Source organism: Micromonospora antibiotica, from assembly GCF_017599305.1.
GTDB classification, from domain to species: Bacteria; Actinomycetota; Actinomycetes; order Mycobacteriales; family Micromonosporaceae; genus Micromonospora; species Micromonospora antibiotica.
Genome location: NZ_JAGFWR010000015.1, coordinates 57,672 through 115,342 on the forward strand (window position 1 = coordinate 57,672; position 57,671 = coordinate 115,342).

The window sequence follows — 57,671 nt, forward strand, 5'->3', positions numbered from 1 at the left end:
CCATCTGCCGCGTCCCGGGTCAGTGCCGTCCGGCGTGCCTGACGAATGACTTCCAGTGCTGCGGGTCGAAGGTCAGGACCGGCCCCGACAGGTCCTTGCTGTCGCGGACGGCAACCAGACCGGGCATGACGGCCACCTCGACGCAGTCGGTGTTTCCGCTGCGGCTTGCCTTGCGCCACTGGGCGTTGCTCAGGTCCATGACGTCACTGCCTCCTTCAGGAGTTCCATCGACTGGCGGCGGGGCAGGGCATCGTTGCGGACCGACTCCCACCTCGCCAAGAGGCTAGCCAGGTCACCCTCGCTGTCGATCGTCGTGCCGGCGAGTTGGCTCTCCAGGGTGCCGACCCAGCCACCGTCCAGGCCCCTGGCCAGTGCAAACGGCCCGGACATGCCCACATGGACGCCGATCAGGCGCGGAATGACGTGCACACTGATCTGGGGGCGTTCCGTCATGGCCACCAAGTGGTCGATCTGACGGCTCATCAGGCCCCGGTAGCCCTCGTCGGTGCGGTGCAGTATGGCCTCGTCGATGACAGCGATGAGCTGGGGTGGGTCCGGCTGGTCGAGAACTGCCTGGCGGTCCATCCGGGCTGCCACCTTCCTCTCGACCTCGTCGTCGCTGAGCAGGTCATCACAGCGGATCACCGCGCGGGCGTAGTTCTCCGTCTGGAGCAGCGCGGGAACGAGACCAGGATGGAAACACCGAAGCTGCCGGGCGGCGCGTTCGGCTTCGAGCCACGGTCGAAACCAGCTGGGCTGGCCTTCCTTCTCCATGATCCGAAGCAGGGAGACCAGGAGGCCGCCGGAGTTGAGCACCTCGTCGGCCCGGGAGAGGAACTGCCGGTCGAATGGGCGAGTGCCCGTTTCCACGCTGGACACCATCGACGCCGAATAGTGCACCTGCCTGCCGAAGTCCTCCTGGTTGAGTCCGGCGGCGAGACGCATCCGGCGCAGTTGGGCCCGAATCAGACCGGCGGTCGGTTCCTCCACAGTCCCTCCACAATTCTCACGCGAGATCCACTCGGAATCGCCGCACGGGCGGACGGCTGCGAAGCTGCGGCACGACCGGTCGTTTTGCCTTCCGACAGTAGCGGTCTGCTCAACAAACTGTCATTCATGGCGGGCTCGCTGGTGGCCGGAAGGCGGTAGCGAGTCCTGCCCGGGGCCGCTCCTCTTCCTGAGTGGAGCGGCCCTCTCCAGTCGTGAAGGAGGTCGACGTCGTGGTGGTCCGGCCACCTGTTCCGCACGTTGCCATGCGCCCGGTGTGGCGGTGCCGCAGTTGCGGCAGTGCTTGGCCCTGCCAGCCGGCCAAGCTCTCCCTGCTGCTGGAGTACCGGGACAACCGCACCGGCCTGCTCGTGTACCTCGGTGCCCTGATGATCGAGGCAACGAACCAGCTCACTCAACTCCATCCGGATCATCCGCCGACCCGGATGACCGAGCGCTTCCTGTCCTGGGCGAGAGCCCGAGGTTGAGCCCCTCCACCCGTACCCGGCGCGCCGGCGGGCCGCCGGAGCGGTTCCGGGTCACCCCAGTCGCCGCCGGGGTGACCCGGAGAGTGGCTGCCCACGGTCGAGGTCGGAGCGTCGCGGGCTAGGGGGCGCTCTGGGGGCGGTAGGGGGTTAGTGGTGCGCCGGGCCGCCGTAGGGTCATCGCGAACAACCAACAATCCCCGAAGAAGCTCTCTGTTTCGACAATTGCCGCCGCGCTGACCCGTGAGTCGATATTGACCCGGGTCTGCCCGGCTGGGGCTAGTGGCGGGAGACGTAGATGGAGAACGAGGAGAAGCTTCTCGGGTACCTGAAGCGGGCCACCACGGATCTGCGTGAGGCCCGTCGGCAGTTGCGTCAGGCCGAGCGCCGGGAGTACGACCCGATCGCGATCGTCGGCATGAGCTGCCGCTTCCCGGGTGGCGTGGATGGCCCGGCCGCGTTGTGGCGGCTCCTGGCCGACGGGACCGACGCGGTCTCCGACTTTCCCGACGACCGGGGCTGGAACGTCGAGGACATCTACGATCCCGACGATTCCAAGGCCGGTAAGACGTACGCGAAGACCGGCGGTTTCCTTTCCGACGCCGCCCTTTTCGATCCGGAGTTCTTCGGCATTTCCCCGCGTGAGGCGATCGCCATGGACCCGCAGCAGCGGCTGCTGCTGGAGGCGTCCTGGGAGGCGTTCGAATCGGCCGGTATCGCCCCCGCCTCGGTGCGCGGCAGCCGTACCGGAGTGTTCGCCGGGCTGATGTACCACGACTATTCCAGCCGGCTGCCGGTGGTGCCCGCCGAGCTGGAGGGTTTCATCGGTAACGGCAACACCGGCAGCATCTTCTCCGGCCGGGTCGCCTACGTGCTGGGCCTCGAAGGCCCGGCGATCACCGTCGACACCGCCTGCTCCTCGTCACTGGTCGCGCTGCACCTGGCGATCCAGTCGCTGCGCCGCGAGGAGTGCACGCTGGCGTTGGCCGGCGGCGTGACGGTGATGGCCACGCCTGAGACGTTCGTCGACTTCAGCCGCCAGCGGGGCCTGGCCGCCGACGGCCGGTGCAAGCCGTTCGCCGCCGCCGCCGACGGCACCGGCTGGGCCGAGGGCGTCGGGGTGCTGCTGGTCGAGCGGCTCAGCGACGCCCAACGCCACGGGCACCGGGTGCTGGCCGTGGTCCGCGGCACCGCGGTCAACCAGGACGGTGCCAGCAGCGGCCTCACCGCCCCCAACGGTCCGTCGCAGCGCCGGGTCATCGCCGACGCGCTGGCCAACGCCCGGCTCACCGCCGACCAGGTGGACGCCGTCGAGGCGCACGGCACCGGCACCCGGCTCGGTGACCCGATCGAGGCGCAGGCGATCCTCGCCACCTACGGCCAGGACCGGGAGCAGCCGCTCTGGCTGGGCTCGGTGAAGTCGAACCTGGGCCACACCCAGGCCGCCGCCGGGGTCGCCGGGGTGATCAAGATGGTGTTGGCGATGCGGTACGGCGTACTGCCCCGCACCCTGCACGTCGACCGGCCCACCCCGCACGTCGACTGGACGGCCGGCGACGTACGGCTGCTCACCGACGCCGTCGAGTGGCCGGACACCGGGCGACCCCGACGGGCGGCCGTGTCGTCGTTCGGCCTCAGTGGCACCAACGCCCACGTGGTGCTGGAACAGGCACCCCCGGTCGAGCCCACCGACCCGGCCGAACCCCCCGCCCCGCCCGCGGCCACCGGCTCGGCCGTGCCCGTCGCCACCGAGCCGCCGGTGCTGCTCTGGCCACTGTCCGGGCGGTCGACGGACGCACTGGCCGCGCAGGCCCACCGGTTGCGCGGCTTCCTCACCGACGAACGCCCGGTGGACGTCGGGTTCACCCTCGGTGCCGGCCGGTCCGCGCTGGAGTGCCGTGGCGTGGCCATCGGCGCGGACATGGCCGAACTGGTGTCGGGTCTCGACGCCCTCGCCGCCGGCACCGGCCTGACCGGTCGGGCCGATCACGGCCGCACCGCCGTCCTGTTCACCGGTCAGGGTGCGCAGCGGGTGGGGATGGGTCGCGAGTTGGCGGACGCCTTCCCGGTGTTCGCGGCTGCGTTGGACGAGGTGTGTGCGGCGTTCGGGCCGTTGCTGGGTGGTGATCTGCGGGAGGTGATGTTCACCGATCCGGGTGGTGTGTTGGATCAGACGGGGTGGACGCAGCCGGCGTTGTTCGCGGTTGAGGTGGCGTTGTTCCGTTTGGCGGAGTCGTGGGGGTTGAAGCCGGACTTCGTGGCGGGTCACTCGATCGGTGAACTTGCCGCCGCGCATGTCGCGGGGGTGTGGTCGCTGGCGGACGCGTGTCGGGTGGTGGCCGCGCGTGGTGGTCTGATGCAGGCTCTGCCGTCGGGCGGGGCGATGTTGGCGATCGCCGCGCCGTTGGCGGAGTTGGATCTCGGTGACATCGACGTCGCGGCGGTGAACGGTCCTCGTGCGGTGGTCGTGTCCGGCACGGAGGAGCAGGTCGCGGCGTTGGAGGCGTCGCTTGAGGTGAAGACGCGTCGGCTGCGGGTGTCGCATGCGTTCCACTCGCACCTGATGGACCCGATGCTGGCCGACTACGGGCAGGTCCTCCGCGGAGTGACCGCCAATCCGGCGGCGATCCCGCTGGTGTCGACCGCGACCGGCGACCTCGCCACCGACGACGAACTCGGCTCGGTCGGGTACTGGCAGGGTCAGGTGCGGGGGACCGTCCGGTTCGCCGACGCAGTCACCGCGCTCGCCGCCCGGGGTGTCACTCGGTTCGTGGAGATCGGGCCGGACAGTGTGCTCACCGCGATGGTCGCCGACTGCGTCGAAGACGCCACCGCCATCGCGCTCCAGCGCCGTCGACGCACTCAGGCCGGTCCGGCACAGCAGCCCGACGACAGCGCGCAACGGCACGACGACGGCCAGGTGCCGGCGTACGCGGCCGGAATGGCGCAGGCATGGGCCAGTGGGATCGAGCTGGACTGGTCGGCCGTCGACCCGGGTGGCCGACAGATCGACCTGCCCACCTACGCGTTCCGACACCAGCGCTACTGGCTCGACGCGCCACCCGGGGCCGGCGACACCACCGGCCTCGGCCAGTTCCCCGCCGACCACCCGATGCTCGGTGCCGTCGTCGACCTGCCCGACACCGGTGGCGTGGTGCTCACCGGCCGGCTCGCCCGCACCGCCCAGCCGTGGCTCGCCGACCACGCGGTCTTCGACACCGTCCTCGTCCCCGGCACCGGGCTGGTCGAACTCGCCCTGCGCGCCGGTGACCAGGTCGGCTGCCCGGTCCTCGACGAGTTGACCATCAACGCCCCGCTGGTGCTGCCCACCGACGGCGGCCTGGCCCTGCGGGTCACCGTCGACGCCGCCGACGACAGCGGCACTCGTACCCTCGGCATCTGGAGCCGGCCCGACGACGCGACCGACTGGACCCGGCACGCCGAAGGGGTCCTGGTCCGGCAGGCCGGGGCCGACCCGGCCGCCGCCGACCTCACCGAATGGCCGCCCGCCGGTGCCGAACCCGTCGACCTCGACGGCCTCTACGACCGGCTGCGTGACCACGGCTACGGCTACGGGCCGGTGTTCCAGGGGCTGCGCGCGGTGTGGCGGCGCGGCGACGGCGACGCCGCCGAGGTGTGGGCCGAGGCGGCGCTGCCCGAGGTGGCCGCCGCCGACGCGCCCCGGTTCCTGCTGCACCCGGCGCTGCTCGACGCGGCCCTGCACGCCAACCTGGTCGACGAGGGCGCGGGCGACACCCCACTGCCGTTCTCCTGGCGCGGCGTCACCCTGCACGCCGCGCACGCCGCCGCCCTGCGCATCCGTATCTCCCCGGCCACCGGCGACAAACTGGCCGTCACCGTCGCCGACGGGCACGGCAACCCGGTCGCCACCATCGACCAGGTGGTGGCCCGGCCGGTCGCCGCCGACGCGCTCGGCGCCGCCGCCCGCAGCCGGCACCGCCACCTCTACGAGGTGACCTGGCAGCCCGTCCCCACCCCGGCCGCCGCCACCGACGACTGGACCGCCCTCGACATCGACGCGGAACTGCCCGAACCCGCGCCCCACACCGTCGTGGTCACCCTGGACCCGCCCGGCACCCCGCCGGCCGCCGTGCACGAGGCCACCGAACGCCTGCTGGGGCTGCTGCACCGCTGGCTCACCCACCCGGGGTACGCGCACAGCACGCTGGCCCTGCTCACCCGGGACGCGGTCGGGGCCGGTGACACCCCGGTCGACCCCGCCGCAGCGGCCCTGTGGGGGCTGGTCCGGGCCGCCGAAGCCGAACACCCCGGCCGGTTCGTGCTGGTCGACACCGACGCACCCGGCACCACCCACCTCGCGGCGGCCCTGGCCACCGGTGAACCCGAGGTGGCCGTCCGGGACGGGCAACTGCTGGTGCCCCGGCTGGCCCGGCTGCCCGTCGACACCACCGCCGACAGCCCGTGGCCCGTCGACGGCACCGTCCTGATCACCGGTGGCCTCGGCGGGTTGGGCAGCCTCGTCGCCCGGCACCTGGTCACCCGGCACGGCGTACGCCGGCTGCTGCTGACCGGGCGCAGCGGCGCGGCCACGCCCGGCGCGGCGGAACTGGTCGCGGACCTCACCGCCGCCGGTGCCGACGTGACGGTCGCCGCCTGCGACGTCGCCGACCGGGACGCGGTCGCCGCCCTGCTCGCCGGGCATCCGCTCGGCGCGGTCGTGCACGCCGCCGGCACCGCCGAGAACGCCCTGGTCGACGCGCTCACCCCCGCACAACTGCACCGGGTGCTGCGGCCCAAGGTGGACGCCGCCTGGCACCTGCACGACCTCACCCGCGACCACGACCTGACCGCCTTCGTGCTGTTCTCCTCGTCGGCCGGCTGGGTGGCCGGGGCCGGGCAGGGCAACTACGCCGCCGCGAACCTCTTCCTCGACGCGCTCGCCCAACGCCGCCGCGCCGACGGACTGCCCGCGACCTCGCTGGCCTTCGGCCTGTGGGCCACCGGCACCGGGATGGGCGGTCACCTCGACGACGCCGACCTGCACCGGATGCGCCGGCTCGGGATGCCCGCGATGACCACCGACGAGGGACTGGAGCTGTTCGACGCGGCCGTCGCCGCCGGCCGGGCCACCGCCGTACCGGTGCGGGTCGACCTGGACGCGCTGCGGCGGCGCACCGACGCGCTGCCGGCCGTGCTGCGCGGCCTGGTCCGCACCCCGGCCCGGCCCACCGCCGGTGCCGCGCCGGCCGGCGGCCCCCCGCTGGCGCAGCGGCTCGCCGGACTCTCCGACACCGACCGGGAGACCCTGCTGCTCGACCTGGTCCGCACGCACGCCGCCGCCGTGCTGGGTTTCCCCGGCCCGGCGTCGGTGGAACCCGGGCGGGCGTTCAAGGACCTCGGTTTCGACTCCCTCGCCGCCGTCGAGTTCCGCAACGTGCTCAGCACCGTCACCGGGCTGCGGCTGCCCGCCACCCTCGTCTTCGACCACCCCGAGCCCACCGCCCTGGCCCGCGCGCTCAAGGCCGAACTGGTGGTGCCCGACGCCGACCCGGCCGGTGCGGTCCTCGCCGACCTCGACCGGCTGGAGAAGGCCCTGGCCGAGGTGCCCGGCGACGAGCACGCCCGGCTGACCGCCCGGCTGGAGGCGGTGCTGCGCGGCTGGCAGGACCGGGCCGGCCGCCCCGACGACGACACCCCGCACGACTACGAGTCCGCCACCGACGAGGAACTGTTCGACGTGCTGGAGAACGAGCTCGGCATCTCCTGACGGCAGTCTCGACGAACCTCCGGCGCGGGAAAGATTGGTGTGAACGATGGCGAACGACGACAAGCTCCGGACCTTCCTCAAGCGCGCCACCGCCGAACTGCAACAGGCCAACCGGCGGCTGCGTGAGGTGGAGAGCCGGGACCAGGAGCCGATCGCGATCGTCGGCATGGGCTGCCGCTACCCCGGTGGGGTCCGGTCGCCGGAGGACCTGTGGCGGCTCGTCGCCGACGGCACCGACGCCATCTCCGGCTTCCCCACCGACCGGGGCTGGGACGTCGACGGCGTCTACGACCCGGAGCCCGGCAAACCCGGCAGGAGCTACACCCGGCACGGCGGTTTCCTCTACGACGCCGCCGACTTCGACCCGGGCTTCTTCGGGATGAGCCCGCGGGAGGCGGTGGAGACGGACCCGCAGCAGCGGTTGCTGCTGGAGGCGGCCTGGGAGGCGTTCGAGTACGGCGGGATCGACCCGACCGCCATGAAGGGCAGCGCCACCGGCGTCTTCGTCGGCGTAATGCACCACGACTACGTCGACAGCACCACCTCCGGCAGCCTCGTCTCCGGTCGGGTCGCCTACAACCTGGGCCTGGAGGGGCCGGCGATCACCGTCGACACCGCCTGCTCGTCGTCGTCGGTGGCCGTACACCTGGCCTGCCAGTCGCTGCGCAAGGAGGAATGCGGGCTGGCCCTGGCCGGTGGGGTCGCGGTGATGGCCACCCCACAGCTGTTCGTCGAGTTCAGCAGGCAACGCGCACTGTCCCCGGACGGCCGCTGCCGCTCCTTCGGCGACGGTGCGGACGGCGCGGCCTGGGCCGAGGGCGTCGGGGTGCTGGTGCTGGAGCGGTTGTCCGACGCGCAGCGCAACGGGCACCGCGTCTACGGGTTGATCCGGGGTTCGGCGGTGAACCAGGATGGTGCGTCGAACGGGTTGACCGCGCCGAACGGGCCGGCCCAGCAGCGGGTGATCCGGGCGGCGCTGGCCAACGCCCGGCTCTCCGTCGCCGACGTGGACGTGGTCGAGGCGCACGGCACCGGTACCACCCTCGGTGACCCGATCGAGGCGCAGGCGGTACTGGCCACCTACGGCCGGGACCGGGAGCGGTCGCTCTACCTCGGCTCGATCAAGTCGAACATCGGGCACGCCCAGGCCGCCGCCGGGGTCGCCGGGGTGATCAAGATGGTGATGGCGATGCGGCACGGCACCCTGCCGCGCACCCTGCACGCCGAGACGCCGTCCCGGCAGGTCGACTGGGACGCCGGTGACGTGCGGCTGCTCACCGAACAGGTCGACTGGCCGGCGGTGGACCGGCCCCGCCGCGCCGGGGTGTCGTCGTTCGGGATCAGCGGTACCAACGTGCACCTCATCGTCGAGCAGGCACCCCCCGTGGAGGCCGTCGCGGCGGGACCGACGCCACCGGTCACCCTCTGGCCGGTGTCGGGACGCTCCCCCGAGGGGCTGACCCGCCAGGCCGCCCGGATCGCGGAGTTCGCCGCCGGCACCGATGCGCGTCCGGTGGACGTCGGGTTCTCGCTCGGCGCGGGCCGGGCCGGGTTGGAGTTCCGGGGGGTGGCGGTCGGCCGGGAGGGGGCCGAGCTGTCCGCCGGCCTCGACGCCCTGGTCGCCGGCACCGGCCTGTCGGGTCGGGTGACCGGCGGTCGTACGGCGGTGTTGTTCACCGGTCAGGGCGCGCAGCGGGTGGGGATGGGTCGCGAGCTGGCGGCGGCGTTCCCGGTGTTCGCTGCTGCCCTGGATGAGGTGTGTGCGGCGTTCGGGCCGTTGCTGGGTGGTGATCTGCGGGAGGTGATGTTCACCGATCCGGATGGTGTGTTGGATCAGACGGGGTGGACGCAGCCGGCGTTGTTTGCGGTTGAGGTGGCGTTGTTCCGTCTGGCGGAGTCGTGGGGGTTGAAGCCTGATTTTGTGGCGGGTCACTCGATCGGTGAGTTGGCCGCCGCGCATGTCGCGGGGGTGTGGTCGCTGGAGGATGCCTGCCGTGTCGTCGCGGCCCGTGGTGGTCTGATGCAGGCCCTTCCGGCCGGTGGGGCGATGTTGGCGATCGCTGCGCCGTTGGCGGAGTTGGATCTCGGTGACATCGACGTGGCGGCGGTGAACGGCCCCCGTGCGGTGGTTGTCTCCGGCACGGAGGAGCAGGTCGCGGCGTTGGAGGCGTCGCTTGGGGTGAAGACGCGTCGGTTGCGGGTGTCGCATGCGTTCCATTCGCATCTGATGGACCCGATGCTGGCCGACTACGGGCAGGTCCTCCGTGGAGTGACCGCCAATCCGGCGGCGATCCCGTTGGTATCGACCGCGACCGGTGACCTCGCCACCGACGACGAACTCGGCTCGGTCGGGTACTGGCAGGGTCAGGTGCGGGGCACGGTCCGGTTCGCGGACGCGGTGGCCGCGCTGGCCGCCCGTGGGGTGACCCGGTTCGTGGAGATCGGGCCGGACAGTGTGCTCACCGCGATGGTCGCCGACTGCGTCGACGACGCGGTCACCATCGCGCTCCAGCGCCGGGACCGGGACCAGGTCACCGGTTACGCCACCGGGATGGCGCAGGCGTGGACCACCGGCGTCGACCTCGACTGGGCGGCCGTCAACCCGGGCGGTCGGCAGGTCGACCTGCCCAGCTACGCCTTCGCCCGGCAGCGGTACTGGCTGGCCGCCCCCACCGCCGCCCCGGCCACCGTCACCGACGACTGGCGGTACCGGGTCGTCTGGCGGGGCACCGACCTGCCCGCCGGGCCGGAACTCACCGGCGACTGGTGGCTCGTCACCCCGGACCCGCTCACCGACGACCCCCGGGTCACCGCCATCGCCGACGCGCTCGCCACCCGGGGCGCCACCGTCACCAAGCTCACCGGCACCGACCTGCTTACCGGCACCGACGCGCTCGCCGGCCGGGGCACCCCGAGCGGGATCGTCTCGCTGCTCGGCCTCGACGACACCCCGGACCCGTACGACGCCGGGCTGTCCGCCGGGGTCACCGGCACCGTACGCCTGGTGCAGGCCCTCGCCGCCGCCGACATCACCGGTCGGCTGTGGTGCCTGACCACCGGCGGGGTCGCCGTCGACCGGTACGAGGACCTGCCGCACGCCGCACAGGCCGGCCTCTGGGGTCTCGGCACGGTGCTCTCCCTCGACTACCCCGGCTGGTGGGGTGGCCTGGTCGACCTGCCCGCCGACTGGACGCCCGACACCCTCACCCGGCTCGTCGACGTGCTCGCCGACGGCAGCGAGGACCAGGTCGCCCTGCGTACCGCCGGGGTGCTGGCCCGGCGGATGGTGCGCTGGCCCGTCGCCGGCAGCCCCGACCGGCGCTACACGCCCACCGGCACCGTGCTCGTCACCGGCGGCACCGGCGGCATCGGCGCGCACCTCACCGAATGGCTCCTCGACCAGGGCGCCGAGCGGGTGGTGCTGGCCAGCCGGCGGGGCCCCGCCGCCCCCGGCGCCGCCGACCTGGCCGCCCGCCTGCCCGGCGTCCAGGTCGTCGCCTGCGACGTGGCCGACCGGGACGCGGTCGCCACGCTGCTCGACGGGATCGGCGACGACCTGACCGCCGTCTTCCACGCCGCCGGGGTGCTCTACGACCCGGCACCCCTCGGCGAGACCGACCTCGACGACTTCGCCGCCGTGTGCCGGGCCAAGGTCCTCGGCGCGACCCACCTCGACGCCCTGCTCGGCGACCGGCCGCTCGACGCGTTCGTGCTGTTCGCCTCCGGCGCGGCCGTCTGGGGCAGCGCCGGGCAGGCCGCCTACGGCACCGGCAACGCCTGGCTCGACGCGTTGGCCCACCAGCGCCGCCGCCGGGGCCTGACCGCCACCTCGGTGGCCTGGGGCACCTGGGGTGGCGGCGGGATGGTCGACGACGAGGCCACCGGGCAACTCCTGCGGCAGGGCACCCCGCCGATGGAGCCGCGCCTCGCCCTCGGGGCGTTGCGGCAGGTCCTCGACCACGACGAGAGCCACCTCGTGGTCACCGACATCGACTGGGCCCGGTTCACCCCGATCTACACCCTGGCCCGGCCCCGGCCGCTGCTCGCCGCGCTCCCCGAGGCCCAGCAGACCCCGGCCGCCGCCGCCCCGACCGCGCCCACCGACACCTCCGTGCTGGCCGGGCTGCCCGACGCCGAGCGGCTGCCGTACCTGCTGGACACCGTCCGCGCCCAGGTCGCCACCGTCCTCGGGTACGACGCGGCGACCACCGTGGACGTCCAGCGGCCGTTCCGGGAACTCGGGTTCGACTCGCTGACCGCGGTGGAGCTGCGCAACGCCCTCGGCGCGGCCGTCGGGCTGCGCCTGCCGGCCACCATGGTCTACGACCACCCGACCCCCGCCGTGCTGGCCCGCCACCTGTACGACGAACTCGTCGGCACCGCCGCCCCGACCCCCGTCGCGTCCGGCGTCGGCGGGTCCGACCCCGACGAGCCGATCGCCATCATCGGGATGAGCTGCCGCTACCCCGGCGGCGTCCGGTCCCCGGAGGACCTGTGGCGGCTCGTCGACAGCGGCACCGACGCGATCAGCGCGTTCCCCGTCGACCGGGGCTGGGACTCCGACGCCCTCTTCGACGCCGACCCGGACCAGCCGGGCACCAGCTACGTCCGCTCCGGCGGTTTCGTCTACGAGGCGGGCGCGTTCGACGCCGAGTTCTTCGGCATCTCGCCCCGCGAGGCGATCGCCATGGACCCGCAGCAGCGGCTGATGCTGGAGGTCACCTGGGAGGCGGTCGAGCGGGCCGGGCTGGACCCGGAGGCGTTGCGTGGCAGCCCCGTCGGGGTGTTCGTCGGCTCCGGCGCCCAGGACTACGGTGACCTGCTCGGTCTCGCCCCCGCCGAGTCGGAGGCGTACCTGAGCACCGGCAGTTCCGCGTCGGTGATCTCCGGCCGGGTGTCGTACGCGTTCGGGTTCGAAGGGCCGTCGATGACCATCGACACGGCGTGTTCCTCGTCGCTCGTCGCACTGCACCTCGCCAGCCAGGCGCTGCGGGCCGGGGAGTGCGCGACCGCCGTCGCCGGTGGGGTGCTGGTGATGTCGAACCCCACCCCGTTCGTGGCGTTCAGCCGGCAACGGGGGCTCGCCCCGGACGGCCGGTGCAAGTCGTTCTCCGACGACGCCGACGGCACCGGCTGGGCCGAGGGCGTCGGGGTGCTGATGCTGGAGCGGCTCTCCGACGCGCAGCGCAACGGGCACCGCGTCTACGGGTTGATCCGGGGTTCGGCGGTGAACCAGGACGGTGCGTCGAACGGGTTGACCGCGCCGAACGGGCCGGCCCAGCAGCGGGTGATCCGGGCGGCGCTGGCCAACGCCCGGATCACCCCCGACGCGGTCGACGCGGTCGAGGCGCACGGCACCGGCACCACCCTCGGTGACCCGATCGAGGCGCAGGCGCTGCTCGCCACCTACGGTCGGGACCGGGACCGCCCCCTGTGGCTCGGCTCGATCAAGTCCAACATGGGTCACGCCCAGGCCGCCGCCGGCATGGCCGGTGTGATCAAGATGGTGATGGCGATGCGGCACGGCACCCTGCCGCGCACCCTGCACGCCGAGACGCCGTCCCGGCAGGTCGACTGGGCGGCCGGTGACGTACGGCTGCTCACCGAACCGGTCGACTGGCCGGCCGGGGACCGCCCCCGCCGGGCGGGGGTGTCGTCGTTCGGGATCAGCGGCACCAACGCCCACGTGATCGTGGAGGAGGCCCCGCCGGCCGAGCCCACCGCACCGGCCGCGACCCCCGAGCCGCCGGTGGCGCTCTGGCCGCTGTCCGCCCGGTCCGCCGGTGCGCTGGCCGAGCAGGCCGCCCGCCTGCGGGACTTCCGCACCGAGGAACGGCCGGTCGACGTGGGGCACTCGTTGTCCGCCGGTCGGGCGGCCCTGGATCACCGGGCCGTCGCCGTCGGCGGTACGGCCGCCGAGCTGGCCGCCTCCCTGGAGGCCCTGACCTCAGGCAGCGGCCTGTCGGGTCGGGTGACCGGCGGTCGTACGGCGGTCCTCTTCACCGGTCAGGGTGCGCAGCGGGTGGGGATGGGTCGTGAGCTGGCGGCAGCTTTCCCGGTGTTCGCTGCTGCGTTGGATGAGGTGTGTGCCGCCTTCGGGCCGTTGCTCGACGGTGATCTGCGGGAGGTGATGTTCACCGACCCGGATGGTGTGTTGGATCAGACGGGGTGGACGCAGCCGGCGTTGTTCGCGGTTGAGGTGGCGTTGTTCCGTCTGGCGGAGTCGTGGGGTCTCAAGCCGGATTTCGTGGCCGGGCATTCGATCGGTGAGTTGGCTGCCGCGCATGTCGCGGGGGTGTGGTCGCTGGCGGATGCGTGTCGGGTGGTGGCGGCTCGGGGTGGTCTGATGCAGGCCCTTCCGGCGGGTGGGGCGATGCTGGCGATCGCCGCGCCGCTGGCGGAGTTGGATCTCGGTGACATCGACGTCGCGGCGGTGAACGGACCTCGTGCGGTGGTCGTGTCGGGGACCGAGGAGCAGATTGCGGCGTTGGAGGCGTCGCTTGAGGTGAAGACGCGTCGGTTGCGGGTGTCGCATGCGTTCCATTCGCATCTGATGGACCCGATGCTCGCGGAGTACGGGCAGGTCGTCGACGGGGTCACCGCCAGTCCGGCAAACGTTCCGCTGGTGTCTACTGCGACCGGTGACCTGGCTACCGACGACGACCTGGGTTCGGCGGCCTACTGGCAGGGTCAGGTGCGGGGGACCGTGCGGTTCGCTGACGCGGTGGCCGCGCTGGCGGCCCGTGGGGTGACCCGGTTCGTGGAGATCGGGCCGGACAGTGTGCTCACCGCGATGGTGGCCGACAGCGTCGACGACGCGGTGACCATCGCGTTGCAGCGCCGGGACCGGGACCAGGTGACCGGGTACGCGGCCGGGATGGCGCAGGCGTGGACCACCGGCGTCGACCTCGACTGGGCGGCCGTCAACCCGGGTGGTCGGCAGGTGGAACTGCCCACCTACGCCTTCCAGCACCAGCGGTACTGGATCGAGCCCGACACCACCGCCGGCACCGGCACCGACGAGGCCGACGGCGGGTTCTGGGACGCCGTCGACCGGGGCGACACCGATCTGCTCGCCGACGGTCTCGGCGTCACCCCCGGTGTCGTCACCGAGGTGCTCCCCGGCCTCGCCGCCTGGCGCGACCGGCAACGGGACGCGGCCACCGTGGACGACTGGCGCTACCGGGTGGTGTGGCGCTCCACCGAGCTTCCCGACGGCGGCGAACTCACCGGCACCTGGTGGCTCGTCGTACCGGCCGCGTCGACCGGTGACGGGAGGGTGACCGCCCTCGCCGCCGGACTGGCCGACCGGGGCGCCGACGTCGTCACCGTCACCGGCACCGAGCTGCCCGCCGGGGACACCCCCGCCGGGGTGCTGTCCCTGCTCGCCCTCGACGACACCCCCGACCCCACCGACGCCGGGCTCTCCGTCGGCGTCACCGACACCGTCGCGCTGATCCAGGCCCTCACCGCCACCGACTTCGCCGGCCGGATCTGGTGCCTCACCGCAGGCGGCATCGCCGTCGACCGGTTCGAGGACCTGCCGCACCCCGCGCAGGGCGCGCTCTGGGGCCTCGGCACCGTACTGTCCCTGGAGTACCCGCACTCCTGGGGTGGCCTGGTCGATTTGCCCACCGACTGGACCGACGAGCACGTCGCGCGGCTCGCCGACGTCCTCGCCGCCGGTGCGGAGGACCAGGTGGCCGTCCGTACCGCCGGGGTGCTGGCCCGACGGCTGGTCCGCTGGCCTGCCGCCGGCAACGCCGAACGCCGCTACACGCCCACCGGCACCGTGCTGGTCACCGGCGGCACCGGTGGCATCGGCGCGCACCTCACCGGATGGCTGCTCGACCAGGGTGCCGACCGGGTGGTGCTGGCCAGCCGGCGCGGCCCGGACGCCCCCGGCGCGGCCGAGCTGATGGCCCGGCATCCGGGTGTCGAGGTCGTCGCCCTCGACGTGGCGGACCGGGACGCGGTCGCCGCGCTCCTGGCCGACCTCGGTGACGGGCTGACCGCCGTGTTCCACGCCGCCGGGGTGCTGCACCAGGAGAGGTCGCTGCCGGAGACCAGCGTGGCGGAGTTCGCCGACGTGTGCCGGGCGAAGGTGCTCGGCGCGGTGCACCTCGACGAGCTGCTGGCCGACCGGCCGTTGGACGCGTTCGTGCTGTTCTCCTCGGGTGCGGCGGTGTGGGGCAGCGCCGGGCAGGCCGGGTACGCGACGGCCAACGCGTACCTCGATGCGCTGGCGCACCGGCGGCGGACCCGGGGTGCGGTCGCCACCTCGGTCGCCTGGGGCAGCTGGGCCGGCGGCGGGATGGCCGACGGGGAGGCCACCGCGCACCTGCGCCGGCAGGGCACCCCGCCGATGGAACCCCGGCTCGCCGTCCGGGCGCTGCGGGAGGCCCTCGACCACGACGAGAACCACCTCGTCGTCGCCAACATCGACTGGACCCGGTTCACCCCGGTCTACACCCTGGCCCGGCCCCGGCCGCTGCTGGCCGCGCTGCCCGACGCCCAACCCGAGGCCGAACCGGCCGCCCCGGTCGCCGCGACCGCCGACCTCGCCGGCCGGCTCGCCGCGATGCCGTCACCGGACCGCCTGGACACCGTCCTGGCGCTGGTCCGCGACCAGGTCGCCGCCGTCCTCGGGTACGCCTCCGGCGCGGACGTCGACCCGGAGCGGGCGTTCAAGGAGGCCGGGTTCGACTCGCTGACCGCCGTGGAGCTGCGCAACCGCCTCACCACCGAGACGGCGCTGCGGCTGCCCGCCACGCTGGTCTTCGACTACCCGACCCCGACCGAGCTGGCCCAGCAACTGCTCACCGAGCTGGTGCCCGCCGACGCCGGGGGCGTCACCCTGCTCGACGACCTCGACCGGCTCCAGGCGGCGCTGTCCACCCTGGACGCCGACGCGGTCGCCGCGCTCGACGAGAGCACCCGGGCCGGGGTGGGGGAGCGGCTGCGCACCATGCTCGCCGCGTGGACCGCCGGTCAACGCCCGGCCGAGGTCGCCAGCGTCACCGAGGATCTCGACACCGCCTCCGACGACGACCTCTTCGACTTCATCGACAGCAAGTTCGGCACCTCATGATCCGTCCGCTCCGTCGGCGCCGTCCGGGAATGGGTTCCTGATGTCCAACGAACAGAAGCTTCGTGACTACCTGCGGCGGGTCACGGCCGACCTGCACGAGACCAGCGAGCGGCTCCGCGACATCGAGGAGCGCGCCGCCGAACCGATCGCCATCGTCGGCATGGGCTGCCGCTACCCCGGTGGCGTCGACTCGCCCGAGGCCCTGTGGGACCTCGTCGCGGCCGGCACCGACGCGATCTCCGGCATGCCCACCGACCGGGGCTGGGACCTCGACCGGCTCTACGACCCTGACCCGGACCACCCCGGCACCAGCTACACCCGCGACGGCGGATTCCTCTATGGGGCCGCCGACTTCGACCCGACCTTCTTCGGCATCTCGCCCCGCGAGGCCGCCGAGATGGACCCGCAGCAGCGGCTGTTCCTGGAGACGTCCTGGGAGGCGTTGGAACGGGCCGGCATCGACCCGCTGTCGCTCAAGGGCAGCCCCACCGCCGTGTTCACCGGCGTCGTCTACCACGACTACCCGAACAGTTGGGGCGCCGGCAGCATCGTGTCCGGCCGGCTGTCGTACACCCTCGGGCTGGAGGGGCCGGCGGTCACCGTCGACACCGGCTGCTCGTCGTCGCTGGTCGCCCTGCACTGGGCCTGCCAGTCGCTGCGCTCCGGGGAGTCGTCGCTCGCCGTCGCCGGTGGGGTCACCGTGATCGGCACCCCCGACGCGTTCGTCGAGTTCTCCCGGCAGCGGGCGCTGTCCTTCGACGGCCGGTGCAAGTCGTTCGCCGCCGCCGCCGACGGCACCGGCTGGGCCGAGGGCGCCGGGTCGCTGGTGCTGGAACGGCTCTCCGACGCCCGCCGCAACGGGCACCCGGTGCTCGCCGTCATCCGGGGCTCCGCGATCAACCAGGACGGTGCGTCCAACGGCCTCACCGCCCCCAACGGTCCCTCCCAGCGTCGGGTCATCCGGGCCGCGCTGGCCAACGCCCGGCTCGCCGGTCAGGAGATCGACGCGGTCGAGGCGCATGGCACCGGCACCCGGCTCGGCGACCCGATCGAGGCACAGGCGCTGTTCGCCACGTACGGCCGGGACCGGCCCGCCGACCGGCCACTGTGGCTCGGCTCGCTGAAGTCCAACATCGGCCACTCGCAGGCCGCCGCCGGTGTCGGCGGGGTGATCAAAATGGTGCAGGCGATGCGGCACGGGGTGCTGCCCCGCACCCTGCACGTCGATGAGCCCAGCGGTGAGATCGACTGGTCGTCCGGGACCGTCAAGCTGCTCACCGAGCCGGTGGAGTGGCCGCAGACCGGCCACGCCCGCCGCTGCGCGGTCTCCTCGTTCGGCATCAGCGGCACCAACGCCCACGTCGTGCTCGAAGAGGTGGCCCCGGCCGAGGAGGACGAGCAGCCCACCACCCCGGCGGTGCTGCCGTGGGTGCTGTCCGGGCATACCGACCGGGCGCTGCGGGCCCAGGCGCGGCGGCTGCTGTCGCACCTGGACGCCGTACCGGCCGACCCGGCTGCCGTGGGGCGGACGCTGGCCGGTCGGGCCCGGCTCGACCACCGGGCCGTGGTGCTCGGCGGTGACCTGCCGCAGCTGCGGACCGCGCTCGGCGCGGTCGTCGACGGGTTGCCCGCCGCGACCGCGGTCACCGGCACCGCCGACGCCGCCGGTCGGGTCGTGTTCGTCTTCCCCGGCCAGGGCGCCCAGTGGGTCGGCATGGCCGCCGCGCTGCTGGACTCCTCGCCGGTCTTCGCCGAACAGATGGGCCGCTGCGCCGCCGAGCTGCGCGCGTACGTCGACTGGGACCTGCTGGACGTGGTCCGGGGGGTGCCCGGCGCACCTTCCCTGGAGTGGGTGGACGTGGTCCAGCCCGCCCTGTGGGCGATGATGGTCTCCCTCGCCGCCACCTGGCGCAGCTACGGCGTCGAACCCGACGCGGTGGTCGGCCACTCGCAGGGTGAGATCGCCGCCGCCTGCGTGGCCGGCGGACTCTCCCTGGCCGACGGGGCGCGGGTGGTGGCCCTGCGCAGCCGGGCCATCGGCGAGAAGCTGGCCGGCCGGGGCGGCATGGTCTCGGTCGGGCTGCCCGCCGACCGGGCGCAGGAGCGGATCGCCCGGTGGGCGGGCGACATCTCCCTCGCCGTGGTCAACGGCGCGGGTTCGGTGGTGGTCTCCGGCACCCCGGAGGCGCTGCGGGAACTCATCGCCGAGCTCACCGGGGAGGGGATCCGGGCCAAGCAGGTCGCCGTCGACTACGCCTCGCACTCCGCGCAGGTGGAGCTGCTGGAACACCGGCTGCTGGAGGACCTGGCCCCGATCAACCCGAAGACCGGGACGATCCGGATGCTCTCCACCGTCACCGGCGACTGGGTGGACACCGCCACCCTCGACGCCCGCTACTGGTATGACAACCTCCGCAACACGGTTCGGTTCGACCCGGCGATCCGCTCTCTCGCCGGGCAGGGCTGGACCGGGTTCGTGGAGGTCAGCCCGCACCCGGTGCTCGGCATGGGGATGCAGGAGACGCTGGAGTCGGCGGACCGCCCGACGGTGGTCACCGGCACCCTGCGTCGCGACGACGGCGGCCTGGACCGGCTGCTCACCTCCCTGGCCGAGCTGCACGTGCGTGGCGTCGACGTGGACTGGGCCGTCGCCCTGCCCGGCACCCGCCGGGTGGACCTGCCCACCTACGCCTTCCAGCACGAGCGTTACTGGATCGCGCCGACCGTCACCGCCCCGACCGGCGGCGGCACCGACGCCGGGTTCTGGGACGCGGTGGAACGCGCCGACGTCGACCTGCTCGCCGACGGCCTCGGCGTCGACACCGCACTCGTCGGGGAGGTGCTGCCCGGCCTGACGTCGTGGCGGTCCCGGCAGCGCGACGTCGCCACCGTGGACGGCTGGCGGTACCGGGTGGTGTGGCGGCCGACCGAGGTGCCCACCGGCGGGCAGCTCAGCGGCGTGTGGTGGGTGGTCGCCCCGGCGACGCTGGCCGACGACGAGCGGCTGCGTACGCTCGCCGACGGTCTGACCGCCCGGGGCGCCGAGGTGGTCACCGTCACCGGCACCGACCACGCCGGTCGGGAGGCCCCCGCCGGGGTGCTCTCCCTGCTCGCCCTGGACGACGGCCCCGACCCGCTGGGCGTCGGCCTGTCCGCCGGGATCACCGCCACCGTGTCGCTGGTGCACGCGCTGGCCGCGTCCGACTTCAGCGGCCGGCTCTGGTGCGTCACCGCCGGTGGGGTCGGGGTGGACCGGTTCGAGCCGGTCGCCGACCCGGCCCAGGGCGCCCTGTGGGGCCTGGGCACGGTGCTCTCCCTCGACTACCCCGGCTGGTGGGGCGGCCTGGTCGACCTGCCCGCCGGGTGGACGCCGCAGACCGTCGACCGGCTCGCCGACGTGCTGACCGGCGGCGGCGAGGACCAGGTGGCGTTGCGGGCGGCCGGCACGCTGGCCCGCCGGATGATCCGCCACCCGGCGACCCGGGCGCCCGAACGGCGCTACACGCCCACCGGCACCGTCCTGGTCACCGGCGGCACCGGCGGGGTCGGCGGGCACGTCACCGAATGGCTGGTCGGCAACGGCGCGCAGCGGGTGGTGCTGGCCAGCCGGCGCGGCCCGACCGCCCCCGGCGCGGCCGAGCTGATGGCCCGGCACCCGGGTGTCGAGGTCGTCGCCCTCGACGTGGCGGACCGGGACGCGGTCGCCGCGCTCCTGGCCGACCTCGGTGACGGGCTGACCGCCGTGTTCCACGCCGCCGGGGTGCTGCACCCCGAGGTGCCGTTGGGGCAGACCGGCCTCGACGACTTCGCCGACGTGTGCCGGGCGAAGGTGCTCGGCGCGGTGCACCTCGACGCGTTGCTGGCCGACCGGCCGCTGGACGCGTTCGTGCTGTTCTCCTCCGGTGCGGCGGTGTGGGGCAGCGCCGGTCAGGCCGGGTACGCCACGGCCAACGCGTACCTCGATGCGCTGGCGCACCGGCGGCGGACCCGGGGTGCGGTCGCCACCTCGGTCGCCTGGGGCAGCTGGGGCGGCGGCGGTGGCATGGCCGGCGGCGAGGTCGGGGCACACCTCGACCGGCTCGGCGTCGGCGTGATGGACCCCCGGCTCGCCGTCGACGCGCTCGGGCAGGCACTCGACCACGACGAGAGCCACCTCGTCGTCGCCGACGTCGACTGGGCCCGGTTCGCCCCCATCTACACCCTGGCCCGGCCCCGGCCGCTGCTGGCCGAACTCCCCGACGCCGCCCCCGAGGCCGCCGAGACCACCGAAACGGGGGCGTCTTCGGCGCTCGCCGACCGGCTCGGCACCCTGCCCGAGGCCGAGCAGCGCGCCCTGCTGCTGGAGACCGTCCGCAGCAACGTGGCCGCCGTCCTCGGCTACGGCGACGCCGAACTGGTCGAGCCGCAGCGCGCGTTCAAGGAACTCGGCATGGACTCGGTGACCGCCGTCGAGCTGCGCAACCGGCTCAGCGCCGCCACCGGCGTACGGCTCTCCGCCACCCTGGTGTTCGACCACCCCAACCCGACCGCCCTGGCCGACCAGCTCCGGGCCGAACTCGGCTACACCGGTGACACCGCCGGCGGCCTGCTCGCCGAGCTGGACCGGCTGGAGGTCACCGTGGCCGGCCTGACGCCGGAGGAGATCGAACGCAACCGGGTCACCGCCCGGCTCCAGTCGCTGCTGGCGAAACTCAACGAAACCCTCAGCACCACCACCGGCACCACCCTCGTCGACCGGCTCGAAACGGCCTCCGCCGACGACGTGTTCGACCTGATCGACAAGGAACTCGGCATGACCTGAGCCGCCACCGCGCTCCCGGAGCAACGTGTCCCGCTGGCAACGAGTTTGGTGAGGTTCGGATGGCGAACGAAGAGAAGCTCCTCGAGTACCTGAAGCGGGTCACCGCCGATCTGCACCGCACCCGGGAGCGGCTGCGCGAGGTCGAGTCGCAGGAGCAGGACCCGATCGCGATCGTCGGCATGGCCTGCCGCTACCCGGGTGGGGTCAACTCACCCGAGGACCTGTGGCGGCTGGTCGCCGACGGCGTCGACGCCATCGGTGAGTTCCCCACCGACCGGGGCTGGGACACCGCCGCCCTCTACGACGCCGACCCGGACACCGCCGGCAGCAGCTACGTCCAGCAGGGTGGGTTCGTCCACGACGCCGACGAGTTCGACGCCGAGTTCTTCGGCATCTCGCCCCGCGAGGCGCTGGCGATGGACCCGCAGCAGCGGCTGGTGCTGGAGGCGAGCTGGGAGGCGTGCGAGCGGGCCGGCATCAACCCCGACACGTTGCGCGGCGGCCCGGTCGGTGTCTTCGTCGGCTGCGGTGGCCAGGACTACTGGGACCGGCTCACCGTGCTGCCCGAACCGGTCGAGGCGTACATGAGCACCGGCAGCTCCGGGGCGGTCATCTCCGGTCGGGTCGCGTACAGCCTGGGGTTGGAGGGGCCGGCCGTCACCGTCAACACCGCCTGCTCGTCGTCGCTCGTCGCGCTGCACCTCGCCGCGCACGCGCTGCGGCAACGGGAGTGCGGGCTGGCCCTGGCCGGTGGCGTCACCGTCATGTCGACGCCCGGCGCGTTCGTCGCGTTCAGCCGGCAGCGGGGGCTCGCCTCCGACGGCCGCTGCAAGCCGTTCTCCGACGACGCCGACGGCACCGGCTGGGGTGAGGGCGTCGGCATGCTGCTGCTGGAACGCCTCTCCGACGCCCAACGCAACGGCCACCGGGTGCTCGCCGTCATCCGGGGTTCTGCGATCAACCAGGACGGCGCGTCCAACGGCCTGACCGCCCCCAACGGGGTGGCGCAGCAGCGGGTCATCCTCCAGGCGCTCGCCAACGCCGGCCTCACCTCCAGCGACGTCGACCTGATCGAGGCGCACGGCACCGGCACCACCCTCGGTGACCCGATCGAGGCGGAGGCGCTGATCGCCACGTACGGGCGCGACCGGCCGGCCGACCGGCCGCTCTGGCTCGGCTCGGTCAAGTCGAACATCGGCCACGCCCAGGCCGCCGCCGCCGTCAGCGGTGTGATCAAGATGGTGATGGCGCTGCACAACGGCGTCCTGCCCAAGAGCCTGCACGTGGGGGAGCCGTCCACCCACGTCGACTGGTCCGCCGGCACCGTGCAGCTGCTGACCGAGGCGCGGCAGTGGCCCGACCACGGCCAGCCGCGCCGGGGCGGGGTGTCGTCGTTCGGGGTGAGCGGCACCAACGGGCACGTGATCCTGGAGCAGGCACCCCCGGCGGAGACCGTCGCGTCGGACGAGACCGCCGAGCCGCCGGTGGTGCTCTGGCCGCTGTCCGGCCGGTCGGCGGCGGCGCTCGCCGGGCAGGCCGATCGGCTGCGGGAGTTCCTCACCGACGAGCGTCCGGTCGACGTCGGGTTCTCGCTGGGCACCACCCGGGCCGCCGGGGCGTACCGGGGTGTGGTGCTCGGTGACGACGTGGCCGGCCTGGAGACCCTGGCCGCCGGCGGTGGCCTGTCGGGTCGGACCGTCGCCGGTCGTACGGCGGTGCTGTTCACCGGTCAGGGCGCGCAGCGGGTCGGGATGGGTCGCGAGTTGGCGGCGGCTTTCCCGGTGTTCGCTGCTGCCCTGGACGAGGTGTGTGCGGCCTTCGGGCCATTGCTCGACGGTGATCTGCGGGAGGTGATGTTCACCGACCCGGATGGTGTGTTGGATCAGACGGGGTGGACGCAGCCGGCCCTGTTCGCGGTCGAGGTCGCCCTGTTCCGTCTGGCGGAGTCGTGGGGGTTGAAGCCGGATTTCGTGGCCGGTCATTCGATCGGTGAGTTGGCTGCCGCGCATGTCGCGGGTGTCTGGTCGCTGGCGGACGCCTGCCGGGTCGTCGCGGCCCGGGGTGGTCTGATGCAGGCCCTTCCGGCCGGTGGGGCCATGTTGGCGATCGCCGCCCCGCTCGAAGAGCTGGATCTCGGTGACGTGGACGTCGCGGCGGTGAACGGTCCCCGGGCGGTGGTCGTGTCCGGCACGGAGGAGCAGATTGCGGCGTTGGAGGCGTCGCTTGAGGTGAAGACGCGTCGGTTGCGGGTGTCGCATGCGTTCCATTCGCACCTGATGGACCCGATGCTCGCGGAGTACGGGCAGGTCGTCGACGGGGTCACCGCCAGTTCGGCAACCGTTCCGTTGGTGTCGACCGCCACCGGTGATCTCGCCACCGATGCCGAACTCAGCTCGGTCGAATACTGGCAGGGTCAGGTGCGGGGCACGGTCCGGTTCGCCGACGCGGTGGCCGCGCTGGCGGCCCGTGGGGTGACCCGGTTCGTGGAGATCGGGCCGGACAGTGTGCTGACCGCGATGGTCGCCGACTGCGTCGAGGACGCCACCGCCATCGCCCTCCAACGCCGCAAGCGTGAGCAGGTCGAGGCGTACGCGGCCGGGATGGCGCAGGCCTGGATCAGCGGCGTCGACCTCGACTGGGCGGCCGTCAACCCCGGCGGCCGGACCGTCGACCTGCCCACCTACGCCTTCCAACACCAACGCTTCTGGCTGGACGCCCCGGCCGACCCCGGTGACGCCACCGCGATGGGGCTGGACTCCGCCGACCACCCGCTGCTCGGCGCGGCCGTCACCCTCGCCAACGCCGACGGGGCCGTCCTCACCGGCCGGCTCTCCCTCGACCGGCACCCGTGGCTCGCCGACCACGCGGTGGCCGGCGCGGTGGTCTTCCCCGGCACCGGCTACGTCGACCTCGCCCTGCACGCCGGCGCGCAGGTCGGTGCCGAAACCGTCGACGAACTCACCATCGAAGCCCCGCTGGTGCTGCCCGAACGCGGCGGCGTGCAGCTCCAGGTCGTCGTCGGCCCCGCCGACACCGGCCACACCCGCACCCTCCAGGTGTACGCCCGCAGCGCCGACACCGACGCCCCGTGGACCCGGCACGCCAGCGGGGTGCTCGCCGCCGGTCGGCGTACCACCGGGACCGCCCTCACCGAGTGGCCGCCCGCCGGTGCGGAAGCGGTGCCCACCGACGACCTCTACCACCACCTGGCGACGGGCGGCCTGGTCTACGGCCCGGTGTTCCGGGGCCTGCGCCGGGTCTGGCGGAGCGGCGACGAGTTCTTTGCCGAGGTCGCCCTGCCGGAGGGGGTGGACGCCGACGGGTTCGGCCTGCACCCCGCCGTGCTCGACGCCGGCCTGCACGCCCTCGGCTTCGCCGACGGTGACACCTTCCGGGGGTTGCCGTTCGCCTGGTCCGGTCTCACCCTGCACGCCACCGGCGCGGCCGGCGTCCGGGTCCGGCTCACCCCGGTCGGCTCCGGGGTACGGGTGGCGGTCGCCGACGCCGTCGGTGCCCCCGTCGCCACCGTCGACTCGCTGGTGCTGCGGCCCGTCCAGGTCACCCGCCCCGGCGGGGTCACCGACGCGCTGTTCGACCTGACCTGGCAGGAGATCGGCACCCCCACGGCCACGCCCACCCCGCACTGGGCCTACCACCCGGCTGTCCCGGCCACCGGCACCGCACCGGTCCCCGCCGACCCGGCGGGCCGGGCAGCCCCTGCCGCCGACGCCGGCGCCCAGGTGCCGGCGACGTCCACCCCCGAGCTGCTCGTGCTGACCGCCGGTGGTGCCGGGGACGTCACCGGCCCGGAGGCGGTGCACGACGAGGTGAACCGGGTGCTCGGCCTGGTGCAGGAGTGGCTGGCCGGCCCCGACACCCACCGGCTGGCGGTGCTCACCCGCCGCGCCGTCGGCGACGACGGGACCGACCCGACCGGGGCGGCCGTGTGGGGGTTGCTCCGCTCCGCGCAGGCCGAGAACCCCGACCGGCTGCTGCTGGTCGACACCGACCCGGACGCGGACGTGGCCGGCTCCCTCACCGTGGCGGTGGCGACCGGTGAACCGCAGGTACGGGTCCGCGACGGTGTCGTCTCGGTGCCCCGGCTCACCCGGCAGATCATCGAACCGTCCGTCCCGGACGCCCCGCTCTACGGCACCGGCACGGTGCTGGTCACCGGTGCGACAGGTGCGCTCGGCGCGGCGGTGGCCCGGCACCTGGTGACGACGCACGGGGTGACCCGGCTGCTGCTGGTGTCCCGTCGGGGCCCCGCCGCGCCGGGTGCCGACGACCTGGTCGCGGAGCTGACCGGGGCCGGTGCGCAGGTCGAGCTGGTCGCCGCCGACGTGGCCGACCGGGCCCAGGTCACCGCCCTGGTCGACGGTCACCCCGACCTGTCGGCGGTGGTGCACACCGCCGGGGTGCTGGACGACGGCGTGGTGTCGTCGCTGTCCGCCGCCCGACTCTCCGCGGTGCTGCGCCCCAAGGTGGATGCGGCGTGGCTGCTCGACGAGCTGACCCGGGGTCGGGACCTGTCGGCGTTCGTGCTGTTCTCCTCGCTGTCCGGGGTGCTGGGTGCGCCGGGGCAGGGCAACTACGCGGCGGCGAACGCGTTCCTGGACGCATTGGCGGTGTCCCGTCGGGTGGCCGGGTTGCCGGCGGTGTCGTTGGCGTGGGGGTTGTGGGGTGAGGGTTCGGCGATGACCGACCGGCTCGCCGACGCCGACCGGGAGCGGATGTCCCGGGGTGGGGTGCTGCCGTTGGCCACCGCCGACGGGTTGGCCCTGCTCGACGCGGGCGTCGCCAACCCGTACCCGACTGCGGTGCCGGCCCGGCTCGACCTGGCCGCCCTGCGTGCCCTCGGCGACGACCTGCCGTTGCCGTTCCACGGTCTGGTCCGCCCGGCCCGGCGCACGGCCGCCCGCGCCGCCACGGGGGGTGCCGCGACCGGCTGGGCGGCGGACCTCGCCGTGCTCTCCACCGAGGAGCGTGAGCGCGCCGCGACCGCCCTGGTCCTCAGCCAGGTGGCCACGGTGCTCGGGCACGCCTCCGCCGAGCGGATCGACGCCGGCCGCGCGTTCCAGGAGCTGGGCTTCGACTCGCTCACGGCCGTGGAACTGCGCAACGGGCTCGCCGTCAGCACCGGCCTGCGGCTGCCCGCCACCCTGATCTTCGACTACCCGTCCCCGCGTGACCTGGCCCGGCACCTGCTCAGCGAGATCGCCGGCCCGGACGACGCCGACACCGTGCAGAAGGTCACCACGACCGTCGCCGACGAACCGGTGGCGATCGTCGGGATGGCCTGCCGCTACCCCGGCGGTATCACCTCGCCGGAGGACCTGTGGCGGCTCGTCGCCGAGGGCGCCGACGCGGTCGACGGCTTCCCGACCGACCGGGGCTGGGACCTGGCCCGGCTCTACGACCCGACGAGCACCCGCCCCGACACCACGTACGTGGACAAGGGCGGGTTCCTCACCGACGCCGCCCAGTTCGACCCGGTCTTCTTCGGCATCTCCCCCCGCGAAGCGGTGATCATGGACCCGCAGCAACGGTTGCTGCTGGAGACGTCCTGGGAGGCGTTCGAGCGGGCCGGCATCGACCCGGGCACCCTGCGCGGCTCGTCCACCGGTGTGTTCGCCGGGGTGATGTACCACGACTACGTCTCCGGGCACAGCTCCGGCAGCATCGTCACCGGCCGGGTGGCGTACACGTTCGGCTTGGAGGGGCCGGCGGTGTCGGTCGACACGGCGTGTTCGTCGTCGTTGGTGGCGATGCATCTGGCGGGTCAGGCGTTGCGGTCGGGTGAGTGTGATCTGGCGTTGGCCGGTGGGGTGACGGTGATGGCGACGCCGGAGACGTTTGTGGAGTTTTCTCGGCAGCGGGGGTTGGCGCCTGATGGTCGGTGTAAGCCGTTTGCGGCGGCGGCCGACGGGACGGGTTGGTCCGAGGGTGTCGGTGTGTTGGTGCTGGAACGTCTCTCCGATGCCCGTCGGCACGGACACACGGTCCTCGGTCTCGTGCGGGGTTCGGCGGTGAATCAGGATGGTGCGTCGAATGGGTTGACCGCGCCGAATGGTCCTGCTCAGCAGCGGGTGATTCGGCAGGCTCTGGCGAATGCCCGGGTGTCGGCGGCTGAGGTGGATGTGGTGGAGGCGCATGGTACGGGCACCACCCTTGGTGATCCGATTGAGGCGCAGGCGATTCTGGCGACGTACGGTCGGGATCGGGAGCGGCCACTCTGGTTGGGTTCGGTGAAGTCGAATCTGGGTCATACGCAGGCTGCTGCCGGTGTGGCGGGTGTGATGAAGATGGTGTTGGCGATGCGGTACGGGGTGGTGCCGCGGACGTTGCATGTGGATGCGCCGAGTCCGCACGTGGACTGGTCGGCGGGTGAGGTGCGGCTCGCGACTGAGGCTGTCGAGTGGCCTGCCGAGGGTCGTCCGCGTCGGGCGGCGGTGTCGTCCTTCGGCATCAGCGGCACCAACGCCCACCTGATCCTGGAGCAGGCCCCCGCCGCCGCGCCGACGACCGTACCTGCCGCCACGACGGTGACCGCCCTGGCGGACGCTCCGGTGTCGCTCTGGCCGGTGTCCGGCCGCTCCGCCAGCGGCCTCGCCGCCCAGGCGGCCCGCCTCGCCGACTTCCTCACCGACGCCGACCTGCACCCCGCCGACGTCGCGTTGACCCTCGGCACCGGCCGGGCGGCGCTGGAACACCGGGGCGTGGCCGTCGCGGACGGTGTCGCCGGTCTCCGCGCGCTCGCCGCCGGCCACGGCGTGCACGGCCACCTCACCGCCGGACGCACCGCCGTGCTGTTCACCGGTCAGGGTGCGCAGCGGGTGGGGATGGGTCGCGAGTTGGCGGATGCCTTCCCGGTGTTCGCTGCTGCCCTGGACGAGGTGTGTGCCGCCTTCGGGCCGCTGCTCGACGGTGATCTGCGGGAGGTGATGTTCACCGACCCGGATGGTGTCCTGGATCAGACGGGGTGGACGCAGCCGGCGTTGTTCGCGGTTGAGGTGGCCCTGTTCCGTCTGGCGGAGTCGTGGGGTCTCAAGCCGGATTTCGTGGCCGGTCATTCGATCGGTGAGTTGGCTGCCGCGCATGTCGCGGGGGTGTGGTCGCTGGCGGACGCCTGTCGGGTCGTCGCGGCCCGTGGTGGTCTGATGCAGGCCCTTCCGACCGGTGGGGCCATGTTGGCGATCGCCGCGCCGCTGACCGAGTTGGATCTCGGTGAAATCGACGTCGCGGCCGTGAACGGCCCCCGTGCGGTGGTTGTCTCCGGCACGGAGGAGCAGATCACGGCGTTGGAGGCGTCGCTTGAGGTGAAGACGCGTCGGTTGCGGGTGTCGCATGCGTTCCATTCGCATCTGATGGACCCGATGCTCGCGGAGTACGGGCAGGTCGTCGACGGGGTGACTGCGAGCCCGGCGACCGTTCCGTTGGTGTCGACCGCGACCGGTGATCTCGCCTCCGACGACGAGTTGGGTTCGGTCGGGTACTGGCAGGGTCAGGTGCGGGGTACGGTCCGGTTCGCCGACGCGGTCGCCGCGCTGGCCGCCCGTGGGGTGACCCGGTTCGTGGAGATCGGGCCGGACAGTGTGCTCACCGCGATGGTCGCCGACTGCGTCGAGGACACCGCAGCGATCGCGCTCCAGCGCCGGGACCGGGACCAGGTCACCGGTTACGCCACCGGGATGGCGCAGGCGTGGACCACCGGCGTCGACCTCGACTGGTCCGCCGTCCACCCCACCGCCCGGCAGGTCGACCTGCCCACCTACGCCTTCCAACGCCAGCACTACTGGCTCTACGACCCGGCCCTGGTCGGTGCCGGCCTGCTCGCCGCCACCCACCCGCTGCTCGACGCCGCCGTGCCGCTGGCCAACACCGACGGTGTCGTCTTCACCGGCCGCTGGTCGCTGCACACCCACCCGTGGCTGGCCGACCACGCCGTCGGCGGCACCGTCGTGTTCCCCGGCACCGGCCTGGTCGAACTCGCCATCCACGCCGGTGACCAGGTCGGCGTCGGCCTGCTCGACGAGTTGACCCTGCACGCGCCGCTCGTCGTCCCCGCCGCCGGCAGCGTCGAGGTGCAGGTAGCCGTGGAGACGCCCGACCCGACCGGCCGCCGCGCCGTCCTGGTGCACTCCCGGGACCGCGACGACGCCCCGTGGACCCGGCACGCCACCGGCGTCCTCACCCCCGGGGACACCCCCGGCGTCGCGCTCACCGCGTGGCCCCCCGCCGACGCCGAACCGCTGCCGCTGGCCGGCCTCTACGACGACCTCGCCAGTGGCGGGCTCGACTACGGCCCGGTCTTCCAGGGCCTGCGCCGCGCCTGGCGGGCCGGCGACGAACTCTTCGCCGAGGTCGACCTCCCCGACGGTACGCAGACCGACGGCTACGGCCTGCACCCGGCCCTCTTCGACGCCGGCCTGCACGCCCTCACCCGCGCCGACGGCGACACCCCCCGGGGACTGCCGTTCGCCTGGTCGGGGGTGGCGCTGCACGCCACCGGCGCGACCAGCCTCCGGGTCCGGCTCACCCCCGCCGGCACCGGGGTACGGATCGCGGTCGCCGACGCGGTCGGCGCACCCGTGGCCACCGTACGGTCGCTGGTACTCCGCCCGGTGCAGGTCACCGCCGGGACCGGCGTCGCCGACGCGCTGTTCGGCCTCGACTGGCAGCCCGTCGCCGTCACCCCGACGGCCACCGCCCCCGCCTGGGCGTGGCACCCCGACACCGCCCGTGCCGGCGACGCCACCTCCGCGACCGCCGCCGGGGAAACCGGTGACGGGCACACCCCGACCGCCCTACCGGGTGGTGGCACGGCGACCGCCGACGGCGCGGCCGAGCTGGTGGTGCTGCGCGCCGGAGGCACCGACGACGTACACGCCGAGGTGAACCGGGTGCTGGGGATCGCCCAGCGCTGGCTGGCCGGGGAGGACCCCGCCCCGCTCGTCGTCCTGACCCGGCACGCCGTCGGTGACGACGTGACCGACCTGGCGGGCGCGGCGGTCTGGGGGCTGCTGCGCTCCGCGCAGGCGGAGAACCCCGACCGCATCCTCCTCGTCGACGCGGACACCGACCGGCTCGACGACATCCTCCCGGCGGCCCTGGCTGCCGGCGACCCGCAGGTGTCGATCCGCGACGGCCTCGTCCGGGTGCCCCGGATCGTCAGGCGTCCCGTGCCGGTGACGCCGTCGGACGCCCCGCTCTACGGCACCGGCACGGTGCTGGTCACCGGTGCGACAGGTGCGCTCGGTGCGGCGGTGGCCCGGCACCTGGTCACGGCACACGGGGTGTCCCGGTTGTTGCTGCTGTCGCGCAGCGGTACGGCGGCGGCCGGCGCCGACGACCTCGTCGCCGAACTGACCGGTTCCGGTGCCCGGGTCGACCTGGTCGCCTGCGACGTGGCCGACCGTGACCAGCTGACCGCCGCCCTGGCCGACGTGCCGGACCTGTCGGCGGTGGTGCACACCGCCGGGGTGCTCGACGACGGCGTGGTGTCGTCGTTGACCCCGGACCGGGTCTCGGCGGTGCTGCGGCCCAAGGTGGACGCCGCGACGCTGCTCGACGAGCTGACCCGGGGTCGGGACCTGTCGGCGTTCGTGCTGTTCTCCTCGCTGTCCGGGGTGCTGGGTGCGCCGGGGCAGGGCAACTACGCGGCGGCGAACGCCCACCTCGACGCGCTCGCGGTCACCCGGCGGGCCGCCGGGCTGCCAGGGGTGTCGTTGGCCTGGGGACTGTGGGGTGAAGGCTCCACGATGACCGAAGGACTCGCCGACACCGACCGCGAGCGGATGTCCCGGGGTGGGGTGCTGCCGTTGTCCACCGCCGACGGGTTGGCCCTGCTCGACGCCGCGGTAGCCGGCGGGTCGGCCACCCTCGTCCCGGCCCGGCTCGACGTGCCGACGCTGCGTACCCTCGGCGACCGGTTGCCCCCGGTGCTGCGCGCCCTGACCGGGCCGACCCGGCGCACGGCCACCGCCGCCAGCACCGTCGACCGGTCGGGCGGCGACTGGTTGACCGGCCTGCCGGAGCAGGAGCGCGCCGGTGCCGTCCGGCACCTGGTGCACACCCACGTCGCCGCCGTGCTCGGTCTCGCCGGGCCGGACGCGGTCGAGGCGGACCGCACCTTCCAGAGCCTCGGCTTCGACTCGCTCACCGCCGTCGAGCTGCGCAACGCGCTCTCCACCGCGGCGGGCCTGCGGCTCCCGGCCACCCTGATCTTCGACTACCCGACGCCCGTCGCCCTCGCCGAGTTCCTGCACGGTGAGCTGATCGGCGCACTCGACGTACCGCAGGCCCGGCAGACCGCCACCACCGCGATCGGTGACGACCCGGTGGCGATCGTCGGGATGGCCTGCCGCTACCCCGGCGGGGTGTCCTCGCCGGAGGACCTGTGGCGGCTCGTCGCGGACGGCGTCGACGCCATCGACGGCTTCCCGACCGACCGGGGTTGGGACCTGGCCCGGCTCTACGACCCGACCGGCGTCCGCCCCGACACCAGCTACGCCGACCAGGGTGGGTTCCTGCCCGGTGCGGCCGGCTTCGACCCGGCCTTCTTCGGCATCTCACCCCGCGAGGCCGTGCTGATGGACCCGCAGCAGCGGCAACTGCTGGAGGTCTCCTGGGAGGCGTTCGAGCGGGCCGGTATCGACCCCTCCTCGGTACGCGGCTCCGCCACCGGCGTCTTCGCCGGCCTGATGTACCACGACTACGTGACCGGGCACAGCGCCGGCAGCGTCGTCTCCGGGCGGATCGCCTACACCCTCGGCCTCGAAGGCCCCGCCGTCACCGTGGACACGGCGTGTTCGTCGTCGTTGGTGGCGATGCATCTGGCGGGTCAGGCGTTGCGGTCGGGTGAGTGTGATCTGGCGTTGGCCGGTGGGGTGACGGTGATGGCGACGCCGGAGACGTTTGTGGAGTTTTCGCGGCAGCGGGGGTTGGCGCCTGATGGTCGGTGTAAGCCGTTTGCGGCGGCGGCCGACGGGACGGGTTGGTCCGAGGGTGTCGGTGTGTTGGTGCTGGAACGTCTCTCCGATGCCCGTCGGCACGGACACACGGTCCTCGGTCTCGTGCGGGGTTCGGCGGTGAATCAGGATGGTGCGTCGAATGGGTTGACCGCGCCGAATGGTCCTGCTCAGCAGCGGGTGATTCGGCAGGCTCTGGCGAATGCCCGGGTGTCGGCGGCTGAGGTGGATGTGGTGGAGGCGCATGGTACGGGCACCACCCTTGGTGATCCGATTGAGGCGCAGGCGATTCTGGCGACGTACGGTCGGGATCGGGAGCGGCCGTTGTGGTTGGGTTCGGTGAAGTCGAATCTGGGTCATACGCAGGCTGCTGCTGGTGTGGCGGGTGTGATGAAGATGGTGTTGGCGATGCGGTACGGGGTGGTGCCGCGGACGTTGCATGTGGATGCGCCGAGTCCGCACGTGGACTGGTCGGCGGGTGAGGTGCGGCTCGCTACTGAGGCTGTCGAGTGGCCTGCCGAGGGTCGTCCGCGTCGGGCGGCGGTGTCGTCGTTCGGCATCAGCGGCACCAACGCCCACGTCATCGTCGAGGAGTACCCGCAGCCCGTCGCGGCACCCGAGTCGACGCCGGCACCGGCCGTGGTGCTCTGGCCGCTGGGCAGCCGCTCCACCGCCGGCCTCACCGCCCAGGCGGCCCGCCTGCGCGAATTCCTCACCGACGAACGACCTGTCGACATCGGACACTCCCTGGCGGCCGGCCGGGCCGCCCTGGACCACCGGGGTGTCGTCCTCGGCAGTTCCGCCGACGACCTCGCCACCGGCCTGGAGGCCCTGACCACCGGGGCCGGCCTGTCCGGCCGGATCACCACCGGTCGCACCGCCGTGCTGTTCACCGGTCAGGGTGCGCAGCGGGTCGGCATGGGTCGCGAGTTGGCGGCGGCTTTCCCGGTGTTCGCTGCTGCCCTGGACGAGGTGTGTGCGGCCTTCGGGCCATTGCTCGACGGTGATCTGCGGGAGGTGATGTTCACCGACCCGGATGGTGTCCTGGACCAGACCGGCTGGACGCAGCCGGCCCTGTTCGCGGTTGAGGTGGCTCTGTTCCGTCTGGCGGAGTCGTGGGGTCTCAAGCCGGATTTCGTGGCCGGTCATTCGATCGGTGAGTTGGCTGCCGCGCACGTGGCCGGTGTGTGGTCGCTGGCGGATGCGTGTCGGGTCGTCGCGGCCCGTGGTGGTCTGATGCAGGCCCTTCCGACCGGTGGGGCGATGCTGGCGATCGCCGCCCCGTTGGCGGAGTTGGACCTCGGTGACATCGACGTCGCGGCGGTGAACGGCCCCCGGGCGGTGGTTGTCTCCGGCACGGAGAAGCAGATTGCGGCGTTGGAGGCGTCGCTTGAGGTGAAGACGCGTCGGTTGCGGGTGTCGCATGCGTTCCATTCGCACCTGATGGACCCGATGCTCGCGGAGTACGGGCAGGTCGTCGACGCGGTCACCGCCAGTCCGGCGACCGTTCCGTTGGTGTCGACCGCGACCGGTGATCTCGCCTCCGACGACGAGTTGGGTTCGGTCGGGTACTGGCAGGGTCAGGTGCGGGGGACCGTGCGGTTCGCCGACGCGGTCGCCGCGCTCGCCGCCCGGGGTGTCACCCGGTTCGTGGAGATCGGGCCGGACAGTGTGCTCACCGCGATGGTGGCCGACAGCGTCGACGACGCGGTGACCATCGCGTTGCAGCGCCGCGACCGGGACCAGGTCACCGGTTACGCCACCGGGATGGCGCAGGCGTGGACCACCGGCGTCGACCTCGACTGGGCGGCCGTCAACCCGGGCGGCCGGACCGTCGACCTGCCCACCTACGCCTTCCAGCACCAGCACTACTGGATGCAGGACACCGGGGCGGAGCGGGACGTCACCGCCGCCGGGCTGCTCGACGCCGAGCACCCGCTGCTGTCGGCCGTCACCACCCTGCCCGACACCGACGGGCTGATCGCCACCGGACTGCTGTCCCGGCGTACCCAGCCGTGGCTGGCCGAGCACATGTTGGGCGACACGATCGTGCTGCCCGGCACCGGGCTGGTCGAACTCGCCCTCCGGGCCGGGGACCAGGTCGGCTGCGGCCGGCTTGCCGAACTCACCCTCCAGGCCCCGCTGGTCGTCCCCGACGACGACGGCGTGCAGGTGCAGGTGGCCGTCGGCGGGCCCGGCGACGACGGCGGCCGGCAGGTCACCGTCTACTCCCGGCACCGGGACGCACCGTGGACCCGGCACGCCACCGGCCTGCTCACCCCGGCACCCGCCGACCCACCGGCCGCCCCGGCGACCGCCTGGCCGCCGGCCGCCGCCACCCCCGTCGACGTCGACGGGCTCTACGAGCGGATGGCCGACGCCGGACTGGTCTACGGCCCGGTCTTCCAGGGCCTGCGGGCCGCCTGGCGGCACGGTGACGAGGTGTACGCCGAGATCGCGCTCCCCGCCGACGTGCTCGACGCCGACCGGTTCCACCTGCACCCGGCCCTGTTCGACGCGGCGCTGCACGCCATCGGGCTGAGCCGGGGCGAGGGGCGGCCCGGCGTCCCGTTCTCCTGGAGCGGGATCACCGTCCACGCCACCGGTGCCGCCGCGCTGCGGGTCACCGTCACCCCGGCGGGCCCCGACGAGGTCGCCCTCACCCTCACCGACGAGACCGGCGCACCCGTCGCCCGGGTCGACTCGCTGGTGCTGCGGGAGATCGACGCGGGTCAGCTCGCCGCCGCCCGCACCGGCCGGCAGGAACACCTCTACCGGATCGACTGGACCCCGGTGCCACTGCCCACCACCCCGGCCGACGGCCGCTGGGCACTGGTCGGCGTCGACGAGTTCAAGGTGGCCGCCGCGCTCGACACCGTCGGCCTGCTCGCCGAGACCCACCCCGACCTGACCGCCCTCACCGCCACCCTCGACGCGGGCGGGACCGCACCGGACGTGGTGCTGGTCGCCAGCGTGCAACCCGACTCCCGGGACCTCGCGGCCGGTGCCCGGCACACCACCGGTCAACTGCTCACCCTGCTCCAGGGTTGGCTCGCCGACGAACGGCTGGCGTCGTCCCGGCTGCTGGTGCTCACCCACGGCGCGCAGGGTGACCGGGTCACCGAGCCTGCCGCCGCGGCGGCCTGGGGTCTGGTCCGGTCCGCCCAGTCGGAGAACCCGGGTCGGATCGTCCTGGTCGACCTCGACGACCACGACGGGTCCGCCCAGCTCCTCCCGGCGGCGCTGGCCGGTGGCGAACCGCAGCTGGTGGTCCGCGAGGGCGTCGCGCACGCCGCCCGGCTGGTGCCCGCCGCCGGGCCCGACGGCACCCCCGGCAGCGCCTTCACCGACGGTGGCACCGTGCTGCTCACCGGTGCCGGCGGCACCCTCGGCCGGCTCGTCGCCCGACACCTGGTCGACGCGTACGGGGTGCGGCACCTGCTGCTGGCCAGCCGGCGCGGCCCCGACGCCGACGGGATGGCCGCGCTGCGCGACGACCTCACCGCCCGCGGGGCGGAGGTCACCGTGGCCGCCTGCGACCTGGCCGACCGGGACGCGGTCGCCAGGCTGCTCGCCGCAGTGCCCGCCGGGCACCCGCTGACCGGGGTGGTGCACGCCGCCGGGGTGCTCGACGACGGGATCATCCCGGCGCTGACCCGGGACCGCCTCGACGCGGTGCTGCGCCCCAAGGTCGACGCGGCCACCCACCTGCACGAGCTGACCCGGGACGCGGGGCTCACCGCGTTCGTGCTGTTCTCCTCGGCGGCCGGCGTGCTCGGTGGCCCGGGGCAGGGCAACTACGCGGCGGCGAACGCCTTCCTCGACGCGCTGGCGAGCGCCCGCCGGGCCGCCGGGCTGCCCGCCCAGTCCCTGGCCTGGGGGCCGTGGGCCGGCGGCGGGATGGCCGACGACCTCGGCGGCACCGACCGGGCCCGGATGTCGCGCGGCGGGGTGCAACCGGTGTCCGCCGCAGAGGGACTGGCGCTGCTCGACGCGGCGCTGGCCCGTACCGAGGCGGTGCTCGTCCCGGTCAAGGCCGACCTGCGCACCCCGGCGGGGGACGAGGTGCCGCCGATCCTGCGTGCCCTGGTCACCCCGGCCCGGCGTAGCACCCCGGGGACGACCCGACCCGACCCGGCGGCGCTGCGGCGTACCCTCGGCGGGCTGGACGCCGACGGCCAGCAGGCGCTGCTGGCGGACCTGGTGCGCTCGCGCGCCGCGACCGTGCTCGGGCACGGCCGCCCCGACGACCTCGACCCGGCGCTGCGCTTCGTCGAGCTGGGTTTCGACTCGCTCACCGCGATGGAGCTGCGCAACGCCCTCAACGAGGCGACCGGGCTGCGGCTGGCCACCGGGGTGGTCTTCGACCACGGCAGCGTCGACGAACTCGCCGCGCTGCTGCGCACCGAACTGGCCGCGCCACCGGCCGAGGAACGGGCCGGTACGCCCGACGCCGCCGCCGACACGATGAGCGCGCTGTTCCGCACCGCCGTCAAGAGCGGCCGGGTGCAGCAGGGCCTGTCCCTGCTGTACGCGGTGGCCGACATCCGGCCCACCTTCGACGGGCCGGCCGACCTGCCGCAGGTCCCCGCCCCGCGCCGGCTCGCCCGGGGCGACCAGGGGCCGGCGATCATCTGCTTCCCGTCGCCGATGGCGCTCGGCGGCGACCAGCAGTACGCCCGGTTCACCGCCGAGTTCGGTGGCACCCGGGACGTGTGGACCCTGCCGGTGCCCGGTTTCGGCCGGGACGAGAGCCTGCCCGCCTCCGCCGACGCGGCGGTACGGGTCTTCGCCGAGATGGTCCGCCCGATCGCCGAGCAGGGGCCGTACGTCATCGTCGGATACTCCTCCGGCGGCCTGTTCGCCCACGCCACCGCCGGTGAGCTGGAGCGGCAGGGGCACGGCCCGGCCGGGGTGGTGCTGCTGGACACCTACCTCACCACCGGCAGCACCACGGCGACGTTCTTCACCCACATGCTCGACTCGCTGCTGGACCGGGAGGCCACCTTCGGCGAGTTCAGCAGCGCCCGGCTGTCGGCGATGGGCCGCTACGTCCGGCTGCTGCAGAGCTGCCCGGTGGAGGCGATCGACACGCCGGTGCTCTTCGTCCGGCCGCAGGAGTCCATCGTGGCCGGCGGCGACGACGACGGGTGGCGGGCCACCTGGGAAACCCCGCACACGCTCCGGGAGGTGCCCGGCGACCACTTCACCATGATGGAGGGTCAGGTCGGCACGACCGCCGAGGTGGTACGGGACTGGATCGCGCAGTGACGCGCGCCGTGACGACAGCGGGAGTGGACGACATGACACTGGCACCGACCACCAAGGGCACCGTCGAGTTCGGCGAGCACCGGACCTGGTACCGGGTGACCGGCGAGCTGCACGGCGACCGGCCACCGCTGGTGGTGCTGCACGGCGGCCCCGGCAGCACCCACGACTACCTGCTCAACCTGGCCGAGCTGAGCCGCTCCGGCCGGCCGGTGGTGCACTACGACCAGCTCGGCAACGGCGGCTCCACCCACCTGCGGGGCCGGGGCGCCGACTTCTGGACCGTGGAGCTGTTCCTCGCCGAACTGGACAACCTGCTGCGCCGGCTCGGCATCGCCGAGGAGTACGTGCTGTTCGGGCAGTCCTGGGGCGGGGTGCTGGCGGCGGCCCACGCCGCCGACCGGCCCGCCGGGCTGCGCGGCGTGGTGATCGCCAACGCGCCCGCGTCGTACCCGCTGTGGCTGCCGGAACTGGACGTGCTGCGGGCCGCGCTGCCGCCCGGCGTGGACGCGACGCTGCGCCGGCACGAGGCCGCCGGCACCACCGGCAGCCAGGCGTACACGGCCGCGATGATGGTCTTCTACCAGCGGCACGTGTGCCGGCGTAAGCCGCTGCCGCCGGAGCTGATGGCCACCTTCATGGAGATCAACGGCGATCCGACCGTCTACCACGCGATGAACGGGCCCAGCGAGTTCCACATCACCGGTACGCTGCGCGACTACTCCCTGCTCGACCGGCTGCCGCAGATCGACACCCCGACCCTGGTCATCAGCGGCGAGTACGACGAGGTCACCCCGGCCGCGGTGCGCCCCTTCCACGACCTTGTCCCCGGCGCCCACTGGGAGATCATCGAGGGGGCCAGCCACCTGCCCCACCTGGAGACCCCGGAGCGGTTCACCGAGGTCCTCACCCAGTTCCTCGACAAGCTCTGAACCGGCCCGGGACGACCGGCGGCGCATGCTCGACGACGCCCGGCCGACCCGGGCCGACCCGGGCCGCCGGTCCGGTCGGGCGGGCGTCCGGCTCAGGTGGGCCGGGCGTCGTACGTCGCGCGGTGGGCGTGCACCTCGTCCAGATGCGTTTCGGCCCAGCTCTTGAGGGCACGCATCGTCTCGTGCAGGGAGAAGCCGAGGTCGGTCAGCTCGTAGGTGACCGTGACCGGCACGGTCGCCGTCGCGGTACGGCTGACCAGGCCGTCGCGTTCCAGGGTGCGCAGCGTCTGGGTGAGCATCTTCTGGCTGACCCCGGCGAGCAGGCGGGACAGCTCCGAGTACCGCATCGGTCGGGGGGTGCCGGCGCAGTCCGCGCCGAACCGGTGCGACCCGTCGGTGCGCAGCGCGGCCAGCACCAGCGCGACCCACTTGTCGGAGATCCGGGCGAGCAGCTCCCGGCTGGGACACTGCGCCACGAACGCGTCGTACGCCACCGCCGTCTCCGCCCGGCGCTCGGCCGCCGTCCTCGTGGTCATCGCCGGTCCTCCCGCAGTCGGTGTGCTACGCACTTTCAGGTGCCTACTTCCCCCCAGAAAGCTACCTCACCGATAGTGGTCGGGTACCACTCCGTTGACCACGAAAGGCCGAGGTAACCACATGCTCACCCGATCTCTGCCCGGCGGCACCTGGACGCTGGGCGACCTGACCGTCACCCGGTTCGGCTACGGCGCCATGCAACTCGCCGGCCCCGGAGTGATGGGACCGCCCGCCGACCCGGACGCCGCACTGGCCGTCCTGCGGGAGGTCGTCGCCCTCGGCATCACGCACATCGACACCAGCGACGCCTACGGGCCGCACGTGACCAACCGGCTGATCCGCGAGGCCCTGCACGCGTACCCCGAAGGGCTGCACCTGGTGACCAAGGTCGGCGCGACCCGGGACGCGCAGGGCGGCTGGCCTGCCGCGCGGGAGCCGGAGCAGCTTCGCCGGGCCGTCGAGGAGAACCTGGAGAACCTCGGCGTCGAGGCCCTGGACCTGGTCAACCTCCGGCTCGGTGACGCCACGGGGCCCCGGGCCGGTTCCCTCGCCGAGCCGCTCGAGGCGCTCGTCGCACTCCAGCACAAGGGCCTGATCCGGCACCTGGGGGTGAGCAACGTGACACCCGAGCAGGTCACCGAGGCACAGTCGATCGCCCCGATCGTGTGCGTGCAGAACCTCTACAACCTGGCGTACCGGCAGGACGACGCGCTGATCGACCGGCTCGCCGGGCAGGGGGTGGCCTACGTGCCGTACTTCCCGCTGGGTGGGTTCAGCCCGTTGCAGTCCGCGGCGCTGTCGGCCGTGGCCGCCCGCCGGGACGCGACGCCGATGGCCGTCGCCCTGGCCTGGCTGTTGCAGCGCTCACCCAACATCCTGCTCATCCCCGGCACCTCGTCGGTGGCGCACCTGCGGGAGAACGTCGCCGGGGCGGGGCTGACGCTCACCGCCGACGACCTCGCCGCACTGGACGCGATCGGACGCTGACCGGAGGACCACGAAAAGTGCCCGTGACCAGATGCGGTCACGGGCACTGTCCGGAACGGGTGCCGCTCACACGGGAGCGGGCACGCCACGCATGTCGGTCAGCACACTCCACAGCGTCTGCGGGGTGGCGAACGTCTCCATCGACATCGCCTCGTCGACGAAGCGCACGTCGTACTCGCTCTCCAGGGTGGCCAGCAGTTCGACCATGGCGAGGGAGTCCAGGCCGGAGTCGCGCAGGCTGGTGCCGGCCAGCAGCGTCTCCTCGGGGTCGAGGAAGGGCAGGTGCTGGCGCAGGATGGCCTCGAACCGTTGATCCCACATGTCCGCGATTCCTTCCGGTGCAGGGTGAGAAGACGCTAACAACGCCCCACGGGGGCTGACGACCCGACAATTCCCCAGCCGCCGGCCGGCCCGGGTAAGGGGTCGTTAGGGGGGTCGATGCGGGTGGGGGCCGGCAGGGCCGCCGATACGCTCCGGCCATGAGTCGAGAGAACTTCGCGCGCACGCACGCCTCCGTGGAGACGCTGCACGAGTTCCTGTTGGCGGGCGCCCGGCTGACGCCCGACAAGCCGGCCGTCATCCAGGCCGTCGGCGGCGAGGTCGGCTCCATCTCGTACCGTCAGCTCGCCCAGCGGGTCGACGGCTACGCCGCCGCCCTCGACGAACTCGGCCTCGACATCGGCGACCGGGTGATCCTGGAGTCGGACACCACCCCGACCGCCATCGCCGTCTTCCTCGCCTGCTCCTCGCTGGGCCTGACGTTCATCCCGGTCAGCCCGGAGACCCCCGCCCAGCGGCTCGCGCTGATCGCCGAGAGCACCGCCGCCGCGCTGCACCTGCAACCCGTCGACGGCCGCCGCGACGGCGTACCCACGTCGCTGGGCACCGCCCGGTTCGGCCCGGACGGCATCCAGGTCGAGCGGACGCCCGCGCCGCGCACCCGGCACCGCCGGGAACTGGTGCCCACCGACCCGGCCTACATGATCTTCACGTCGGGCACCACCGGACGACCCAAGGGCGTGGTGATGAGCCACCGGGGCGTCCTCGCCTTCTTCCGGGGGATGCTGCGGCACGGCATCGTCTCCGCCGAGGACCGGGTCGCCACCACCTCGCCGTTGCAGTTCGACTTCTCGCTGCTCGACATCGGCCTGGCGCTGGGCAGCGGCGCGGCCGTGGTGCCGGTGCCCCGGTCGCTGCTGCGCTGGCCGCGCCGCTTCGTGCAGTTCCTCGCCGACAGCGGCGCAACCCAGGTCAACGGCGTGCCGTCGATCTGGCGGGGGGTGCTGCGGCACGAGTTCGCCGGGCTGGCCGCGCTCGGTGAGCAGATCCGCGGGGTGCTCTACTCCGGCGAGAACTTCCCCCTGCCCGAGATGCGGGAGCTGCAACGCGCCCTGCCGCACGCCCGGGTGGTCAACTGCTTCGGCAGCAGCGAGTCCATCGCCGCGTCCTTCACCGACGTGCCCAATCCGCTGCCCGACGACATCGACCGGATCTCCATCGGCCACGCCCACCCGGGCGCGGAGATGCTGCTGATCGACGAGGACGGCCGGCCGGTCGACTCCCCGGGTGTCATCGGCCAGATCCACCTGCGCAGCGCCGCCCTGTTCCACGGCTACTGGAATGACCCGGAGGCCACCGCCGCCGCGCTGGTGCCCGACCCGCTCAACCCGGCCACCGGGCAGGTGGTCTTCCGTACCGGCGACCTGGCCTACCGGGGCGAGGGTGGCGAACTCTACTTCACCGGCCGGGCCGACTCCCTGGTCAAGGTGCGCGGCAACCGGGTCGAGCTGGGCGAGGTGGAGCGCCGGGTCCGGGAGTTCCCGGGCATCACCGGGGCCGCCGCGCTGATGCTGCCGCAGGAGGGCAAGGACCCGGTGCTGGCCGCGTTCGTGGTGCTCGACGAGGGCGTCACCGGCGTGGAGGAGATGGAGCTGGGCGCGTTCTGCCTGGAGGCGCTGCCCGACTACATGGTGCCGCAGCAGGTCCGGGTCATCGACGAGCTGCCGGTCAACGCCAACGGCAAGATCGACCGGCGGGCCCTCGCCGAGCGAGCCGGACAGCCCGCCCAGCGCTGACCCGCACCCCGACGGCCCCTGGCCGGTCCCTTCAGGAGGGGGACCGGCCAGGGGTTTCCCACGCCGGTTCCCTGCGCCGCCGTCCGCCGTCCGCCCGCCGTCCGCCCGTCCGCCGTCCGCCGTCCGCCGTCCGCCCGTCCGCCGTCCGCCCGTCCGCCGTCCGCCGTCCGCCCGTCCGCCGTCCGCCGTCCGCCGTCCGCTCGCCGTCCTGCCGCCTGCCGCTCGCCGCCTGCCGCCTGCCGCTCGCCGCCCGCGGGTCGGTGTGCGCGCAGTTTCGTGGTTGTAGTGGCATCCGAACGCTCGGATGCCACTACAACCACGAAACTGTGTCGATCATGGAGATCCCCGGCCCGGAGTGGTCCGGGCCGGGGAAGGGTGGGTGAAGGCAGAGAGAGCGGGGGAGGCAGGGAGCGCGGGGAGGCAGGGGGAGCGGGGGAGGCAGGGAGCGCGGGGAAGCAGGGAGAGCGGGGGAGGTGGGTGCGGATCAGTGTTCGGCGGCCTCGCGGGCCAGCCGGGCCCGGTCCACCTTGCGGTTGGAGTTCAACGGGAACTCCGGCACGTGCCGGTACGAACGCGGCAGCATCCCCTTGGGCAGGATCTGCCGCAGCTGCCGGGACAGCTCGGCCGGGGTGGTCCGCTCCCCGGTGTAGAAGACCACCAGCTCGGTGCCGCCGGCCCCGGAACGGGCCACGGTCACCGCGTCCTCGATGCCGGGGCAGCCCCGCAGGGCGTGCTCGATCTCGGCCAGCTCCACCCGCCAGCCGTGCACCTGCACCTGCGAGTCGAGCCGCCCCAGATAGATCAGCTCCTTGTTGTCCAGCCGCCGGACCCGGTCCCCGGTGCGGTACCAGCGCCGCCCGTCACGGACCAGGAACCGGCCCTCGTCGTCGGCCGGATCGAGGTAACCGGGGGTGAGCTGCGGGCCGGTGATGCAGAGTTCCCCCTCCACCTCACTGGCCGCGCCGTCGGCGTCGAGCAGCACCCCGTCGTGCCCGTCGTGCAGCGTCCCGATCGGGACCAGACCGTTGACGCACAACCCCGGCGAGGTCTCCGGCGACCAGCGGTGCCCGGTGATCGTCACGGTCAGTTCGGTCGGGCCGTAGATGTTCTCCAGCGTCGACCCGGGGGCCGCCGACTGCCAGTCCACCGCGTCGGCGGCGTGCAGCGCCTCCCCGGCGAAGAAGCTCCACCGCAACGACGGCATCGCCGCCGCATCGAGGCGACCGGTCCGCCGCACCAGGGTGATCGCGCTCGGGGTGGAGAACCACACGGTCAGGCCCCGCTCGGCCACGAACGCCGGCACGTCCCGGTAGGCCGCCGGCGGCACCGGGTGCACGCTCGCCCCCGCGCCCCAGGCGCAGAACAGGTCGAACATCGCGCAGTCGAAGTTCAGGTCGAACGACTGGGAGAACCGGTCGTCCGGCCCGAAGTCGTACCGGTCGTCCAGCACGGAGAAGTAGTGCCGCAGGTTGCCGTGGGTGATCGGCACCCCCTTGGGTCGCCCCGTCGAGCCGGAGGTGAACAGCACGTAGGCCACGTCGTCCGGGCGGGCGGGGCGGGGCGCGGCCAGTGGCGTCGCCCCGACCACCGGCAGCCGCAGCCCGGTGCCGCTGCCGCGCGGGTCCACCACCGGCGCGAACACCGGCACCCCGGCGACCGCGTCACCCATCTCCGCCCGGACCGCCAGCCCGGCGTCGTCGAGCAGCAGGACGGAGACCCCGCACGCGGTGAGCATCCCCGCCGTCCGGGCCGCCGGGAACTCCGGGTGCAGCGGCACGGCGGTCGCGCCGAGGTACAGGGTGGCGAGCAGCCCGGCGTACGACTCCAGGGTCTTGCCGGCAAGGATGCCGACCACCCGGGGCGGCCCGTCCGGGCCGGCGGCCAACGCCCCGGCCCAGCGCAGCGCGGTGGTGTGCAGCTCCTCGTAGCTGACCGGACCGGTCGGCAGGTGCAGGGCGGTGGCCCGGGGTGCGGCGGCCAGCCCCTGGAGGAACCGGCCGTGCAGGGCGTAGTCGGTGTGCTGGGTCATCTCGTCCTCCGTGCTCTGCCGACCGGTCAGGCGGCCACGGTGCGGCGGATCGGCCGCATCGCCCGCCGGGGGTCCACGATGGTGGTCCGGAAGTTGCGGACGGTCGCGCCGACCCGGCCCCAGAGCCGGTCCGGCCCGCAGACGTGCACCGTCTGCACCCCGGACTGCTGGAACGTGGCGACCACCTCCGGCCAGCGCACCGGGGTGACGATCCCGTCGAGCAGCATGGTCCGTACGCCGTCGGCGGTGGTGCGTACCGTGCCGTCCTGGTCGGCGACGACCGGGATCTGCGGGTCGGTGAAGTGCAGCGACCCGAACAGCTCCGCCTCCACCCGGTCGCGCAGCGGTTGGAACGCGGCGGCGTGCAGCGGCGGGTCCATCACGTACAGCGGCAGCCCGCCGCCGGCCCGCAGCCGCTGCGCCAACCAGTCGGTGCGCCCCTCGTGCAGGGTCACCATCCAGAAGTCGGTGTCGACGTAGCAGGAGATCTCGTACCACTCGCCGGCCTCGTCCAGCTCGGCGAGGATCTCCCGCAGCCGCTCGCCCGGGGTACGGACGAACGACATCGTCACCACGCCCCGCTGCTCGGCGGTGAAGTACTCCGTCTCGATCCGGGACAGCCGCGCCGTCATCCGGACCGCCTCGGCGAAGTCCAGCGCGCCGCTGAACACGGCGGCGGCCTTACCCCCGAAGCTGGGCCCGGCGATCAGGTCCGGCCGCAGGTCCATGGTCCGCTCCGCCCAGCGGGCCAGCGCCACGCAGTTGACCAGGAAGGCCACCTGGGCGTACTCGGAGTAGTCGCTGTCGCTGTCGCGGTAGCGGGCGAACAGGTCGTAGTCCAGGGCGTCGCTGGCTGCGGCGAGCAACTCGCGGGCGTCCCGGTCGATGAGCATGAACTTCGCGACGTCGGCGAAGTCGCACGGGCCCATCCCGGGAAAGACGATGGCGCTGGTCATCTGGGGCGTCCTTGTCGTCGGGGCCGACCGGCGCGGGCACGGTCGGCGGGGGAGCCGGGCGGGCAGGTCACCGGGGGAGCTTGGCCAGAGCCTGCTCGATGCGGACCAGCGCGTCGGCGACGTGCGGCACCGTCAGCGGGTCGGCGGCGGTCTGGGTCTGCCGCTGCTGCTCCGGGGTGTCGCCGTAGAGCATGCTGGTGGCGGCCCGGAACCGCAGCGCCTCCGGCCGGTCGCCGAAGTGGTGGCCGGACAGCACCGCCACGCCCAGCTCCTCCAGCAGGTGACGCTGCAACCCGGCGCCGTCGGTGATGCCCTGCTCGGCCAGCGGCTCCCGCAGCGGCGCGAAATCCGGGTAGACGTAGAACGCGCCGGTCGGCGGCCGGCAGGTGGCGCCCGCCTCCACCATGATCCGGTGCACCGCCCCGGCCACCGCGCCGTGCAGCGCGGCGTCCTCGGTGAGCCGCTCGCGGATCTCCGGCGGCTCGGCGAAGGCGTACCGGGTCACCGACTGCATCGGCCCGGCGAGGGTGGACCAGATCTCGCTGGCCACCGCCGCCACGTCGGCGCGGATCCGCTCACCCCACCCGCCGGCCGGGAACCGGGCCGCGCCGATCCGCCAACCGCCGAGCGCCAGGTTCTTGCTCAGCCCGGTGAGCACCACGGTCCGCCTCGGGGCGACCTCGGCGGGGGAGAGCAGGTCCGTGCCCGGGGTGTGCAGGATGTCCCGGTAGATCTCGTCCGAGACGATCAGCAGGTCCTCCTCCTCGGCGATCGCGCACAACTCCCGGACCAGGTCGTCCGGGGCGTGTGTGCCGGTCGGGTTGTCCGGCGAGGTGAGCACCAGGATGCGCGGGTCGTGGCCGAGCACCCGGGCGGCGTGGATCGTCTCCCGCAGCGCCGTCGGGTCGGGCACCCCGCCGCACGACTCCGGGATCGGCACCCCCAGCACGGTCTTGCCGGCCAACCGGGCCTGCGGGGCGTAGGTGACCCAGCTCGGCGCGGCGACGATGGTGTCCCCGCCGACGACCAGTTGCAGGGCCATCAGCAGCGGCTTGCTGCCCGGCGCGATAATCACCTGGTCCGCCTCGGTGGGCAGCCGGCGACGGGAGAAGTACCCGGCCACCGCGTCCCGGGTGTCCGGGTCACCCACCACCGGCCCGTACGCATTGCGGTCGGCGCCGTCGGTCAGCGCCCGCCGCAGTGGCGCGAACACCGGCAGCCGGGACTCGCCGAAGCCCAGGTGCACGATGGACTCGCCTGCGGCGATGCGCTGCGCGACCAACTGGTCGAGTGCGAGGTTGGGCGAGATCTTCCGGCCGGCCATCGCCAGCTCCCTTCGGGTCGGTGGGTGTTCAGGCGGTGACGGCGGCGCCGGGGCGGGCCGCGCTGGGGCTGACGGCGGCGAGGATGTCCGCCGGGGCAGCCGGGTCGATCTCCAGGTCGCTCAGCCAGGCCGCGTCGGCCGACCAGCGGGCCCGGAACGGCCGGCCGACCAGCCGCCGGTCGCGGGCCTGGATCAACCGGAGCTGGAAGAAGTCGCCGTCCGGGGTCCGTTCGACGCCGTCGACCAGCACCTTGCCGGGGGTGGCCGACATGACCGGCCCGCGCACCGTCCGGGCCAGGCCGGGCAGGTCCTGGTACGCGGTGCGGAAGATGTCGGCGGCCCGGGTCAGCGGCACCTGGAAGTAGTCGCGGGGACCGGTGTCCCGTTCGACGAACATGTAGTAGGGCACCGCGCCGACGGCCAGCTCGGCCCGCCACATCTCGCTCCAGGCGCGGGCGTCGTCGTTGACGTAGCGGATCAGCGGGGCCTGGCAGTAGACCACCGCCCCGGTCGACCGGATCCGGGCGATGGCCCGGGTGGCGACCTCGGTGGCCAACTCCCGGGGGTGGCTGAAGTGCGCCATCACCGCGACGTTGCGACCCGACGCGACGACCTGTTCGAACAGTCGCAGCAGGTCGTCGGCGTCACTGTCGGAGACGAACCGGTACGGCCAGTAGGCGACCGCCTTGGTGCCGAACCGGATGGTGCGCACCGTGTCCACCGCCAGCAGCGGCTCCACGTGGCTGCGCAGCCGCTCCGTCGACATGATCATCGGGTCGCCGCCGGTGACCAGCACGTCGGTCACCGCCGGGTGGCGGTGCAGGTAGCTCACCAACTGCTCCGGGCCGGGCGCGGCGAACCGCAGGTCCGCGTCACCGACGAACTGCGCCCAGCGGAAGCAGTAGGTGCAGTACGCGTGGCAGGTCTGCCCCTGCTGCGGGAAGTACAGCACCGTCTCCCGGTACTTGTGCTGCATGCCCGGCAACTCCTGACCGTCCAGGCTGGGCACGTTGTGCTGCTGCTGCCCGGACGGGTGCGGGTTGAGCCCAGCCCGGATCCGGGCCACCTCACCGCGCAGCCCCTTGCGGTCACCGGCGCGCAGCAGGTCGCCGACGATCCGCTCGTCGGCGGCGGCGAGCATGCCGCGCTGCGGGAACACCAGCCGGAAGATCGGGTCGTCCGGGATGCGGTCCCAGTCGATCAGGTGCGACAGGACGTACTCGTTGACCCGGAAGGGCAGCACCTGGGAAATGGTGCGGACCGCGTGCAGATTGTCGGCCGACAATCCGTACCGGGCGCCCAGCTCATCGATGTGGTGCGGCCCGAAGGAGTGGAACCGCCCCGGATCGGCGGTCGTGGAAACGAGCAGGGACATCAACCATCCTCCATGGGGGGTTGCGCCCACCGACGTGGCGTGACTCAATCACCGGTGCGCGCCCGCGAGAATCGCTCGACGGTCAACAGCGCGTTGCCTCGCCCCCACGCTAGTGGCGGCCCGTCCGCCGGGACCCCTAGCGGAACCCCAGAGCCGCCCCTTAGCGCCGCTGGTAGGGGGAGGCTAGGGGCGTCGCGGGGGTGTAGGTGGATTTCCTTTCCTGATTACGTATCCCTCGCCTGGTCCGGCCGGCGCCCGGCGTGTCGCCCGGATACGCCGTACCGCACCGAGCGGCCGTGCAGACACCGATGCCAGCGCCGGATCACGTGCGCCCGGTGCGACCCGAGGGAGTGCTCCGTGACGATCGATCAGGAGATCCGTAAATATCCGTTCAGCGAGGCGCCCGGGATCGACATCGACCCCGTCTACGGGCTGCTGCGCAGCACCGAGCCGCTGGCCCGGGTGCAACTGCCGTACGGCGAGGTGTCCTGGCTCGCCACCCGGTACGAGGACGTCAAGACCGTGCTGACCGACCCACGGTTCAGCCGGGCCGCGGCGCAGGGCAAGGACCAGCCCCGTACCCGCGAGGAGATGACCTACGAGGGCATCATCGGGCTCGACCCGCCGGACCACACCCGGCTGCGTAAGCTCGCCGGCAAGGCGCTGACCGCGCGCCGGGTCAACGAGATGCGCGAGGGCGCCCAGCGCATCGCCAACGAGTACGTCGACGAGATGATCGCCAAGGGTTCCCCGGGTGACCTGGTCGAGCTGTTCGCCCTGCCGTACCCGATCACCGTCATCTGCGAGCTGCTCGGGGTGCCGTTCGAGGACCGGGCCCAGTTCCGGATCTGGACCGAGGGGCTGACCAGCACCAGCGAGCAGCTGATGGTCTACGCCGAGCAGCTGTTCGGCTACATGGGCAAGCTGGTCGCCCAGCGCCGCGAGCAGCCCACCGACGACCTGCTCGGCGCGCTGGTCAAGGCCCGCGACGAGGGCGACCGGCTGACCGAGCAGGAGCTGCTCTCCATCGCCGGGGTCGGGCTGCTGCTCACCGGCGTCGAGACGGTCTCCACCCACATCCCCAACTTCGTCTACGCGCTGCTCACCAACCCGGAGCTGATGGCGCAGCTGCGCGCCGACCGGAGCCTGGTGCCGGCGGCCGTGGAGGAACTGCTGCGGATGATCCCGCTGAACCCGGCCGCGATGTTCCCCCGCTACGCGGTGGAGGACATCGAGCTGAGCGGGATCACCGTCCGCGCCGGGGAGCCGGTGCTGGTCTCGCTGCCCGGCGCCAACCGGGACCCGGAGATCTTCGACAACCCGGAGACCTTCGACTTCACCCGCGAGCAGAACCCGCACGTCGCGTTCGGCCACGGCCCGCACCACTGCCTCGGCGCGCAGCTCGCCCGGATGGAACTCCAGGTGGCCCTGCACACGGTCCTGGACCGGTTCCCCGAGCTGAGCCTGGCCGACGGCGACGCGGGCGTGTCGTGGAAGTCCGGCCAGCTGGTCCGGGGCCCGAACAAGCTGCTGGTGGCCTGGTGACCACCGTGGACACCCGCTGGACGGTCACCGTCGACCGGGACGCCTGCATCGGTACCGGGGTCTGCGCCGGCGCGGCCCCCCGCCAGATCGAGATCCGGGCCGGCAAGGCGTCCGCCCTGGCCCCGGAGACCGCGCCCGACGAGGCGGTCATCGACGCCGCCGACATGTGCCCGATGTCGGCGATCACCGTGCGCGACGCCGCCTCCGGCGCGCTGCTCGCGCCCGAGGAGTAACCACCGCCCCGACCGGTGAACCCACCGGTCGCCGCGAGGCCGCCGCGACCGGTCCCCCCTACCGGTCGCGGCGGCCTTGCCGTGATCGGGCGCCGCAAGCCGACACACCGAGCCGGGCGTCGAACCCGGAGACCTAGTGGAGCGTGCCATGAGCGAGTCCGTGAACCCCACCGGTGCCGAGCCCGACGCGCTGTCGGCACTGCGGCGACGGCTGGAGGGCCGCACGGCCGAGGAGCAGGGCCGGGCGCTCACCGCCCTGGTCCGGGAGCAGGCCCGTGACGTGCTGCGGACCGTGCTGCCGGACGGCCCGGACGCCGTCGAGCCGGGCCGCCCGTTCCGCGACCTGGGCTTCGACTCGCTCGCCGCGGTGGAGCTGCACCGTCGGCTCACCGTCGCCACCGGCCTGGACCTGCCGGTCACCCTGGTCTTCGACCACCCGACGCCGCAGGCGGTCGGACGGTTGCTGCGTACGCTGCTCGGTGGGGACGCCGCGCCCGCGCCGGTCGCCGCGCCGCTGCGCCGGCCCGCCGACGACGACGAGCCGATCGCCGTGGTCGGCATCGGCTGCCGCTACCCGGGGCACAGCACCTCCGCCGACGACCTGTGGCGGCTGGTCTTCGAGGGCCGGCACGTGATCTCCGACTTCCCGACCGACCGGGGCTGGGACACCGACGGGCTCTACGACCCGGACCCGGGCAAGCCCGGCAAGACCTACGTGCGCCAGGGCGGTTTCCTGGAGGGCGCGGCCGAGTTCGACGCGGACTTCTTCGGCATCAGCCCCCGCGAGGCGATGACGATGGACCCGCAGCAGCGGCTGGTGCTGGAGACCGCCTGGGAGGCGTTGGAGGACGCCGGCATCGATTCGGCGTCGCTGCGCGGCAGCCAGACCGGTGTCTTCATCGGCGCCGAACCGCAGGAGTACGGCCCCCGGCTGCACGAGGCCCCGGAGGGCCTGGACGGCTACCTGCTCACCGGCAACGCGCCGAGCGTGGTGTCCGGCCGGCTCGCCTACACGTTCGGCTTCGAGGGCCCGACGCTGACCGTGGACACCGCCTGCTCGGGTTCGCTGGTCGCCCTGCACCTGGCCTGCCAGGCGGTGCAGCGTGGGGAGTGCACCACCGCGTTGGCCGGTGGCGTCGCGGTGATGGTGCACCCGGGCGCGTTCACCGCGTTCAGCCGGCAGCGTGGCCTCGCCCCGGACGGGCTGTGCAAGCCGTTCGCGGCGGCGGCCGACGGCACCGGCTGGGCCGAGGGCGTCGGCATCCTGGTGCTGGAGCGGCTCTCCGACGCCCGCCGCAACGGCCACCGGGTGCTCGGGGTGATCCGGGGCTCGGCGATCAACCAGGACGGCGCGTCCAACGGGTTGACCGCCCCGAACGGGCCGTCCCAGCAGCGGGTGATCATGTCCGCGCTGGCGTCGGCCGGCCTGGCCCCCGCCGACGTCGACCTGGTCGAGGCGCACGGCACCGGCACCCGGCTCGGCGACCCCATCGAGGCGCAGGCGATCATCGCCACCTACGGCCGGGAACGCCCCGCCGACCGGCCGCTGTGGCTCGGCTCGCTGAAGTCCAACATCGGTCACTCGCAGGCCGCCGCCGGGGTCGCCGGGGTGATCAAGGTGCTGATGGCGATGCGGCACCGGGTGCTGCCGCGTACCCTGCACGTCGACGCGCCCACCCCCAACGTGGACTGGTCCGCCGGCACCGTCGCGCTGCTCACCGAGGCCCGCGAGTGGGACGCCGCGGGCCGGCCGCGCCGCGCCGGGGTCTCCTCGTTCGGGGTCAGCGGCACCAACGCGCACGTCATCGTCGAGGAACCTCCGGCGGTCGACGACGAGACCGTGCCCGCCGTGCCGCAGCTGCCCAGCGAGGTGCTGCCGGTGGTGTTCTCCGCCCGGAGCGGGACGGCGCTGCGCGACCAGGCCGCCGCGCTGCTGGCGGTCGTGGACACCGACGGGGACGCCCCGGAGCTGCTCGACGTCGCCTATTCGCTGGCCACCACCCGGACCGCCCTGGAGCACCGGGCGGTGCTGGTGGCCCGGGACCGGGCGGGTGTCGTCCGGGACCTGGCCGCCCTCGCCGCCGGCGGCAGTGTGCCCGGCGTACCCCTGGGGCAGGCCGACGGCGGTGGACTCGGTTTCCTCTTCACCGGTCAGGGCAGTCAGCGGCTCGGCGCCGGACGGCAGTTGTACCGCAGCTACCCGGTCTACGCCGCCGCGTTCGACGACGCCTGCGGCTGGCTCGACCTGCAACTGGACGTGCCGCTGGCCGACGTGCTGTTCGCCGAGCCCGGCACCGCCGAGGCGGCCCTGCTCGACCAGACCGCCTACACCCAGTGCGCGCTGTTCGCGGTGGAGGTCGCCCAGTTCCGGCTGCTGGAGTCGTGGGGGGTCCGGCCGGACCTGCTCGCCGGGCACTCGATCGGTGAGCTGGCCGCCGCCCACGTCGCCGGGGTGCTCTCCCTGGAGGACGCCGCCCTGCTGGTCGCCGCCCGGGGCCGGCTCATGCAGCAACTCCCCGCCGAGGGCGCGATGATCTCGGTGCAGGCCACCGAGGAGCAGGTCCGTCCGCTGCTGGCCGGCCGCGAGGCGCAGGTGGGCCTGGCCGCGGTGAACGGCCCCACCTCGATGGTGGTCTCCGGCGACGAGGACGCCGTGCTGGAGGTGGTCGCCGCCCTCGCCGCCGCCGGGCACAAGACGAAGCGGCTGAAGGTCAGCCACGCCTTCCACTCGCCGCTGATGACGCCGATGCTCGCCGAGTTCGGCCGGCTGGCGCACGTGCTCACCTACCGCCCGCCGACCATTCCGGTCGTCTCCACGGTCACCGGTCGGCCGGTGCTCGCCGGTGAACTGTGCGACCCCGACTACTGGGTGCGGCACGTGCGCGACAGCGTCCGGTTCGCCGACGCGGTCCGGGCGATGGCCGACGAGGGGGTCACCACCTTCCTCGAACTCGGTCCGGCCGGGGTGCTCTCCGCGATGGGTCCGGCCTGCCTCGACGACGACGCCGATGCGGTCTTCGCCCCGCTGCTGCGCGCCGACCACGACGAGGAGACCGACGTCGTCGCCGCTGTCGCCCGCGCCCACGTGCGGGGGGTGCCGGTGGACTGGACGGGCTTCTTCGCCACGCGCGGGGCCCGCCGGGTGGCGCTGCCCACGTACCCGTTCCAGCGTCGCCGGTTCTGGATGGAATCCGGCGGCGGCAGCGCCGACGCGACCGGCTTCGGTCAGCTCGCCGCCGGGCACCCGCTGGTCAGCGCGGTCGTCGGCCTGGCCGGCGGCGACGGGGTGGTGCTCACCGGGCGGGTGTCGCTGCGCAGCCACCCGTGGCTGGCCGACCACACCATCTCCGGGGTGGCACTGCTGCCCGGCACCGCCTTCGTGGAGCTGGCGATCCGCGCCGGCGACCAGGTCGGCTGCCCCACCGTGGAGGAGCTGACCCTGGAGGCCCCGCTGGCGCTCGACGAGCACGGCGTCGCCCTCCAGGTCGTCGTCGGCGCCGCCGACCCGGCCGGCCGCTGCCCGGTGGCCGTCTACTCGCGGCCCGACGGGTCCGACCCGGACGACCAGCTCTGGACCCGGCACGTCAGCGGTTTCCTCGCCCCGCAGGCCGCCGACGCCGGGCAGCCGCTGACCGAGTGGCCGCCGCGCGACGCCCGCCCGGTCGACCTGACCGGCGGTTACGCCGAGCTGGCCGGCCAGGGCTACGGCTACGGCCCGGTCTTCCAGGGCCTCAAGGCCGTCTGGCGACGCGGCCCCGAGGTGTACGCCGAGGTCGCGCTCCCCGCCGACAGTCGGGCCGACGCGGCCCGGTTCGGCCTGCACCCGGCGGTGCTGGACGCCGCCCTGCACGCCATCGACGCCGCCCGTCGCGGCGAGCCCACCGACGACGAGGTACGCATCCCGTTCGCGTGGAGCGACGTCACCCTGCACGCCGCCGGCGCGGCCGAGGTGCGGGTCCGGATCGCCCCCGCGGCCGGGGACAGCGTGTCGGTGGCCCTCGCCGACCCGACCGGCGCACCGGTCGCCACGGTACGGTCGTTCGTCTCCCGGCCGGTCTCCACCGCCCAGCTCACCGCCGCCCGGGGCGGCTACCACGAGCGGCTGTTCCGCCTGGAGTGGACGAAGCTGGGTCACCGGCCCGCCCCGGCGGGCACCCCCCGCTGGGTGGTGCTCGGCGACGAGCGGATCGGCGCGGCCACCCGGCACGCCGACCCGGCCGCGCTGGGTGCCGCGATCGACGCCGGTGCCACCGCCCCGGAGTTCGCGTTCGTCGGCGTCGGCACCGGTGACGTCCGGGCCGCCACCGCCGGGGCGTTGACGCTGCTGCAGCAGTGGCTGGCCGACGCCCGGCTGGGCGGCACCCGGCTGGTCTTCGTCAGCCGGGTCGACGACCTCGCCACCGAGGCGGTCTGGGGTCTGCTGCGGGCCGCCCAGACGGAGAACCCGGACCGGTTCGTCACCGTCCGGCTCGCCGACGCCCCCACGTCACTGCTGGCCGCCGCCCTGGCCACCGGCGAACCGGAGCTGCGGCTGCGCGACGGGGAGATCAGTGTGCCCCGGCTGGCCCGGGTCGCCACCGCCCCGGCCGGCACCGACGCCGACACCACCACCGGCAGCCGTTGGCCGACCGACGGCACGGTGCTGGTCACCGGTGGCACCGGTGGGCTCGGCGCGCACGTGGCCCGGCACCTGGCCGGCAACCACGGCGTACGCCATCTGCTGTTGACCAGTCGCCGTGGCCCGGCGGCGGCCGGTGTGGCGCAGCTGCGCGCGGAGCTGGAAGCGGCAGGCGCGAGCGTCGAGGTGGCCGCCTGTGACGCGGCCGACGCCGACGCCCTGGCCGCGCTGCTCGCCGCCGTCCCGGCCGACCGGCCGTTGCGGGCGGTGGTGCACGCCGCCGGCATCGTCGACGACGCGACGATCGGCTCGCTCACCCCGCAGCGCCTCGACGCGGTGCTCAAGGCCAAGCTGGACGGCGCGGTCAACCTCGACGCGTTGACCCGCGACGCCGACCTGACCGCGTTCGTGCTCTTCTCCTCCCTGGCCAGCCTGCTCGACTGCGCCGGGCAGGGCAACTACGCCGCCGCGAACGCCACCCTCAACGCGCTGGCCACCTCCCGCCGGGCGCAGGGCCGGCCCGTGGTCGCCCTCACCTGGGGGCTGTGGACCGGTGACAGCGGCATGGGCGGCCAGTTGGACGCCGCCGCGTTGCAGCGCATCGAACGTTCCGGCATGCCCGGCCTCAGCCCGGCCGAGAACCTGGCCCTGCTCGACGCCGCGCTCGGGGTCGACGAACCGGTCCTCGCCCCGATCCGGGTCGACCTGACGGCGCTGCGCAACCGGCCCGACGGGGTGCCGGCGCTGCTGCGCGGCCTGGTGCCGCTGCCGGCCCGCCGGTCCGCGCAGGCGGCCGGCGCGGCGGACGCCGCCCAGGGGCTGGCCCGGCAGTTCGCCGGCCTCACCCCCGCCGAACGGGACCGGGTCACCCTCGACCTGGTCCGCGCGCACGTCGCCGCCGTGCTCGGCCACGACGGCGCGGAGGCGATCGAGCCCCGCCGCGCCTTCAACGAGCTGGGCTTCGACTCGTTGGCCGCGGTGGAGCTGCGTAACCGGCTCAACGCCGCCACCGGGCTGCGACTGCCGGCGACCCTCGTCTTCGACTACCCGACCCCGGTGGCGCTCGCCGAGTTCGTGGTGTCCACCGTGCTCGGCACCGACGTGGACGTGGCGGTGCCCGAGCTGGCGTCGGCCTCGTTCACCCAGGAGCCGATCGCCATCGTGTCGATGAGCTGCCGCTTCCCCGGCGGGGTGGCCACCCCGGAGCAGCTGTGGGAGCTGCTGGAGGGCGGCGTCGACGCGGTCTCCCCGTTCCCCACCGACCGGGGCTGGGACCTGGCCGGCATGTACGACCCGGAGCCCGGCAAGCCCGGCAAGACGTACTCGATGGAGGGTGGTTTCCTCTACGACGCGGCCGACTTCGACGCGGACTTCTTCGGGATCAGCCCGCGTGAGGCGATCGCGATGGACCCGCAGCAGCGGTTGCTGCTGGAAACGTCGTGGGAGGTGTTGGAGCGGGCCGGGATCGACCCGACCTCGCTCAAGGGCAGCCCGACCGGTGTCTTCGCCGGCGTCATGTACCACGACTACGCGCTGCGCCTGCACCAGGTGCCCGACGAGCTGGCCGGCTACCTGGGCAACGGCAGCCTGGCCAGCATCGTCTCCGGCCGGGTCGCCTACACCCTCGGCCTGGAGGGGCCGGCCGTGTCGATCGACACCGCCTGCTCGTCGTCGCTGGTGGCGATCCACCTGGCCGTGCAGGCGCTGCGGGCCGGGGAGTGCTCGCTGGCGTTGGCCGGGGGCGTCACCGTGATGTCCACCCCGGACACGTTCATCGACTTCAGCCGGCAGCGTGGCCTGGCCAAGGACGGCCGGTCCAAGTCGTTCGCGGCCGGGGCCGACGGCACCGGCTGGGGTGAGGGCGCCGGCATGCTGCTGCTGGAACGCCTCTCCGACGCCCGGGCCAACGGCCACCAGGTGCTCGCGGTGATTCGGGGCTCGGCCACCAACCAGGACGGCGCGTCCAACGGGCTGACCGCCCCGAACGGCCCGTCGCAGCAGCGGGTGATCCGGCAGGCCCTGGCCTCCGCCGGTGGCATCCCGGCGACCGAGGTCGACGCGGTCGAGGCGCACGGCACCGGCACCGCCCTCGGTGACCCGATCGAGGCGCAGGCGCTGCTCGCCACGTACGGGCAGGGCCGGCCGGGTGAGCGTCCGCTGTGGCTCGGCTCGATCAAGTCGAACATCGGCCACACCCAGGGCGCGGCCGGTGTCGCCGGTGTGATCAAGATGGTGCTGGCGATGCGCAACGGGGTGCTGCCCCGCACCCTGCACGCCGACGAGCCGTCCCCGCAGATCGACTGGTCGGCCGGCGAGGTGCGGCTGCTCACCGAGGCGCAGCCGTGGCCGGCGCTGGACCGGCCGCGCCGGGCGGGCGTGTCGTCGTTCGGCATCAGCGGCACCAACGCCCACGTCATCGTCGAGGAGGCCCCGCCGGTCGAGCTGGAGGGCGAGATCGTCGCGCCGCCGGCCGTGCTGCCGTGGGTGCTGTCGGCCAAGACCGAGGAGGCGCTGCGCGCCCAGGCCGCCCAGCTGCGGGCCGCCGTCGCCGCCGCCACCACCGACCCGGGTGACCTCGCGTACGCGCTGGCCAAGGGGCGGGCGGCGCTGGACCGGCGGGCCGTCGTCGTCGGTGACGTCAGCGACTTCCTGACCGGCGCGGACGCCCTGGTCGCCGGGGCCGCGGTGCCGACGCCGTTGCAGGGCGGCTCCGGGGTGGTGTTCGTGTTCCCGGGGCAGGGTTCGCAGTGGGTGGGGATGGCGGTGGAGTTGTTGGATTCGTCTCCGGTGTTTGCGGAGCGGGTTGGTGAGTGTGGGGTGGCGTTGTCGGAGTTTGTGGGTTGGCGGTTGGTGGATGTGTTGCGGGGTGTGGAGGGTGCTCCGTCGTTGGATCGGGTTGATGTGGTGCAGCCGGTGTTGTGGGCGGTGATGGTGTCGTTGGCGGGGTTGTGGCGGTCGTTTGGGGTGGTGCCGGATGCGGTGATTGGGCATTCGCAGGGTGAGATTGCGGCGGCGGTGGTGTCGGGTGGTTTGTCGTTGCGGGATGGGGCGTTGGTGGTGGCGTTGCGGAGTTTGGCGATTGCGGAGGTGTTGGCGGGTCGGGGTGCGATGGCCTCCATCGGCCTGCCCGCCGAGCGGGTCCGCGAGCGCCTCGACGTCTACGACGGTCGGGTGTCGATCGCCACGGTCAACGGGGTGTCGTCGGTGGTGGTCTCCGGTGACCCGGACGCCGTCGACGACCTGGTCGCCACGCTGACCGCCGAGGACGTGCGGGCCAAGCGGGTGAACGTGGACTACGCGTCGCACTCGGCGCAGGTGGAGCTGATCGAGCAGCGGCTGCGCGACGACCTCGCCGAGGTGTCGCCCCGGTCGTCGACCGTGCCGTTCTACTCCACGGTGACCGCCGGGGTGCTCGACACCGCCGGGCTGGACGCCGGCTACTGGTACACCAACCTGCGGCAGACCGTCCGGTTCGAGGAGACCACCCGGGTGCTGCTCCGGGCGGGGATGCGGGTGTTCCTGGAGTGCAGTGCGCACCCGGTGCTGACCATGGGGGTGGAGGAGACCGCCGCCGACGCGGGGGTCGAGGTGGCCGCCGTCGGGTCGCTGCGCCGGGGTGAGGGTGGGCTGCACCGCTGGCTCACCTCGCTCGGTGAGGCGTTCGTCCGTGGGGTGCCGGTGGACTGGTCGTCGGCGCTGCCGGCGCGTC

The 57,671-nt window shown here is 73.7% G+C and carries 19 protein-coding genes (1 of these 19 only partly in view); 11 read left to right on the plus strand and 8 right to left on the minus strand.

What is annotated here, in order from left to right:
* Positions 1 to 19: 19 nt before the first annotated feature.
* Together JQN83_RS22460 and JQN83_RS22465 are read right to left on the minus strand one after the other, a co-directional pair.
* A complete protein-coding gene (locus tag JQN83_RS22460) occupies positions 20 to 199 on the minus strand; it encodes a DUF397 domain-containing protein (RefSeq protein ID WP_208569124.1) in 180 nt (59 codons plus the stop codon).
* Positions 190 to 990: a helix-turn-helix domain-containing protein gene (locus JQN83_RS22465; protein WP_307799573.1), complete on the minus strand. Its 801-nt coding sequence runs from the start codon at positions 988 to 990 to the stop codon at positions 190 to 192. Before JQN83_RS22465 ends, JQN83_RS22460 begins: the two co-directional genes overlap by 10 nt.
* 212 nt (positions 991 to 1,202) lie before the next feature.
* Between JQN83_RS22465 and JQN83_RS22470 the strand changes: the two genes are divergently transcribed.
* The 6 genes from JQN83_RS22470 to JQN83_RS22495 all read left to right on the plus strand — a co-directional run bounded on the left by JQN83_RS22470 (position 1,203) and on the right by JQN83_RS22495 (position 38,283).
* A complete protein-coding gene (locus JQN83_RS22470) occupies positions 1,203 to 1,475 on the plus strand; it encodes a flavin reductase (protein ID WP_307799575.1) in 273 nt (90 codons plus the stop codon).
* A gap of 295 nt (positions 1,476 to 1,770) precedes the next feature.
* Positions 1,771 to 7,221 carry a type I polyketide synthase gene (locus JQN83_RS22475; protein ID WP_208569125.1) on the plus strand — a complete coding sequence of 1,817 codons (5,451 nt, stop codon included), beginning with the start codon at positions 1,771 to 1,773 and terminating at the stop codon, positions 7,219 to 7,221.
* A 46-nt stretch (positions 7,222 to 7,267) separates the two neighbouring features.
* The gene (locus JQN83_RS22480; protein WP_208569126.1) at positions 7,268 to 16,312 is read left to right on the plus strand and encodes a type I polyketide synthase; all 9,045 of its coding nucleotides are present in this window, start codon (positions 7,268 to 7,270) and stop codon (positions 16,310 to 16,312) included.
* A 40-nt stretch (positions 16,313 to 16,352) separates the two neighbouring features.
* Complete coding sequence (locus tag JQN83_RS22485) at positions 16,353 to 21,113, plus strand: type I polyketide synthase (RefSeq protein ID WP_208569127.1); 4,761 nt, start codon at positions 16,353 to 16,355, stop codon at positions 21,111 to 21,113.
* 59 nt (positions 21,114 to 21,172) lie between these two features.
* On the plus strand, positions 21,173 to 37,354 hold the full coding sequence (locus JQN83_RS22490) for a type I polyketide synthase (RefSeq protein ID WP_208569128.1): 16,182 nt from the start codon (positions 21,173 to 21,175) through the stop codon (positions 37,352 to 37,354).
* Between the two features lie 23 nt (positions 37,355 to 37,377).
* Positions 37,378 to 38,283 carry a proline iminopeptidase-family hydrolase gene (locus tag JQN83_RS22495; RefSeq protein ID WP_208569129.1) on the plus strand — a complete coding sequence of 302 codons (906 nt, stop codon included), beginning with the start codon at positions 37,378 to 37,380 and terminating at the stop codon, positions 38,281 to 38,283.
* Between the two features lie 92 nt (positions 38,284 to 38,375).
* On the opposite strand, the gene JQN83_RS22500 is transcribed toward JQN83_RS22495, so the two are convergent.
* Positions 38,376 to 38,819 (minus strand): winged helix-turn-helix transcriptional regulator, encoded by a 444-nt coding sequence (locus JQN83_RS22500; protein ID WP_208569130.1) that lies wholly within the window; start codon positions 38,817 to 38,819, stop codon positions 38,376 to 38,378.
* 121 nt (positions 38,820 to 38,940) lie between these two features.
* Between JQN83_RS22500 and JQN83_RS22505 the strand changes: the two genes are divergently transcribed.
* Positions 38,941 to 39,807 carry an aldo/keto reductase family oxidoreductase gene (locus JQN83_RS22505; RefSeq protein WP_279632830.1) on the plus strand — a complete coding sequence of 289 codons (867 nt, stop codon included), beginning with the start codon at positions 38,941 to 38,943 and terminating at the stop codon, positions 39,805 to 39,807.
* A 66-nt stretch (positions 39,808 to 39,873) separates the two neighbouring features.
* Here the strand turns inward: JQN83_RS22505 and JQN83_RS22510 are convergent, their stop codons facing one another.
* On the minus strand, positions 39,874 to 40,128 hold the full coding sequence (locus JQN83_RS22510; RefSeq protein WP_088642125.1) for a phosphopantetheine-binding protein: 255 nt from the start codon (positions 40,126 to 40,128) through the stop codon (positions 39,874 to 39,876).
* 158 nt (positions 40,129 to 40,286) lie between these two features.
* On the opposite strand from JQN83_RS22510, the gene JQN83_RS22515 reads away from it, so the two are divergent.
* Entirely contained in the window at positions 40,287 to 41,882 is a 1,596-nt protein-coding gene (locus JQN83_RS22515; protein ID WP_208569131.1) for a D-alanine--poly(phosphoribitol) ligase, read from the plus strand.
* A 484-nt stretch (positions 41,883 to 42,366) separates the two neighbouring features.
* Here JQN83_RS22515 and JQN83_RS22520 read toward each other — a convergent pair whose 3' ends face one another.
* The 4 genes from JQN83_RS22520 to JQN83_RS22535 form a co-directional block, all read right to left on the minus strand.
* A complete protein-coding gene (locus tag JQN83_RS22520) occupies positions 42,367 to 43,911 on the minus strand; it encodes an AMP-binding protein (protein ID WP_208569132.1) in 1,545 nt (514 codons plus the stop codon).
* A gap of 26 nt (positions 43,912 to 43,937) precedes the next feature.
* Positions 43,938 to 44,867 carry an ACP S-malonyltransferase gene (locus JQN83_RS22525; RefSeq protein WP_208569133.1) on the minus strand — a complete coding sequence of 310 codons (930 nt, stop codon included), beginning with the start codon at positions 44,865 to 44,867 and terminating at the stop codon, positions 43,938 to 43,940.
* A gap of 67 nt (positions 44,868 to 44,934) precedes the next feature.
* The gene (locus tag JQN83_RS22530; RefSeq protein WP_208569134.1) at positions 44,935 to 46,191 is read right to left on the minus strand and encodes a pyridoxal phosphate-dependent aminotransferase; all 1,257 of its coding nucleotides are present in this window, start codon (positions 46,189 to 46,191) and stop codon (positions 44,935 to 44,937) included.
* Between the two features lie 28 nt (positions 46,192 to 46,219).
* On the minus strand, positions 46,220 to 47,566 hold the full coding sequence (locus tag JQN83_RS22535) for a KamA family radical SAM protein (protein WP_208569135.1): 1,347 nt from the start codon (positions 47,564 to 47,566) through the stop codon (positions 46,220 to 46,222).
* Between the two features lie 357 nt (positions 47,567 to 47,923).
* Between JQN83_RS22535 and JQN83_RS33270 the strand changes: the two genes are divergently transcribed.
* The 3 genes from JQN83_RS33270 to JQN83_RS22550 all read left to right on the plus strand — a co-directional run.
* Complete coding sequence (locus JQN83_RS33270) at positions 47,924 to 49,111, plus strand: cytochrome P450 (RefSeq protein ID WP_208569136.1); 1,188 nt, start codon at positions 47,924 to 47,926, stop codon at positions 49,109 to 49,111.
* On the plus strand, positions 49,108 to 49,344 hold the full coding sequence (locus tag JQN83_RS22545; RefSeq protein ID WP_208569137.1) for a ferredoxin: 237 nt from the start codon (positions 49,108 to 49,110) through the stop codon (positions 49,342 to 49,344). The genes JQN83_RS33270 and JQN83_RS22545 overlap by 4 nt, the downstream gene beginning before the upstream one ends.
* A gap of 148 nt (positions 49,345 to 49,492) precedes the next feature.
* Positions 49,493 to 57,671: the 5' portion of a type I polyketide synthase gene (locus tag JQN83_RS22550; protein ID WP_208569138.1), read on the plus strand. Its footprint extends 13,091 nt past the window's final position; the window shows 8,179 of its 21,270 coding nt (coding positions 1-8,179); it begins with the start codon at positions 49,493 to 49,495; its stop codon lies off the right edge, out of view.

Coding starts and splice junctions, on each gene's coding strand:
- JQN83_RS22460 (WP_208569124.1), bottom strand. CDS start 199: ATGGACCTGAGCAACGCCCAGTGGCGCAAGGCAAGCCGCAGCGGAAAC.
- JQN83_RS22475 (WP_208569125.1), top strand. CDS start 1,771: ATGGAGAACGAGGAGAAGCTTCTCGGGTACCTGAAGCGGGCCACCACG.
- JQN83_RS22480 (WP_208569126.1), top strand. CDS start 7,268: ATGGCGAACGACGACAAGCTCCGGACCTTCCTCAAGCGCGCCACCGCC.
- JQN83_RS22485 (WP_208569127.1), top strand. CDS start 16,353: ATGTCCAACGAACAGAAGCTTCGTGACTACCTGCGGCGGGTCACGGCC.
- JQN83_RS22490 (WP_208569128.1), top strand. CDS start 21,173: ATGGCGAACGAAGAGAAGCTCCTCGAGTACCTGAAGCGGGTCACCGCC.
- JQN83_RS22500 (WP_208569130.1), bottom strand. CDS start 38,819: ATGACCACGAGGACGGCGGCCGAGCGCCGGGCGGAGACGGCGGTGGCG.
- JQN83_RS22505 (WP_279632830.1), top strand. CDS start 38,941: ATGCTCACCCGATCTCTGCCCGGCGGCACCTGGACGCTGGGCGACCTG.
- JQN83_RS22510 (WP_088642125.1), bottom strand. CDS start 40,128: ATGTGGGATCAACGGTTCGAGGCCATCCTGCGCCAGCACCTGCCCTTC.
- JQN83_RS22515 (WP_208569131.1), top strand. CDS start 40,287: ATGAGTCGAGAGAACTTCGCGCGCACGCACGCCTCCGTGGAGACGCTG.
- JQN83_RS22520 (WP_208569132.1), bottom strand. CDS start 43,911: ATGACCCAGCACACCGACTACGCCCTGCACGGCCGGTTCCTCCAGGGG.
- JQN83_RS22525 (WP_208569133.1), bottom strand. CDS start 44,867: ATGACCAGCGCCATCGTCTTTCCCGGGATGGGCCCGTGCGACTTCGCC.
- JQN83_RS22530 (WP_208569134.1), bottom strand. CDS start 46,191: ATGGCCGGCCGGAAGATCTCGCCCAACCTCGCACTCGACCAGTTGGTC.
- JQN83_RS22535 (WP_208569135.1), bottom strand. CDS start 47,566: ATGTCCCTGCTCGTTTCCACGACCGCCGATCCGGGGCGGTTCCACTCC.